General features: G+C 72.7%; 40 protein-coding genes, 1 other RNA gene and 1 pseudogene (2 of these 42 only partly in view). 19 read left to right on the forward strand and 23 right to left on the reverse strand.

Features of this window, described 5'->3' with window-relative positions:
* The 11 genes from ACH4N1_RS27915 to ACH4N1_RS27965 all read right to left on the reverse strand — a co-directional run.
* Positions 1–212: the 5' end (the start) of an NAD-dependent malic enzyme gene (locus ACH4N1_RS27915; protein ID WP_398101216.1), read on the reverse strand. The gene continues 1,204 nt to the left of window position 1, outside the view; 212 of the gene's 1,416 nt are visible here — the first part of the coding sequence; its start codon is at positions 210–212; its stop codon lies beyond the left edge, outside the window.
* A gap of 300 nt (positions 213–512) precedes the next feature.
* Positions 513–2,912, reverse strand: coding sequence for a HelD family protein (locus ACH4N1_RS27920; protein WP_398101217.1), 2,400 nt, complete (start codon positions 2,910–2,912; stop codon positions 513–515).
* Between the two features lie 60 nt (positions 2,913–2,972).
* The gene (locus tag ACH4N1_RS27925) at positions 2,973–3,752 is read right to left on the reverse strand and encodes an anti-sigma factor family protein (protein ID WP_398101219.1); all 780 of its coding nucleotides are present in this window, start codon (positions 3,750–3,752) and stop codon (positions 2,973–2,975) included.
* 50 nt (positions 3,753–3,802) lie between these two features.
* The gene (locus ACH4N1_RS27930) at positions 3,803–4,324 is read right to left on the reverse strand and encodes a sigma-70 family RNA polymerase sigma factor (RefSeq protein WP_010039908.1); all 522 of its coding nucleotides are present in this window, start codon (positions 4,322–4,324) and stop codon (positions 3,803–3,805) included.
* Positions 4,325–4,677: 353 nt separating this feature from the next.
* The gene (locus ACH4N1_RS27935; protein ID WP_398101220.1) at positions 4,678–5,274 is read right to left on the reverse strand and encodes a CGNR zinc finger domain-containing protein; all 597 of its coding nucleotides are present in this window, start codon (positions 5,272–5,274) and stop codon (positions 4,678–4,680) included.
* Positions 5,275–5,702: 428 nt separating this feature from the next.
* Positions 5,703–6,887, reverse strand: coding sequence for a uroporphyrinogen-III synthase (locus ACH4N1_RS27940; RefSeq protein WP_398101221.1), 1,185 nt, complete (start codon positions 6,885–6,887; stop codon positions 5,703–5,705).
* A 100-nt stretch (positions 6,888–6,987) separates the two neighbouring features.
* A complete protein-coding gene (locus ACH4N1_RS27945; RefSeq protein WP_398101223.1) occupies positions 6,988–8,403 on the reverse strand; it encodes a nitrate/nitrite transporter in 1,416 nt (471 codons plus the stop codon).
* 162 nt (positions 8,404–8,565) lie between these two features.
* Entirely contained in the window at positions 8,566–9,840 is a 1,275-nt protein-coding gene (locus ACH4N1_RS27950) for an acyltransferase family protein (protein WP_398101224.1), read from the reverse strand.
* A complete protein-coding gene (locus ACH4N1_RS27955) occupies positions 9,837–11,921 on the reverse strand; it encodes a bifunctional polysaccharide deacetylase/glycosyltransferase family 2 protein (RefSeq protein ID WP_398101320.1) in 2,085 nt (694 codons plus the stop codon). The genes ACH4N1_RS27950 and ACH4N1_RS27955 overlap by 4 nt, the downstream gene beginning before the upstream one ends.
* Positions 11,922–12,699: 778 nt before the next feature.
* On the reverse strand, positions 12,700–13,629 hold the full coding sequence (locus tag ACH4N1_RS27960; RefSeq protein WP_398101226.1) for a translation initiation factor IF-2: 930 nt from the start codon (positions 13,627–13,629) through the stop codon (positions 12,700–12,702).
* A 477-nt stretch (positions 13,630–14,106) separates the two neighbouring features.
* Positions 14,107–15,120 (reverse strand): LysR family transcriptional regulator, encoded by a 1,014-nt coding sequence (locus ACH4N1_RS27965; protein WP_398101227.1) that lies wholly within the window; start codon positions 15,118–15,120, stop codon positions 14,107–14,109.
* A gap of 83 nt (positions 15,121–15,203) precedes the next feature.
* Between ACH4N1_RS27965 and ACH4N1_RS27970 the strand changes: the two genes are divergently transcribed.
* The 5 genes from ACH4N1_RS27970 (at position 15,204) to yicI (ending at position 21,899) form a co-directional block, all read left to right on the forward strand.
* Positions 15,204–16,430, forward strand: coding sequence for an MFS transporter (locus ACH4N1_RS27970; RefSeq protein WP_398101228.1), 1,227 nt, complete (start codon positions 15,204–15,206; stop codon positions 16,428–16,430).
* Positions 16,431–16,549: 119 nt separating this feature from the next.
* Positions 16,550–17,842: an ABC transporter substrate-binding protein gene (locus tag ACH4N1_RS27975; RefSeq protein ID WP_398101230.1), complete on the forward strand. Its 1,293-nt coding sequence runs from the start codon at positions 16,550–16,552 to the stop codon at positions 17,840–17,842.
* Positions 17,839–18,807, forward strand: a complete 969-nt coding sequence (locus ACH4N1_RS27980; RefSeq protein WP_398101231.1) for a carbohydrate ABC transporter permease — start codon at positions 17,839–17,841, stop codon at positions 18,805–18,807. Before ACH4N1_RS27975 ends, ACH4N1_RS27980 begins: the two co-directional genes overlap by 4 nt.
* Positions 18,804–19,628: a carbohydrate ABC transporter permease gene (locus tag ACH4N1_RS27985; protein ID WP_398101233.1), complete on the forward strand. Its 825-nt coding sequence runs from the start codon at positions 18,804–18,806 to the stop codon at positions 19,626–19,628. Before ACH4N1_RS27980 ends, ACH4N1_RS27985 begins: the two co-directional genes overlap by 4 nt.
* A gap of 12 nt (positions 19,629–19,640) precedes the next feature.
* A complete protein-coding gene (gene yicI, locus ACH4N1_RS27990; RefSeq protein WP_398101235.1) occupies positions 19,641–21,899 on the forward strand; it encodes an alpha-xylosidase in 2,259 nt (752 codons plus the stop codon).
* Between the two features lie 70 nt (positions 21,900–21,969).
* On the opposite strand, the gene ssrA is transcribed toward yicI, so the two are convergent.
* From ssrA to ftsE, 5 genes are all read right to left on the reverse strand, one after another.
* Positions 21,970–22,358: a transfer-messenger RNA gene (ssrA, locus tag ACH4N1_RS27995) on the reverse strand.
* Between the two features lie 155 nt (positions 22,359–22,513).
* Positions 22,514–23,047 (reverse strand): SsrA-binding protein SmpB, encoded by a 534-nt coding sequence (gene smpB / locus ACH4N1_RS28000; RefSeq protein ID WP_366062301.1) that lies wholly within the window; start codon positions 23,045–23,047, stop codon positions 22,514–22,516.
* Positions 23,048–23,127: 80 nt separating this feature from the next.
* Positions 23,128–24,306, reverse strand: coding sequence for a S41 family peptidase (locus ACH4N1_RS28005; RefSeq protein WP_398101237.1), 1,179 nt, complete (start codon positions 24,304–24,306; stop codon positions 23,128–23,130).
* Positions 24,307–24,374: 68 nt separating this feature from the next.
* Positions 24,375–25,292 carry a permease-like cell division protein FtsX gene (gene ftsX, locus ACH4N1_RS28010; protein WP_398101239.1) on the reverse strand — a complete coding sequence of 306 codons (918 nt, stop codon included), beginning with the start codon at positions 25,290–25,292 and terminating at the stop codon, positions 24,375–24,377.
* Positions 25,293–25,328: 36 nt separating this feature from the next.
* Positions 25,329–26,018, reverse strand: coding sequence for a cell division ATP-binding protein FtsE (gene ftsE / locus ACH4N1_RS28015; protein WP_067235911.1), 690 nt, complete (start codon positions 26,016–26,018; stop codon positions 25,329–25,331).
* 237 nt (positions 26,019–26,255) lie between these two features.
* Here ftsE and ACH4N1_RS28020 point away from each other — a divergent pair, with 237 nt between their 5' ends.
* Positions 26,256–26,447 (forward strand): hypothetical protein, encoded by a 192-nt coding sequence (locus ACH4N1_RS28020; protein WP_363088575.1) that lies wholly within the window; start codon positions 26,256–26,258, stop codon positions 26,445–26,447.
* Between the two features lie 82 nt (positions 26,448–26,529).
* Here the strand turns inward: ACH4N1_RS28020 and ACH4N1_RS28025 are convergent, their stop codons facing one another.
* From ACH4N1_RS28025 to ACH4N1_RS28040, 4 genes are all read right to left on the reverse strand, one after another.
* Positions 26,530–27,396, reverse strand: coding sequence for a hypothetical protein (locus tag ACH4N1_RS28025; RefSeq protein WP_398101242.1), 867 nt, complete (start codon positions 27,394–27,396; stop codon positions 26,530–26,532).
* Between the two features lie 303 nt (positions 27,397–27,699).
* Entirely contained in the window at positions 27,700–28,806 is a 1,107-nt protein-coding gene (gene prfB, locus ACH4N1_RS28030; RefSeq protein WP_398101244.1) for a peptide chain release factor 2, read from the reverse strand.
* Positions 28,807–28,895: 89 nt separating this feature from the next.
* On the reverse strand, positions 28,896–30,158 hold the full coding sequence (locus tag ACH4N1_RS28035) for a serine/threonine-protein kinase (protein ID WP_398101246.1): 1,263 nt from the start codon (positions 30,156–30,158) through the stop codon (positions 28,896–28,898).
* Between the two features lie 204 nt (positions 30,159–30,362).
* A complete protein-coding gene (locus ACH4N1_RS28040; protein WP_398101248.1) occupies positions 30,363–32,045 on the reverse strand; it encodes a serine/threonine-protein kinase in 1,683 nt (560 codons plus the stop codon).
* Positions 32,046–32,432: 387 nt separating this feature from the next.
* On the opposite strand from ACH4N1_RS28040, the gene ACH4N1_RS28045 reads away from it, so the two are divergent.
* The 9 genes from ACH4N1_RS28045 to ACH4N1_RS28085 all read left to right on the forward strand — a co-directional run bounded on the left by ACH4N1_RS28045 (position 32,433) and on the right by ACH4N1_RS28085 (position 49,573).
* Positions 32,433–35,753 carry an FHA domain-containing protein gene (locus ACH4N1_RS28045; protein WP_398101323.1) on the forward strand — a complete coding sequence of 1,107 codons (3,321 nt, stop codon included), beginning with the start codon at positions 32,433–32,435 and terminating at the stop codon, positions 35,751–35,753.
* Positions 35,754–35,973: 220 nt separating this feature from the next.
* Positions 35,974–37,353, forward strand: coding sequence for an ABC transporter substrate-binding protein (locus ACH4N1_RS28050; RefSeq protein ID WP_398101250.1), 1,380 nt, complete (start codon positions 35,974–35,976; stop codon positions 37,351–37,353).
* A 70-nt stretch (positions 37,354–37,423) separates the two neighbouring features.
* Positions 37,424–38,707 (forward strand): carbohydrate ABC transporter permease, encoded by a 1,284-nt coding sequence (locus tag ACH4N1_RS28055; RefSeq protein WP_398101252.1) that lies wholly within the window; start codon positions 37,424–37,426, stop codon positions 38,705–38,707.
* Positions 38,708–38,795: 88 nt separating this feature from the next.
* On the forward strand, positions 38,796–39,698 hold the full coding sequence (locus tag ACH4N1_RS28060; protein WP_398101254.1) for a carbohydrate ABC transporter permease: 903 nt from the start codon (positions 38,796–38,798) through the stop codon (positions 39,696–39,698).
* Between the two features lie 150 nt (positions 39,699–39,848).
* A complete protein-coding gene (locus tag ACH4N1_RS28065; RefSeq protein WP_398101256.1) occupies positions 39,849–42,101 on the forward strand; it encodes a CDP-glycerol glycerophosphotransferase family protein in 2,253 nt (750 codons plus the stop codon).
* Positions 42,102–42,238: 137 nt separating this feature from the next.
* Positions 42,239–44,431 (forward strand): bifunctional glycosyltransferase family 2 protein/CDP-glycerol:glycerophosphate glycerophosphotransferase, encoded by a 2,193-nt coding sequence (locus ACH4N1_RS28070; RefSeq protein ID WP_398101258.1) that lies wholly within the window; start codon positions 42,239–42,241, stop codon positions 44,429–44,431.
* Between the two features lie 16 nt (positions 44,432–44,447).
* Positions 44,448–46,670 (forward strand): CDP-glycerol glycerophosphotransferase family protein, encoded by a 2,223-nt coding sequence (locus tag ACH4N1_RS28075; RefSeq protein WP_398101260.1) that lies wholly within the window; start codon positions 44,448–44,450, stop codon positions 46,668–46,670.
* A gap of 2 nt (positions 46,671–46,672) precedes the next feature.
* Positions 46,673–47,950: a hypothetical protein gene (locus tag ACH4N1_RS28080; protein ID WP_398101326.1), complete on the forward strand. Its 1,278-nt coding sequence runs from the start codon at positions 46,673–46,675 to the stop codon at positions 47,948–47,950.
* A gap of 63 nt (positions 47,951–48,013) precedes the next feature.
* The gene (locus tag ACH4N1_RS28085; RefSeq protein WP_398101262.1) at positions 48,014–49,573 is read left to right on the forward strand and encodes a hypothetical protein; all 1,560 of its coding nucleotides are present in this window, start codon (positions 48,014–48,016) and stop codon (positions 49,571–49,573) included.
* A gap of 5 nt (positions 49,574–49,578) precedes the next feature.
* On the opposite strand, the gene ACH4N1_RS28090 is transcribed toward ACH4N1_RS28085, so the two are convergent.
* Positions 49,579–49,992, reverse strand: coding sequence for an organic hydroperoxide resistance protein (locus ACH4N1_RS28090; RefSeq protein ID WP_398101264.1), 414 nt, complete (start codon positions 49,990–49,992; stop codon positions 49,579–49,581).
* A 152-nt stretch (positions 49,993–50,144) separates the two neighbouring features.
* Between ACH4N1_RS28090 and ACH4N1_RS28095 the strand changes: the two genes are divergently transcribed.
* Complete coding sequence (locus tag ACH4N1_RS28095; protein ID WP_398101329.1) at positions 50,145–50,693, forward strand: MarR family winged helix-turn-helix transcriptional regulator; 549 nt, start codon at positions 50,145–50,147, stop codon at positions 50,691–50,693.
* Between the two features lie 40 nt (positions 50,694–50,733).
* A pseudogene (locus ACH4N1_RS28100) lies at positions 50,734–51,053 on the forward strand (UDP-glucose 4-epimerase GalE); the annotation flags it as partial.
* A 96-nt stretch (positions 51,054–51,149) separates the two neighbouring features.
* On the opposite strand, the gene ACH4N1_RS28105 reads toward ACH4N1_RS28100, so the two are convergent.
* Complete coding sequence (locus ACH4N1_RS28105; protein ID WP_398101266.1) at positions 51,150–51,776, reverse strand: TetR/AcrR family transcriptional regulator; 627 nt, start codon at positions 51,774–51,776, stop codon at positions 51,150–51,152.
* A 406-nt stretch (positions 51,777–52,182) separates the two neighbouring features.
* Between ACH4N1_RS28105 and ACH4N1_RS28110 the strand changes: the two genes are divergently transcribed.
* Together ACH4N1_RS28110 and ACH4N1_RS28115 are read left to right on the forward strand one after the other, a co-directional pair.
* Positions 52,183–53,100, forward strand: coding sequence for an ABC transporter permease (locus ACH4N1_RS28110; RefSeq protein WP_398101267.1), 918 nt, complete (start codon positions 52,183–52,185; stop codon positions 53,098–53,100).
* Entirely contained in the window at positions 53,093–53,944 is an 852-nt protein-coding gene (locus tag ACH4N1_RS28115) for an ABC transporter ATP-binding protein (RefSeq protein WP_398101269.1), read from the forward strand. Before ACH4N1_RS28110 ends, ACH4N1_RS28115 begins: the two co-directional genes overlap by 8 nt.
* 99 nt (positions 53,945–54,043) lie before the next feature.
* On the opposite strand, the gene ACH4N1_RS28120 is transcribed toward ACH4N1_RS28115, so the two are convergent.
* Positions 54,044–57,671, reverse strand: partial view of an NAD-glutamate dehydrogenase gene (locus ACH4N1_RS28120; protein ID WP_398101271.1) — the 3' portion only. It continues 1,328 nt past the right edge of the window; 3,628 of the gene's 4,956 nt are visible here — the last part of the coding sequence; its start codon lies beyond the right edge, outside the window; its stop codon occupies positions 54,044–54,046.

The raw sequence follows: 57,671 nt of genomic DNA on the forward strand, positions 1-57,671 counted from the left end.
TGTTCGACGATCTCGTCGGCGTGCGCCGTGGAGGTGGCCGCGATCGTCACGTCGATGCGGAGCTTCTCGTGGCCGGAAGCCGTGACGTCGAGGCCGGTCACCGAGCCTCCGTGGGACTCGACGGCCCCGGTGAGCTGGGAGACCGCGGTTCCGCTCGCGGGCACCTCCAGCCGGACCGTCATCGAGTAGGAGACGCTGGGCGCCGTTGCCATGGCCGACTTCCTCTGCTTTCACCTGTGACGCTGGATGCCGTTCGATCGTCGCACCTACTGTCGGGTAGGCGTTAGCCGCCCCGGGTTGCGAACGTTGAGTTCACAGCGAAAGAGGCCCACGTCACATGGACGTGGGCCTCTTTCGTCTGTCTATGACACCGACCCGCCATGCTCGCCTCGCGGCAAGTGGTCGCTCGTGGCGACGAAGGTTGGGCCCGGGGGCTTGGATCGAGCCGGTGTCACGTCCAGGCTAACAAACGGATCCCGGAACACCATTCCCGTGCGGGGACTTCACAGGAATCAGTCCCTCAGCAGATCGGGCACCCCGTCCCCGTCGGGTTCGTCGCGGTCCGCGGAGACGACCGTCAGCTGCTGGGTCGCCCTGGTCAGCGCCACGTACAGCACCCGCAGGCCGGCCGGGGACTCGTCGGCGATCTCGGCCGGGGAGACGACCACCGTCGCGTCGTACTCCAGGCCCTTGGCCTCCAGGCTGCCGAGGGCCACCACGCGGTCGCCGAGTCCGGTGAGCCAGCGGCGGGCCTCCTCGCGGCGGTTCATGGCGACGACGACGCCGACGGTGCCGTCGACCCGTTCCAGGAGGCGTTCGGCCTCGGCGCGGACGGTCGCGCCCAGGGTGTCCGCCACCGCGCTGAAGCGCGGGACCACTCCGGTGGAGCGCACCGCCGCCGGGGACTCGGCGCCGGGCATCGCCAGGGCCAGCACCTTCGCGGCCAGCTCGGCGATCTCCGCCGGGTTGCGGTAGTTCACGGTGAGCTGGAAGCGGCGGCGCGGGCGGCTGCCGAGGGCCTCGTCGCGGGCCTGGGCGGCCTCGTCGGGGTCGGACCAGGAGGACTGGGCCGGGTCGCCGACGACCGTCCAGGTGGCGTGCCGGCCGCGGCGGCCGACCATGCGCCACTGCATCGGCGTGAGGTCCTGGGCCTCGTCGACGATGACGTGCGCGTACTCGGTGCGCTCCTGGGCGAGGCGCTCGGCCCGCTCGCGCTGCGACTCCTCGCGCACCGGCATCAGCTCCTCCAGGCCGGTGAGCTGGTCCAGCGGGTCGAGTTCGCGTCTCCTGCGGGGGCGGGCGGGGGCGCCGAGGATCGCCTGCAGCTCGTCGAGCATCGCGATGTCGTGCACCGAGTGGCCCTCGCGCTTCAGCGAGCGGGCGACCCTGCGGACCTCGCCGGGGTTGAGGACGCGGCGGGCCCAGCGGCCGAGCCGGCGTTCGTCGGCCATGGCGGCGAGGACGGACTTCGGGGTCAGCTCGGGCCACCATGCGTCGAGGAACGCGATGAAGGAGTCCTCGCCGGTGACGTCCTCGTCGAAGGAGGAGCGCAGTTCGGCGGCCAGTTCGGGGTCGCTGTGCCGGCCGGACGCTCCGGAGCGCTCCCACAGGGCGTCCAGCAGGAGCTTGCGGGCGCGCGGGCGCAGCAGGTTGACCGGCGCGGTGCCGCCGAGGGCGCTCTGCCGGATCCGGTCGAGGTCGCCGGCCTCCAGCTCCAGGCGCCGCCCGAAGGCGACCACGCGCAGCCGGTCGGGCGTGCCCGCGGGGGTCTGCGGACGGGCGCCGCCGGTGTCGGTGTCCTCGGCGTCGGCGTGCTCCCCGAACGCGAGCTGCCCGGCCGGCGGGCCGCCGCCCGGCCGTCCTCCCCCTTCGAGCGCCCCGCGCGCGGCCTTCCGCAGCACCTTGAGCATCCGGTACGACCCCTTGGCGCGGGCCACCGCCGGGGAGTCGTACAGGGTGGCCTCCACTCCGTCGACGAGGGAGCCGATGGCGCGGATCGCGACCTGGCCCTCCTCGCCGAGGGAGGGCAGGACGCCCTCGGTGTACGCGACGAGCAGCGGGGTCGGGGAGACGATCAGGATGCCGCCCGCGTAGCGGCGCCGGTCCTGGTAGAGGAGGTAGGCGGCCCGGTGCAGGGCGACGGCCGTCTTCCCGGTGCCGGGGCCGCCCTCGACGTAGGTGACGGAGGCGGCGGGGGCACGGATGACCATGTCCTGCTCGGCCTGGATGGAGGCGACGATGTCGCGCATGGTGTGGCTGCGGGCCTGGCCGAGGGCGGCCATGAGGGCGCCGTCGCCGATGACGGGCAGTTCCCGGCCGTCGAGGCGGGCCGTGAGCTGCGGCCGCATCAGGTCGTCCTCGACGCCGAGGACGCGGCGCCCCTTGGAGCGGATGACCCGGCGGCGTACGACCCGGCCGGGGTCGACCGGCGTGGACCGGTAGAACGGGGCGGCGGCCGGGGCCCGCCAGTCGATGACGAGCGGGGCGTAGTCCTCGTCGAGGACCCCGATGCGCCCGATGTGGAGGGTCTCGGCGATGTCGGCGGTGTTGTCGTCGCGGATCGCGCCGTCGGCGGGTTCGACGGCGGTGTAGGCGCCGTCGGGCCCCTTCTTCCCGTCCTTGCCGGGGAGCAGGTCGATCCGGCCGAAGAGGAAGTCCTCGAACTCGTTGTTGAGCCGGTTGAGGTGGACCCCCGCCCGGAAGACCTGGGCGTCCCGCTCGGCCAGGGCGCCGGGCGTGCCGACCTGGCCGCGGCGGGCCGCGTCGTGCATGAGGAACTCGGCCTCGTGGATCTTCTCCTCGAGGCGCCGGTACACCCGGTCCAGGTGTTCCTGTTCGACGCTGATCTCACGGTCACGAACTGAGTCCTGAACCGAGTCGACCGCGGTTTCCTGCTGAGCCTGAGCGGCCACCGGGCCCCCTTCTGACGTGCTGGGCAGCCGTCAACCGTACGCGAAGGGGGCCACCGGGGGCTACGGCGCGTCGACCTCGACGAGCTTCTTCCCGTCGAAGGTCATGACCTCGAAGTGGTCGATCTCGTTCGGGGTGAACGCGGCGCCGCCCTGGACGTAGAGCGGGTTCTTGGCCTGCTCGGTCTTGGCGTTGGGCAGGCCGTAGCCCCACTCCGGGACGGACCACGACGAGACGGTCTCGCGTTCGCCGTTCTTGCCGACGGCGATGAGCGAGCACTTGTTGGGTCCCGCCACGTTCTTCAGTTCGACGACGGCCTCGGTGCCCCAGGCCTTCTCGCCCATGGCGACGGTCGCGGTGACCTTGGTGCCCGGGTCGGTGCCCGTGACCTTGTCGGAGAGCGTCTCGAAGACCGACTTCGCGGGGCTCGCGCCCGCCTCGACGCCGGTGCCGCCGCTGTCGTCGCCGCCGCCGGCCGCCACCGCCACGAGCGGGCCGCCGATGATCAGCGCGACGCCGGCCGCGATCATGTACATGCTGCGCCGACGCTTCCGGGCGCGGCGGTCGGAGACCTCGACGACGAGCTTCTCGGCCAGTCGCGGGCCCGGCTTCGCGGACAGGGACTCGCCGATCGCGGGGGTCCCGGCGCCCGGCAGGTCCGCGAGCGCGGCCAGCATCGGTTCCATCCCCGCGAGTTCGTCGAGCTGCTGGGCGCACCACTCGCACCCGGCGAGATGCGCCTCGAAAGCGGTTGCCTCGGCGTCGTCGAGAATCCCGAGGGCGTAGGCGCCCACGGTCTCGTGTTCGCTCGGGCTCGGAGATCCCTGCACAGGTCCCTGCATGGGGCCAGACATACCCGAACCACCCGTTCCGAATCCCCCGTAAACACTCATCACGCCGTCACCCCCCGCTCCTCGAGAGCCAGCTTCATCGACCGCAGGGCGTAGAAGACCCGTGAGCGCACGGTGCCGCTGGGTATGCCCAGCGTCTCGGCCGCCTCATTGACGGTACGCCCCTTGAAATACGTCTCGACGAGCACCTCCCGGTGGGCCGGGGTCAGGTCGTCGAGAGCGTCCGACAGCGTCATCAGCCACAGCGCCTTGTCGATCTCGTCCTCCGCGGGGATGACCTCCAGCGGCGACGGGTCGACCTCCTGCGGCCGGGCCTGCCGGCTGCGGTGGCCGTCGATGACGATGCGACGTGCGACCGTCACCAGCCAGGGGCGTACCGATCCGGTCGCCCGGTTGAGCTGACCGGCGTTCTTCCAGGCACGGATGAGTGTCTCCTGCACGACGTCCTCGGCGCGCTGCCGGTCACCGGCAACCAGTCGCAGGACGTACGCGAGGAGGGGTCCGGCATGCTCCCGATACAGAGCACGCATCAGCTCCTCGTCAGGTTCCGAGGGCTGGGACATGCGATGTCGGGCCCTCGATCCACGTTCATTGGCCACGGCCGCATCCTTGCGCACGCCCACCTCCGGTGTCCGGGGGTTCCCCCGAGTCGGTCGCTCCCCCACCGGTACGGATGCGGTCCGGCGGGTGTTCAAACCGGAGTGACAGATTTCTGCGGGGTGACATGACAAGAGGAACATGGAGGCACATTCCCGCCCCTCTTTCTTTACATTTCCCCCACACGAACGACGCGGCGGCGGGCTGCCCGGCGACACGCGAAGGTAAACGGCGTGTAATCGAAATCACTTCGACGACACTTCGACGGTATGGGCATGAACACCCCGTAGCGGACGGCTCACTTGTCGCTCGACGACGGTCAGGCGCGCGCGAGCGCCGCGCGCCGGCGGTGCCGGGCGACCCGTTCGCGGTTCCCGCAGACCTCGCTGGAACACCAGCGCCTGCGCCGCCCGCGGGACGTGTCGACGTACACGATCGGGCAGTTGTCCCCCGCGCACTGCCGCAGGTCCGCCCGCGCGGCGGGATCGGTCAGCAGCGACACCGCGTCGCGGGCGACCACCGCGAGCAGCGCCGCGCACTCCGGCTCCCCGTCCAACTCCCGCACCAGCCCGCCGTCCTGCGCGCGGACGGCACGGGGGGCCGGGGGCGCGGCACGGGCGACGGCGTTGACGTGCGCGAGGGCGGCGCCGTACGCCGGCCGCGTCTCGCCGGTGAGCCACCCGGACACCAAGTGACCGACGCCGGAGCGCAGTTCCCGGAAGGCGGGCGGCCAGGAGGGGCCGGCGTGGGTCAGCGGCGTGCCGGGCGGCACGAGACCGGACCCGCCGATCCAGGCGCACAACGGCGCCACGGCGTCGAGCCGTTCGAGGGGGTGGGCGGTGGCGAGCAGGTCCAGGCAGATCCGCCCGGCGTCGAAGCGGAGGTCGTAGGGGGACGTGCCCGTACCCAGTGCCATGTGCCTGTCACCACCGAGGAGAGGCTGCCGGAGGAAGCGTCACCTTTCACAGTGGGGGGTGGGGGCGGGCCACTGGAAGACCCCGGTCCGGACAACCCGGCCCGTCCGGGGCACCTCCCGACGCCGGTCCGGACATCCCAGCCCGTCCGGGGCACCTCCCGACGCCGGTCCGGACATCCCAGCCCGTCCGGGGCACCTCCCGACGCCGGTCCGGACATCCCAGCCCGTCCGGGGCACCTCCCGACGCCGGTCCGGACAACCCGGCCCGTCCGGGGTCCCCTCCCGACGCCGGTCCGGACATCCCAGCCCGTCCGGCGATTGAGGACGAGGCCGTTCAGGCCGAAGCGGGGGTCCGGGGGCGGCAGCCCCCGTGACGGGGGTCCGGGGGCGCAGCCCCCGTGACGGTCACCCGAACCCCGGTTCACCCCTCACCCGTCCGCGTACTTCGCATCGGCCGCGGGGTCCAGCGCCAGCCGGTACCCCCGCTTGACCACCGTCTGGATCAGCTTCGGCGCCCCGAGGGCGGTCCGGAGCCGGGCCATCGCCGTCTCCACGGCGTGCTCGTCCTTCCCCGTCCCGGGCAGCGCCCGCAGCAGGTCGGCGCGCGGGACGACCCAGCCCGGCCGCCGTGCCAGCGCCCGCAGCAGGGACATCCCGGCGGGCGGTACGGGCCGGAGACAGCCGTCGACCAGCACGGCGTGGCCCCGGATCTCCATCCGGTGGCCGGCGACGGGCAGTGTGCGGGCCCGGCCCGGCAGTTCGGTGCACAGCAGTTGCACGAGGGGTCCGAGCCGGAACCGCTCGGGCGAGACGGTGTCCACCCCGCGCGCCTGCAGGGGCAGCGCGGTGACCGGGCCGACGCAGGCCGGCAGGACGTCGTGGTTCAGGGCGGCGAGGAGTTCGGGGAGCAGCCCGCGTTCCTCGGCGCGGGACAGCAGGGAGGCGGCGGCGGGCGCGCTGGTGAAGGTCACCGCGTCCAGGCCGCGCGAGACGGTGGCGTCCAGCAGCCGGTCGAGGGGCGAGATGTCCTCCGGCGGCATCCACCGGTACACGGGCACGCCCACGACCTCCGCTCCCCCGGCCCGCAGCGCCTCCACGAAGCCGGGCAGCGGTTCGCCGTGCAACTGGACGGCGACGCGGCGGCCTTCGACGCCCTCCTCCAGCAGCCGGTCGAGGACCTCGGCCATCGACTCGCTGGACGGCGACCACTCCTCGGTGAGTCCGGCGGCGCGGATCGCGCCCTTGACCTTGGGGCCGCGGGCGAGGAGTTCGACGCCGTCGAGGCGGGCGATCAGCTGTTCGCCGAGCCCCCAGCCGTCGGCGGCCTCCACCCAGCCGCGGAAGCCGATGGCGGTGGTGGCGACCACGACGTCGGGTGCCTGGTCGAGGAGGTCCTTGGTGGCGGCGAGGAGTTCGCCGTCGTCGGCGAGCGGCACGATCCGCAGGGCGGGCGCGTGCAGCACCGCCGCCCCGCGCCGCCGGAGCAGCGCCCCGAGCTCGTCGGCGCGGCGCGCGGCGGTCACCCCCACCGTGAAGCCGGCGAGGGGCCCGTGCTGCTCGGCGGCCCGGCCGTCCGGGTCGTGGTCCGGTCGCTGCTGCTGGTGCTCGTACATCACTCTCGTCCCGCGGTGGAGTCGTATGGACCTACATGCCGAGCGAGCCTGCCAATGGTGCGTGACAGGCTCGGTTCGGCTTCGTGTCGCCGGTGTTACGTCACACCTCGGCGTAGCTGAGCTGCGTCTTCGTCCCGGACGCGGTCCCGGTGGCGGTGATCCGGCCGGCCGGGCGGCGAAGGTATACGGCCCAGGTGACCACGAAGCACACGCCGTAGAAGGCGAGGAAGGCGACGAAGGCGCCGGTGCCGGTGCCGTAGGAGAGGAAGGACTGCCGGAAGGCGAGGTTGATGGCGACGCCGCCCAGCGCGCCGACGGCTCCGATGAGCCCCATGGAGGCGCCGGAGAGCCGGCGTCCGTGGGCGGCCGCCTCTTCGCCCACGAGCCCCTTCGCGACGGCCTTCGCCTGGAAGATGCCGGGGATCATCTTGTACGTCGACCCGTTGCCGAGGCCGGTGAGGACGAACAGGACGACGAAGACGCAGACGAACAGCGGCAGCGACTTCTGCATGCTGGCGAAGACCAGGACGGCGGTGGCGGCGGCCATGCCGACGTAGTTGTAGAGGGTGATGCGGGCCCCGCCGTAGCGGTCGGCGAGCCAGCCGCCGACGGGGCGGATCAGGGAGCCGAGGAGCGGGCCGATGAAGGTGAGGTAGGCGGCCTGGAGGGGCGTGCGGCCGAACTGGTTGGTGAGCACCTGCCCGAAGGCGAAGGAGTACCCGATGAACGACCCGAACGTCCCGACGTAGAGGAAGGACATGATCCAGGTGTGCCCGTCCTTCGCGGCGTCGATCGCGGCGCCGGTGTCGTTCTTCACGGATGCCAGGTTGTCCATGTACAGGGCGGCGAGGGTCGCGGCGACGAGGATCAGCGGGATGTAGATGCCGAGCAGCACGCGGGGCCCGCCGCTCGCGCCGATGACGGCGAGGGCGACCAGCTGGATCACCGGCACGCCGATGTTGCCGCCGCCCGCGTTGAGGCCGAGCGCCCAGCCCTTCTTGCGGAGCGGGAAGAAGGCGTTGATGTTGGTCATCGAGGAGGCGAAGTTGCCGCCGCCGACGCCGGCCAGCAGGCCCACGAGGAGGAAGGTGCCGAACGAGGTGCCCGGCTCCATCACCGTGAACGCCGCGACGGCGGGGACGAGCAGCAGGGTGGCGGAGATGATCGTCCAGTTCCGCCCGCCGAACACCGCGACGGCGAAGGTGTACGGCACGCGGACGACGGCGCCGACGAGGGTCACCATCGAGGTGAGCAGGAACTTGTCGGCGGGGGTGAGGCCGTACTCCGGGCCCATGAAGAGCACCAGCACCGACCACAGGGTCCAGATCGAGAACCCGATGTGCTCGGAGAGGACGGAGAAGAGGAGGTTGCGCCGGGCGATCTTCTCGCCCTTGGCGTTCCAGAAGGCCTCGTTCTCCGGGTCCCACTCCTCGATCCAGCGGCTCCCCTTCTTGGCGGGGGCCGAGGCGGTGCTCGGGTCGGTCGGGGGTGCGGGGGCTGTACCAGGGGCTGTCATGACGCCTCCACGTGCTCCGGGGCTCGGGTGGTTCGCGGGGATGAGCGGTGATGAGTCCCGAAGGTAGGGAGGGCGCGTTTCCGGTCTGTGGCTGTGGGTGACCGGAAGGGAACGTTGCTCTCACCTTGCGCGAAGGCGTCATGAGAGGTGCGGCACGACGGCTCAGGCCCGGTGGACTCCCGGGCGTCCGTCCGGCCAGATCCGCGGGCGTCTCCCGGCCGCCAGGTCCTCCACCCAGCCGAAACAGACGACGCAGCCCGCGGTGAGCAGCCAGACGGCCGGCAGCTGGGCCCAGGGGCTCACCAGGATCCAGTGGGCGTCCGTCTCCAGGACGCCGATGTTCCACAGGTGGTCCCAGAGCGTCTCCACGACCACGATGCACACGTTGTGCCAGAGGTAGACCGTCACGGCACGTGCGTTGAGCAGGGTGATCGGCCGGTCCCAGCGGCGCAGGCGACGGGGCCACTCCTGCCAGGCGGGGCTGAGGTGCAGGAGGAGGAGAACGGCCGCGGAGGACCACAGGGCCTGCGCGAACGGCATGTCGTCGAGGTCGTGCCCCGTCCTGAGGTCCTGGGTGAGGGCGTACCAGAGGCCGGCGCCCGCCACCACCGGCGCGAGGGAGGGGACGACGTACCGCGGCAGCCGGCGCAGGACACCCTCCTGGTGGGCCATGCCGAGCAGCCAGCACGCGCCGAACGCGCCGAGGTCGCTGAGCACCGACTCCAGCCGCCAGCCGGGGACGGCCTGCGGGCCGAACTCCAGGGCGGCCGACAGCGCGACCGGCGCGAGGACCGTCGGCCAGGGCGCGGCCCGCAGGGCGCGCAGCAGCAGCGGGGACAGCAGCACGAACCAGAGGTAGGCGCGCAGGTACCACAGGGGTACGCCCACGGCGACCGCCCAGTCCCCGCCGATCAGCCCGGGGACGCCGGGCAGGCCCTCGCCGTAGGGCGGGTCGCTCAGCGGGAGGATCCAGAAGGAGAGGTGGAGCCACCACCAGCCGGGGTGGCCCTCCTCGCCCGGGCCCCAGCCGCCCAGCAGCATGCCCGTGACGCCCACCGCGCCGAGCAGCCACAGGGGCGGCAGGAGGCGGCGGAGCCGGCCGCGGACGACGTCGGTCGCGGGGCGACGGCGCAGGGACCGGGCCATGAGGTTGCCGGCCAGGGCGAACATCACGCCCATGGAGGGGAAGACGACGGGCAGCCAGGCCCAGCCCATGAGGTGGTAGAAGACGACGCGGAACAGGGCGACGGCGCGCAGGAGGTCGAAGTAGCGGTCGCGGGACGCCGGTCCGCGCGGTGTCTCGCGTACTTCTTGTGACGCCTGTGCCTTGCGGTCCGTCTCGGCCGGTGTCCGCGTCTGCGTGGGGAGGCCGGCGGGACGGGTGCTCATCGGGCCGGAGGACCGGGTGCCCATCGGGTCGGAGGACCGGGTGCTCATCGGGCCGCCCCCTGCTCCACGACGGGCCGCGTCTCCTCGGCGGGCGGGGCCGCCACCTGGCCCATCCGGCGCAGTTTCTGCCAGCGCAGCCGGCCGCCGGTGAGGGCGGTGATCCAGGACTGGAGCAGGACGATGTACATCAGCTGGCGGTAGAGGAGCTGTTGCAGGGGCAGGGAGATCAGCGGGGTCAGGCGCTCCCGGTCCAGGACGAAGGCGTAGGCCGCGCAGGCCGCCTGGACGGCGAGCACGCCGCACCAGGCCGCGATCGTCCTCCCCGTCGGGCCGAACAGCAGTCCGTAGACCAGGAACAGGTCGATCAGGGGCGCCAGCAGCGGGGCGACGACCATGAACAGGGAGACCAGGGGCAGGCCGACCCGGCCGAAGCGGCCCGAGGGGCCGCGTTCCAGCAGGGCGCGGCGGTGCTTCCAGATGGCCTGCATGGTGCCGTAGCACCAGCGGTAGCGCTGGGACCACAGCTGCTGCACCGACTCCGGGGCCTCGGTCCAGGCGCGGGCCTTCTCCGCGTAGACCACCTTCCAGCCGTCGCGGTGCAGCGCCATGGTGATGTCGGTGTCCTCGGCGAGGGTGTCGTCGCTCATGCCGCCGACCCGCTCCAGGGCGGTGCGGCGGAACGCGCCCACCGCGCCGGGGATGGTGGGCATGCAGCCCAGGACGTCGTACATGCGGCGGTCGAGGTTGAAGCCCATCACGTACTCGATGTGCTGCCAGGCGCCGATGAGGGTGTCCTTGTTGCCGACCTTGGCGTTGCCGGCGACGGCGCCGACGCGCGGGTCGGCGAAGGGCTGCACCAGCTCGCGGACGGTGGACGGCTCGAAGACGGTGTCGCCGTCCATCATCACGACGATGTCGTGCCGGGCGCCCGCGATGCCCCGGTTGAGGGCGGCGGGCTTGCCCGCGTTGAGCTGGCGGACGACGCGTACGCCGGGCAGGCCGAGGTCCTCCACGATGCGGGCGGTGCCGTCGGAGGAGCCGTCGTCGACGACGAGGATCTCCACCGGGTGCTCGCTCCTGACCAGGGAACGGACCGTGTTCTCGATGCACTTGGCCTCGTTGTACGCCGGGACCAGCACCGACACCGGTTCGGTGACCGGCGCGTCGGGGCCCCACGCGAAGTCGGCGCGGCGGGTGCGACGGGTGTGGACGGCGGACAGCAGCAGCATCAGGCCGAAGCGGGCGAAGACGAGGAAGCCGATGACGGCGAGGCCGACGGCGAGCACGCCGGTGAGGTCGTCGGCGGCGGTGACCAGGGCGGTCCAGGCGCGTCCCTTCCACAGGTCGAGGCCGCCGACCTCGGTGTGCGCACTGGGTGCGTCGAGGGCCTCGGTGAGGTTCTCGAACGCGTAGCCCTCCCCCTTGAGCCGGGGGAGGTAGGTGTCGAGGGCCCGGACCGTCTGGCTGCGGTCGCCGCCGGAGTCGTGCATCAGGACGATCGCGCCCCTGCCGTCGGCGGGTGTGGCGTTGCGGATGATCCGCGCGACGCCCGGCCTGCGCCAGTCCTCGCTGTCGGCGCCGGTCAGGACGGTGAGGTAGCCGCGGCTGCCGACGTACCGGGTCACCGGCCAGGTGTTGTTGTCCAGGGCGGAGGCGGTGGAGGAGTACGGCGGGCGGAACAGCGAGGTGCGGATGCCCGCGGCGCCGGCGAGGGCGAGCTGGTTCTGGGTCAGCTCCCAGTCGATGCGCTTCTTCGACTGGTAGGAGAGGTCGGGGTGGTTGAAGGTGTGCAGCCCGATCTCGTGGCCCTCGTCGACCATGCGCCGCACGAGGTCCGGGTGGCGGCTGGCCATCGTGCCGGTGATGAAGAAGACGGCGTGCGCGCGGTGCTTCTTCAGGACGTCGAGGACCTGCGGCGTCCAGCGGGGGTCGGGGCCGTCGTCGAAGGTGAGGACGATCCGGTGGTCCGGGACGTCGATGCTGGTGGCCCGGCCGCCGCGGGTGTCGACGACGGGGCCGCCGTCGAGGATCGCCCGCGGCACCCGGTCGGCGGCGGCGTCCGGGCGGACGCGGTGGTCGGCGAGGATCTCGCTGTGCACGTAGCCGCGCAGCAGGAGCATCGCCATCATCGCGAACAGCACCACGAGGGGCAGCAGATGGCGCAGGCGCAGGGGTGGCCGCAGGCGTCTGCGGGCGGCGCCCGCCGGGGAGCCGCCCCCGGCGGGGGCCCGGCCGCCTGCCGGTGTCCGGCGACCGCGGGAGCGGCCCCGGCCGCCACGGCGTCCGGCCGCGGGCGGCCGCGGTGCGCCGCCCCGCTCGTCGTCGTGGTCGGAGGCGGGTGGGGTCGGGTCGTGCGCGGGGTGGGCGGGGTGTCCGGCGGACCTTCGGGTCGTGGGCCGGCTGCTGCGTGGAGCCATGAGGGACGTTCTTTCGGGGACGAGGACGGGCCGGCCGGATGCCGGAAAGGGACGGGGACGAGGACGGAGGCGGCGGTGCCGGGTGTGACGGCGGTGCCGGGCACGGCGGTGCCGATGGGCCGGCGGATCGGTGGACCGGCGGATCGGTGGACCGGCGGATCGGTGGACCGGCGGGTCGGCGGGCCGGTGGGCCGGGAGGCTCTGCCGGGTCCGCGGAAGCCGGACCGTGGTTCCGGACCCGACGGCCGCACGGGTGGGCCGGCGCCGAAGGCACGTCGGTGCCGGGCGACGGCGGCCTTGCGGGGTGGGGCCGCGGGCCGGCGGATCCGGCGCGGCCGGACCGGACGGACCGGACGGACCGGACGGACCGGACGGACCGGATGAACCGGACGGACCGGACGGCGTGCCGGATCCGCCGGCCGCTGCACGGATGGGATGCGCGGTGACGACCGGCGGGTTCGGACGACGTCGGATGAGGCAGGACGGAGGATCAGGAGAGGGTGAGGGACACCGTGACCTGGTCGGAGGTGCCGTCGGGCCCGGAGGACGACGACGGGGACGGATCCGGCTCGGGTGAGGAGCCGGTTCCCGGATCGGCACCCGAGGCCGCGGCCGTACCGGCCCCCTCACCGGACCCGGACCCGGACCCCAATGCGGAGCCGGAGCCGGACCCCGAACCCGATCCGGAGCCGGACCCGGAACCCGATCCGGAGCCGGACCCCGAACCCGATCCGGAGCCGGACCCCGAACCCGATCCGGAACCGCCCCCGGGTTCCGACCCGGCGACCACCGGATCCGCCGCACCCCCGGCCACCGTGGTCCCCGCGCCTCCCGCCGGGGAGGGCGAGGGCGGCGGGGTGGGTTCCGCGGTGGCGGACGGGGACGGCTCGGGCGGCGGCGGGGGCGCGGCCGGGCTGCTGGGCGCCGGGGCCGGGGCCGGGGGCTCGCTGGTGAGGGCCGGGCTGGGCCGGCCGGAACCGCTGGGCAGGGGCCGCGGCGCGGCGGCGGACCTGCTCGGCAGCACGACGGCGCTGCCCGAGGCGCTGGGTGCCGCGACCGTACCCGTCGGAAGTACGGCGGGTCCGGAGGCGGTGTAGCCGGGGCGGCCGGGCGCGGCGAAGCCGGGCGGCGTCGGGGCGAGCGAGGAGCTGGGCTCGTCGGAGGTCTCGACCCGGGCGGCCGGCTCGTCGTCGTTCCGGTCCGGCACCGGCAGCCAGGGCGCGCCGGCGTTCCCGGACAGGAGCGTGGCGACGATGACGACGGCGTAGGTGGCGCAGCCGAGTCCGACGGCGATGCCGATCCGGCGGAAGGTACGGCTGCGGCGGCCCGACTCGTCGACGAACACGGGTGCGTCGGAGGCGTCCGGGCCGCCGCCGCGCGGGCCCGCCCCCCGGTGCGGGGAGTCGAGCTGGACGGTCACCTCGTGGGGGTCGTGGTCCTCCGCGTCCGCGCCGGGCAGGGGGACGGACAGGTCCGCGGTCTCCTGCCAGGGGTCCCGGAGCCCGCCGCTCGACCGTTCGTTTTCGGAAAGCCCGTTCGAGGTCGACGACTTGCCGGTATGTGCCGATTCATCCCGGTATCCGGCCGCTGCCCGGTCGCCCACCCCGAGGCCGGCACCCGGGAGGACCCCCCGGTCGCCGTGCCCTGTTCCCTCCCTCACGGGCTGTCGCGCATCACCCGGAAACTCCGGGGCGTCTCCCTTCACGGCCGGTACGCCTCCGGTCGGCGATGCCGTTCCCGGCCAGTCCGGTTGGGCATCTTCCCGCCAATTCTTCACGTGCGCGTTTCCCCCCACGGGACACCACGGGTCACTTGCTGGACGCGTCCGAGACGACGAGCACATGCCGACGGAACCGGGCCCCCACCCGGTCAGCGCGCTCCTGTGACCCCCGCGTGCTCAGGGCGACGAATCTAGCGCAGCAGCGGGGTCGATGTGTGCGATGTCTCTTTTATGGGTACACGCCATGTCCATGTCCATGGCTGGAATCCATCCATCAGCGGGACACTCCAACCACCCCTCCACGAACCCGAGTTCGACCGCCGCCCGGCGCAGTGTTCCGAGCGCCGGATGGACCAGCCCCTTTCGCCACACCAGCGACACGGGGGACAGCGGGACCGGGTCGACGAGCGGCCGCAGCACCGCTCCAGGCATGGCCGGAAAACCCACTACCGCGAGGATCGGCGACGGCTCCTTGGCCATGATCCGGCGGAACTCCTCCTCCCCCACGGCGAGCGGGACGGGCGGCGCGATCTCGATGCCGCGCCCCTCGAACAGGATTCGGGCGAGGTCGGTCCACTCCGGGGTCCGCGGGTTGCCCGCGCCCGCGTACACCCGCTCCCCCGCCAGCGCGGACAGCGGCACCCGGGCCGCCGACGCCAGCGGGTGCCCCTCGGGCAGCAGGACCGCCATCGGCTCGTAGCGCACGAGCTGGTGGTCCAACTGGGCCCGCAGCACCGGGCTCAGGCCCGCGTACCGGCCGAACGACACGTCCAGCCGGCCCGCGGCGATCTCCACGGCCGCACCGGTCAGACCGCTCTCGAAGCGGGCCATCAGCTCGTGTTCGGGGGCCAGTTCACGGGCCCGGTGCAGTACCCGGCGGCCGGTGGCCAGCCCCGGGGAGTTCAGGTCGACCAGCAGCGGCCGGGCCGGGCCGAACGCGGCGCGCAGGTCGTCCAGCGCGCGCAGGACCGCGCGCGCGTGGGGCACCAGCCGCTCGCCCTCGGCGGTGAGCGTCACCTGCCGGGTGGTCCGCAGGAGGAGTTCGGCGCCCAGTTCGCGCTCCAGCCGCCGCACGTCCCGGCTGAGGGCCTGCTGGGCGACGTGGAGACGGGCCGCGGCGCGCGTGAAGTGGAGTTCCTCGGCGACGGCCAGGAAGCCGCGCAGCAGGCGGGGATCGACGTGGGCGGGCATCCGGCGAATTTACAACGGGGGTGCGTGAATCGGCTCCGAACAGGTGTTGGACCCCGCGACCGGCCGCGGGCGACGGTGGGCGCATGCCGCAGCCCACCCCCTACCGCCGTCTCTTCGCCGTCCCCGGCGCCCGCGCCTTCACCGCCGGGAACCTCATGGCCCGCCTGCCCATGGGCATGTTCGGCGTGAGCGCGGTCGTGATGATCGCCGGCACCCGCGGCTCGTACGCCCTCGCCGGTGCCGTCACCGCGACCGGACTGGCCGCGACCGCGCTGGTCGCGCCCTGGACGGCGCGGCTCGTCGACCGGCACGGGCAGGCCCGGATCGCCGTGCCGGCCACGCTGTTCGCGGCGCTCGGCAGTCTCGCGCTGGTGCTGTGCGTGCGCGGGGGCGCCCCCGACTGGACGCTGTTCGCCGCGTACGCCGCCACCGCGACCACGCCCAACACCGGCGGCATGTCCCGCGCCCGCTGGAGCCATCTGCTCCGGGGCGACCCGGCCGGCCTGCACACGGCGAACTCCTTCGAACAGGCCGCCGACGAGCTGTGCTTCATGCTGGGCCCGGTGCTCGCGGCCTTCCTGTGCGGCACGTTCTTCCCGGAGGCGGGCACGCTGGCCGGCGTGGCACTGCTGGTGACCGGGGTGCTGCTGTTCACCGCCCAGCGGGCGACCGAGCCGCCGCCCGTCGCCCGCACGACCTCCGCGTCACCGCTGCGCACCCCCGGTGTACCGCCGCTGCTCGCCTGCTTCGTCGCCACCGGCGCGGTGTTCGGCTCGATGGAGGTCGTCACGATCGCCTACGCGGACGCGGAGGGCCACCGCTCGGCGGCCGGGGTGGTGCTGGCGCTCCAGGCGGCGGGGTCGTGCGCGGCGGGCCTGGTGTACGGGGCGCGCGGACCGAGCGGCCCGGTGGACCGCCGGCTGGCGTGGTGCCTGCTGGCGATGGCGGTGCTGATGTCCCTGCCGCTGCTCGCCGCCCGTACCGCCGGAAAGCTTCCCGTGCTGGCGGCGGCCCTGCTGGTGGCGGGCACGGCGACCGCGCCGACGATGGTGACCGCGATGGCCCTGGTCCAGGACCGCACCCCGCGCGACCGCCTCAACGAGGGCATGAGCCTGGTCGTCACCGCCCTGCTCGCCGGCCTGGCCTGCGGATCGGCGTCCGGGGGCTGGGCGGTGGAGCACGGCTCGGCCGCAGTCGCCTTCGCGGTGCCGGTCGCGGCCGCCGGCACCGCGCTGCTGATCCACACCCTGACCCACGGTGTCGGCTCGCGTCGTCGAAACGCTTGCACCAACTCCGACCGCACCCATTGACGCTCCGGCGGCCCCCGCATACCTTCCACGTCGAAGCGCTTCGACACCACGCGTCGCATCGATCGCACGCGCGCCGCGTGGCATCACCCAGAACCATCCGAGTCCCCTGGAGGCACTCGATGTTGACGACACGAAGGCGTGTGGCGGCCGCGGCGGTGATCCTTTCCGGATCGCTTCTCCTGACCTCCTGCGGCGACTCGGACAGCGGCGCGTCCGACGGCAAGACGCTCCGGCTCTGGCACTACGAGGGACCCGACAGCGCGATGGGCCAGGCCTGGAAGGAGGCCGTCAAGGAGTTCGAGGCCACGCATCCGGGCGTGACGGTGAAGGTCGAGGAGAAGGGCTTCGAACAGATCCAGAAGACGGCGTCCATGGTCCTCAACTCCTCGGACGCGCCGGACCTCATGGAGTACAACAAGGGCAACGCGACCGCGGGCCTGCTGTCGAAGCAGGGCCTGCTGACCGATCTGACGGCCGAGACGACGAAGCGCGGCTGGGACAAGAAGCTCAGCGCCGGCGTGAGCACGACCAGCAGGTACGACACCGACGGCGTCATGGGCTCCGGCAAGTGGTACGGCGTGCCGAACTACGCCGAGTACACGATGGTCTACTACAACAAGGACCTCTTCGCGAAGTACAAGATCGCCGAGCCGAAGACGTTCGACCAGCTCACGGCGGCCATGGACGCCTTCGCCGGGAAGGGCGTCACCCCGCTCGCCAACGGCGGCGCCGAGTACGTCGCCCAGCAGTACCTCTACCAGCTCGCCCTCTCCCGGGCCGACCGCTCCTGGGTCGACACGTACGAGCTGTACAAGGGGAAGACCGACTTCCACGACGCGGCCTGGACGTACGCGGCGAACACCTTCGCGGACTGGGTGGAGAAGGGCTACATCAGCGAGAAGTCGACCAGCGCCAAGGCCGAGGACGCGGGCGTCTCCTTCATCCAGGGCAAGGCGCCGATCCTGTTCTCCGGCAGCTGGTGGTACGGCCGCTTCCAGGCGGAGGCGAAGTTCGCCTGGGACACCACCCTGTGGCCCGGCTCCGACCTGACCCTCGGCTCCGGCGGCAACCTCTGGGTGGTCCCGAAGAACGCCGCGAACAAGGACCTCGCCTACGACTTCATCGACATCACCCTGTCGAAGAAGATCCAGAACCTGCTCGGCAACAAGGGCGGCGTCCCGGTCGCGGCCGACGCGAGCGCCGTCACGGACCCGAAGTCCAAGAAGCTCATCTCCGACTTCAACACGCTGAGCGGGCGGGACGGCCTGGCCTTCTACCCGGACTGGCCGGTGAACGGCTTCTACGACGTCCTGGTCTCCGAGACGCAGAAGCTGATGACGGGCGCGGAGAAACCGGACGACTATCTCAGCGCCCTGCAGCAGGCCTACGACAAGGGCGCGCCGAAGCGATGACGGTCACCGTCGAACGGGGCGCGCGGGCCGTCGGCAAGCGCCCCGGCGCCGGCCCGCGCCGCCCCCGTACCCGCGAGTCCTACGCGCTCTTCCTGCTCCCCGGGACCCTGGCCTTCCTGGCGGTCGTCGGCGTGCCGTTCCTGATGAACACGGGCGTCAGCTTCACCGACTGGCAGGGGGTCGGCAGCCCCTCGTGGTCGGGACTCGCCAACTACCGTGCACTGATGGACGACTCGGAGTTCTGGGCGTCCTTCCGGCACAGCCTGTTCATGGTCCTCGCCATGGCGGCCGTACCGACCGTGATCGGTCTCGTGCTGGCCGCCGCCCTGTTCGACTTCGTCGGCAAGCACTTCGGGCCGAGATGGGCCGCGGTGCTGCGGGCCTGCTTCTACCTCCCGCAGGTGCTGCCGATCGCGGTGGCCGGCATCGTCTGGAGCTGGATCCTCGCCCCCGAGAACGGCTCCCTCAACGCACTGCTGAGGGCGGTCGGGCTGGGCTCCTGGCAGCAGGACTGGCTCGGCGACCCGGACATCGCGCTGTACAGCGTGATGGGCGTGATGGTGTGGGTGCAGATCGGTTTCCCGCTGGTCGTCTTCATGGCGGGCCTGCAGCGCGTCGACCCGCAGCTGTACGAGGCGGCCGAGCTGGACGGCGCCGGCTGGTGGCGGCGCTTCTGGCACGTCACGCTGCCGCAGATCCGCCCGGAGACCTACGTCGTGCTGACCTGGTGCACGATCGCCGCGCTCAAGGTGTTCGGCGCGGTGTACGTGCTGACCAAGGGCGGGCCGGGCGGCGCGACGAACGTGCCGTCGTACTTCTCCTTCGCCACCTTCTTCGAGAAGACGCAGGTCGGCTACGGCGCCGCGATCTCCACCGTCCTGACGGTGATCATCCTGGCGGTCTCCCTGATCGGCCTGAAACTCCAGACCCGTGCCGAGGACGCCGAGGAGGGGATCCGCGCGTGACCGCCGCCCTACGCCGCTACCCGGTACTGGTAGCCCTGTGCCTGGCCGCCCTGTTCATGGTGGTGCCGTTCGCGATCGTGGCCGTGAACGCGGTCAAGTCACCGGCCGAGTACTCCGCGCACGGCCCGCTCAGCCTGCCCGACGGCCTCTACCTGGACGGCCTGAAGGACTTCTGGCAGCGGGTCGACTACGGACAGAAGCTGTTCAACTCGGTGCTGATCAGCGGCTCGGTGGCGGTGCTCGCCGCGGCCCTGTCGGTGCTCAACGCGTACGCGATCGGCATCGGCCGGATCAGGGGCCGCACCTGGGTGCTCGCCTTCTTCGTGCTGGCCAACATGCTGCCGCAGGAGGCGCTGGTCTACCCGGTCTACTACCTGAGCAAGCAGGTGGGCCTCTACGACACCCGGCTGAGCGTGATCATCGTGTTCACGGTCGTCCAGGCGGCCTTCGGCACCTATCTCCTGTCCTCGGTGCTCGGGCATTTCCCCCGCGAGATCATCGAGGCCGCGCGCATCGACGGCGCGAACAAGTGGCAGGTGCTGTGGCGGATCGTGGTCCCGGTCAGCCGCCCCACCCTCGGGGTCCTCCTGGTGTTCTTCTTCATCTGGACCTGGAACGAGTTCCTGCTCCCGCTGGTCATGCTGATCTCCAACGACAACCAGACCGTGTCGGTGGCGCTCGGCGTCCTCCAGGGCCAGCGCCTCATGGACGCCACGATGACCAACGCGGCCGCCCTGCTGGGCGTGCTGCCCGCGATCGTCTTCTTCCTCGTCTTCCAGCGGACGCTGACCCGCGGCATCGCCGTGGGCGCGGTCAAGTAAAGGGGTGCGCGCGTGAAGTTCACCGACGGCTACTGGCTGCTGCGCGAGGGCGTCACCTCGGCGCACCCGGTGGAGGTCCTCGACGTCGACGCGCCCGGGGAAGGCACGCTGGAGATCCACGCGCCGACCCGGCCCGTCCGCCACCGCGGCGACCTGCTGAAGGGACCGGTCGTGACGATCACCGCGCACGCCCCGGCCCCGGACGTCATCGGGGTGACCCTCACCCACTTCGAGGGCGGGCAGCCGCTCGGGCCGGAGTTCGAGCTCACCGGGCAGGAGACCGCCGCCCGCACCGAGTACGACGACGAGCACGCCACCCTCACCTCCGGCGCGCTGTCGGTCAGGGTGGCCCGGACCGGGCCGTGGCGCGTCGACTTCCTGGCCGACGGCCGGGTCCTGACCTCCAGCGGCCCCAAGGGCATGGGCATCATGCGGGACGGGACCGGCGCCCACTACCTGCGTGAGCAACTGGGCCTCGGCGTGGGCACCAGCGTGTACGGGCTCGGCGAGCGGTTCGGGCCGCTGGTGAAGAACGGGCAGGTCGTCGACATCTGGAACGCCGACGGCGGCACGGCGACCGAGCAGGCCTACAAGAACGTGCCCTTCTACCTCACCGACGCCGGCTACGGCGTCTTCGTCGACCATCCGGGCAAGGTGTCCTTCGAGGTCGGCTCGGAGACGGTGTCCAGGGTCCAGTTCAGCGTCGAGTCGCAGCGGTTGACGTACTACGTCGTCCACGGGCCGACCCCGAAGGAGATCCTGCGCAAGTACACCGCCCTCACCGGGCGGCCGGCCCTCCCGCCCGCCTGGTCCTTCGGGCTGTGGCTGTCGACGTCGTTCACCACCTCCTACGACGAGGAGACGGTGACCTCGTTCATCGACGGCATGCGGGAGCGCGAACTCCCGCTCTCCGTCTTCCACTTCGACTGCTTCTGGATGCGCGAGTTCCAGTGGTGCGACTTCCGGTGGGACCCCCGGGTGTTCCCCGACCCGGAGGGGATGCTGGCGCGGCTGAAGGAGAAGGGGCTGCACATCTGTGTGTGGATCAACCCCTACATCGCCCAGCGCTCCCCGCTGTTCGCCGAGGGCAAGGCGCTCGGGCACCTGCTCAGGCGCCCCGACGGCAGCGTGTGGCAGTGGGACCTGTGGCAGCCGGGCATGGCCCTGGTCGACTTCACCAGCCCGGCCGCCCGCGACTGGTACGCGGCGAAGCTGGAAGCCCTCCTCGCGCAGGGCGTCGACTGCTTCAAGACCGACTTCGGCGAGCGCGTCCCGGTCGACGTGGCCTGGGCGGACGGCTCCGATCCGGAACGGATGCACAACTACTACACCCACCTCTACAACCGCACCGTCTTCGAGGTGCTCCGCAAGCACCGGGGCGAGGGCGAGGCGGTGCTCTTCGCCCGCTCGGCGACGGCCGGCGGCCAGCAGTTCCCCGTGCACTGGGGCGGTGACTGCGAGGCGACGTACGAGTCGATGGCCGAGTCGCTGCGCGGCGGACTGTCGCTCGGCCTGTCCGGGTTCGGGTACTGGAGCCACGACATCGGCGGCTTCGAGGGCACGCCGACGCCCGCGCTGTTCAAGCGGTGGCTGGCCTTCGGGCTGCTGTCCTCGCACAGCCGGCTGCACGGGTCCTCGACGTACCGCGTGCCGTGGCTGTTCGACGAGGAGTCGGTCGACGTGCTGCGGCTGTTCACCCGGCTGAAGCTGACCCTGATGCCCTACCTGTACGAGGCGGCCCGCACCGCGCACGCCGAGGGCCTGCCGGTGATGCGGGCGATGGTGCTGGAGTTCCCGGACGACCCCGGGTGCGCGCACCTGGAGCGGCAGTACATGCTCGGTCCGGACCTGCTGGTGGCGCCGGTGTTCGACGACGAGGGGGACGTGACGTACTACGTGCCGGAGGGCACCTGGACGCAGTACCTGAGCGGCCGGACGGTCACCGGGCCGCGCTGGGTGCGCGAACGCCACGGGTTCTCGAGCGTGCCGCTGCTGGTCAGGCCGGGGGCGGTGATCCCGGTGGGGGCGGTGGACGACCGGCCGGACTACGCCCACGCGGACGGGGTGACCCTGCGGGCGTACGGCCTCGAGCGGGGCGCGCAGGTCACCGTACGGGCCGGTGACGTGACCTTCACCGTCGTACGGGAGGGCGACACTCTGCGGGCCTCGTCCAGTGATCCCTCGAAGCCGTGGGCGCTGGCGGCCGGGGAGCGGGTGGTGCGGGCGGCGGCCGGAATCGCGGTCCTCACGCTGGAGCCGGCGGCCGGGTGACGGGAAGGAGAGGACGGACAGCAGAAAACCCCGCTCCCCTGAGGGGGCGGGGTTCTCCGTTCACATGGGGTGGTGGAGATGGCGGGAATCGAACCCGCGTCCAACGGTGCTAAATCAGGGCTTCTCCGTGTGCAGTTCGCTGCGATTTTCTCGGCCCCGGCGATCACGCGAACAAGTCGCCGACCGGCCCAGTCACTGTTTGGTTTCCCATCGAACCCCGTGACCGGGCTCGATGGTTTAGTCCCCTAGATTATGCCAGGATCCGGGCCGGGAACACTCCCGGGCTGACACCCATTAAGGGTCCTTCACTCACTGCTTATCAGGCAGCGAGGGCGAAGGACTGGGAATCGCGCTTAGAATTGGCGATTATTTTTTGCGACATATGGTTAACGAGATCATTGCCGCTTCCTCGACACGCTTCCCCTGCTTCAACAGCCGCTGTCGAAACCGATCATCCCCATGTTGATTTTTCAATGCCCCCGAGGGGGCGGCTCGTCCCGCTGTGAGGGACTGTCGCCATCGTACGTGACCAACGCACCGCGATGCCAGCCCATTCCCGCCGGCCGGCCGGTCACCGGGTCCGCCACCGGCCGCCACCGGTCTCAGCGGGACCGCTACTGGGCTGCCCGCTGCTTCCGCTTGGCCGCCGCGATCGCGCGGTCCGACTCCCGGCGGTCCTGCTTCTCGCGCAGGGTCTGCCGCTTGTCGTACTCCTTCTTGCCCCGCGCCAGCGCGATCTCGGCCTTAGCGCGGCCGTCCTTGAAGTACAGGACGAGCGGCACGATCGTGTGCCCCGTGTCCTCCGACTTCGACGCCAGCTTGTCGATCTCCTCGCGGTGCAGCAGCAGCTTGCGCTTGCGGCGCGCGGAGTGGTTGGTCCAGCTGCCCTGGCTGTACTCCGGGATGTGCGCGTTGTGCAGCCACGCCTCGTTGCCGTCGATCTGCACGAAGCCGTCGGTCAGCGAGGCGCGGCCCTGGCGCAGCGACTTCACCTCGGTGCCGGTGAGCACCAGGCCGGCCTCGTAGACGTCGATGATCGCGTAGTCGTGCCGGGCCTTCTTGTTCTGCGCGACGATCTTGCGCTGGCCCTTGGTCTTGTCCTCGGCCGGCTTGCGCTGCTTCGGCTGGGACTCCTTGGGTACGTACATTGCCTTGTTCATAGTGCGGCCATTTTCGCACCTGAGGGGGCCGTGGGGGAAAGCCGATTACCGGGAGCGCGGACGGACGCTCACGGAGCGTCCCCCAGCCCGCTCAGCACGGTCTGCGCCCGCTCCAGCGCGCCGTCGTCGGCGTCCAGGTCCGGGGTGACGCCGGTGCCGTCGACGGTCCGGCCGGACGGGGTGCGGTAGTGGCCGACGGTCAGTTCGGCGACCGAGCCGTCGGGCAGCCGGCTCGGCATCTGGACCGAGCCCTTGCCGAAGGTGCGCGAGCCGACGACGACCGCCCGGCCGCGGTCCCGCAGGGCGCCGGTGAGCAGCTCGGCCGCGCTCATGGTGCCGCCGTCGACGAGCGCCACCAGGGGGCGCGTGGTGTCGCCGCCGGAGTCGGCGTGCAGGGCGCGCTGCTCGCCGTCGACGTCGTAGGTGGCGACGAGGCCGCCGTCGAGGAAGGCCGAGGCGGTGGAGACGGCCTCGGTGACCAGCCCGCCGGAGTTGCCGCGCAGGTCCAGGACGATGCCGGTGCCGGCCGGGGCCGTGTCGACGGCGGTGCGGACGGCGTCGCCGGACCCCTTGGTGAACGCGGTGATCCTGATGACGGTGACGCCCCCGGCGAGGGTGCGCACGGTGACCGAGTCGGTGGACAGGCGGGCCCGGCGCAGCGTCTGGGTCCACGCGCGCGTGCCGCGTTCCACTCCGAGACGGACGGTGGTGCCGGCGGGCGCGTCCGTCGCGTCACCGCGCAGCAGGGAGACGACCTCGGTGACCGGACGTCCGTCGACGGCCCGGCCGTCGACGGCCCGCAGCCGGTCGCCCGCCCGGATCCCGGCGGCGGCCGCCGGCGATCCGGCCTGCACCTTCGTGACCTCGATCCGGCCGTCCCGCTCGCGCCGCGCCTCCAGGCCGACACCGGTGTACTGGCCGTCGAGGGACTCCGCGAACTCCTCGTACTCGCGCTCGGAGTACACCGCCGCCCAGCGGTCCCCGCTGCGGCTGACGGCGCGCTCGGCGGCCTCCAGGGGCGATTTCCCGTCGGCCATCGCCTCCTCGGCGGCCCTGGTCACGGCCTCGGGAGGGCTGACGGGACGGGTGGGTCCGGCGGAGCGGGCCGCGTCGGCGGCGGCCCGGCCGCCGTCCCCGGGCAGCGAGCCGGTCGCCGCGCCCGCCACCAGCACGCCGGCGAACACGAAGGTCAGGGCGGCCCCGCGGCCGAAGCGGCGGGGCGAACAGAGCGGGTCGCGGCCTGACATGGCGGTGAGTCTAGGGGAACGCGAAGGGGCCGCACGGTCCCTTGACCGTACGACCCCCTTGGCATGCGTCACACCTTCAGGTACTTGCGCAGCGCGAAGAACGCCGCCAACGCGGGCATCAGCAGGCTGGTGGCGAGGATCAGCGGAAGCTTCGTCAGCACGGCGTCCCAGCCGATGAAGTTGATCAGGTTCAGCTTCTCGGACAGGGCCAGGCCGTTGTCGATGATGAAGTACCGGGCGAGCACGAGGAATCCGCACGCGACGCCGCCGCCGATGAGCCCGGCGACCGCGGCCTCCGCGATGAACGGCGCCTGGATGTAGAAGCCGGAGGCGCCGACCAGGCGCATGATCCCGGTCTCCCGCCGTCGGCTGAACGCCGAGACGCGCACGGTGTTGACGATCAGCATCAGCGCGACGACGAGCATCAGCGCCATCACCGCCCGCGCCGCCCAGTTCATGCCGTTGAGCAGTCCGAAGAGGTTGTCGAGGATGCCCTTCTGGTCCTGCACCGACTGCACGCCGTCCCGCCCGTCGAAGGCGGTCGCGATGACCGCGTACTTCTGCGGGTCCTTCAGCTTGATCCGGTACGACTCCTGCATCTGGTCCGGCGTGAGGGAGCTGGCCAGCGGGGAGTCCCCGAACTGCTCCTTGTAGTGCTTGTAGGCGTCGTCCTGCGACTCGTAGGTCACCGAGTCGACGACCGCCATCTTGCCGAGGTCGGACTTGATCTGCTTCTTCTGGTCGTCGGTCACCGCGCCCTTGGCGCAGTTGGGGTCCGACTCGGCGTCGCTCTTGTTGCAGAGGAAGACCGAGACGTTGACCTTGTCGTACCAGTAGCCCTTCATCGTGTTGACCTGGTCGCTCATCAGGAGCGACCCGCCGAACAGGGCGAGCGACAGGGCGACGGAGACGACGACGGCGAAGGTCATCGTCAGGTTGCGGCGGAGACCGACACCGATCTCGGACAGTACGAACTGGGCGCGCATGGCGGGTTGTTCAAGCCTTTCCGTGGACGGTCGCGGTCAGTGCTGGTAGCCGTAGACGCCGCGGGCCTGGTCGCGCACGAGGCGGCCCTTCTCCAGCTCGATGACGCGCTTGCGCATCTGGTCCACGATGTTCTGGTCGTGCGTCGCCATCACCACGGTCGTGCCCGTCCGGTTGATCCGGTCGAGCAGCTTCATGATGCCGACGGAGGTCTGCGGGTCGAGGTTGCCGGTGGGCTCGTCGGCGATCAGCAGCTTGGGGCGGTTCACGAAGGCCCGGGCGATGGCCACGCGCTGCTGCTCACCGCCGGACAGCTCACCGGGCATCCGGTCCTCCTTGCCGCCGAGCCCGACGAGGTCGAGCACCTGCGGCACGGACTTGCGGATCTCGCCGCGGGACTTGCCGATCACCTCCTGCGCGAAGGCGACGTTCTCGGCGACCGTCTTGTTGGGGAGCAGCCGGAAGTCCTGGAAGACGGTGCCCAGCTGGCGGCGCATCTGCGGCACCTTCCAGTTGGACAGGCGTGCGAGGTCCTTGCCCAGGACGTGCACCTGACCGTGGCTGCACCGCTCCTCGCGGAGGACCAGCCGCAGGAAGGTGGACTTTCCGGAGCCGGAGGACCCCACGAGGAACACGAACTCGCCCTTCTCCACTTCCAGGGACACATCCCTGAGTGCGGGGCGGGTCTGCTTGGGGTAGACCTTGGAGACATTGTCGAATCGGATCACGGATGCACCACGGGTCGCCGGGGGTAGATGAGCGTGACCATACGCGAACCGGGGACGCGCGCGCAGGCAGCGGTCACGGTTGGGTGCGGCTTGTGCGTTTTTGTACGTCCGCCGTGCTGTGAGGCAGCTCCCGCCGGGACCCCGCGCTGAATTCCTCGGAACCTGGCAGAGTGGAGGGGAACGTTCGCGTCACGGCGGGCGTTGTCCACGTGGAACCGGTGCAAGGAGGGCGAGCGCATGACGTACGACCGGCTGGTGTGCGCCAACTGCGCCGCGCCCGTGAGCGAGGGCCGGTGCTCGGTGTGCCGCGCGAACCGCGAGCGGCTGCAGCAGGAGAACTTCTTCGCGGGACTGAACCCGATGGCGTTGATCGCGCTGCTGGCCGTACTGGTGGCCGCGCTCGCGCTGCTCGCCCACCAGACCGCTTAGCCCGTACGACGCCGAAGGGCCCGGAGCCGACAGGCTCCGGGCCCTTCGCGCGTACGTCACGTGCCGGTGCGGCTACCCACCGTCAGGCAGCGGCTCCGCCGCGGCCCTCCACGAGGCGCGGAAGCACGCGGAAGCCGACGCCGCCGACGATCATCGTGGCGGCACCGATGATCAGGAAGGTGGTCTGCCCGGCGCCGGTCTCGGCCAGCTCCTTGCCGCCGCCCTGGGCGACGTTGTCGGAGGTGGCGTCCGAGGTGTCGGTCAGCGCGGAGCTGCCGACCTCCTGAGCGGCGGTGCCGTCGGGCGTGGTGCCGGTACCGCCGGTGGTGGAACCGCCGGTCGCCGAGCCGCCCGAGGTGGAGCCGCCGGTGCTGCCGGAGCCACCGGTGCTGCTCGAACCGCCGTTGCCGCCGGAGTTGCCGTTCGAGCCGCCGTTACCGCCGGAGTTGCCGTTGGAGCCGCCGTTGCCGGAGGTCCCGTTGCTGGAGTTGCCGCCGGAGTTCGAGGTCTCGCCGGTGGTGGACGTCTCACCCGTGGTCGAGGTCTCGCCCGTCGTGGACGTCTCGCCCGTGGTCGAGGTCTCACCGGTCGTGGAGGTCTCACCGGTCGTCGAGGTCTCGCCCGTGGTGGAGGTCTCACCGGTCGTGGAGGTCTCGCCCGTGGTGGAGGTCTCACCGGTCGTCGAGGTCTCGCCCGTGGTCTCGCCCGTCGTGGTGGTCTCACCGGTGGTGGTGGTCTCACCCGTCGTACCGGGGCAGATCCCGATCGGGCAGGGCTCTTCGCCGTCCTGCGTGGAGACTTCGGTGTTGTCGTCCGTCGAGACCAGGCCGCTGAGGCCACCCTCGTCGCCGGCGGCCGAAGCCGCACCCGCCACCGTCAGCGAGGCGCCCGCGGCGATCACTGCGCCCGCGGCGATGCGCGCGATGCGGACGCGCGTCTTCTTGGTCATAAGGTTGCTACCCCCAGTAGCCGAAATCGTCGATGAGGCCGCGTCGGGGCGGTGATCGACGGGGGTAGCCGGAACTGGCGAGGCCCCCCGGTTCACATGCGCCCCAGAGATACGCATGCCACCGTTCACCCTTACGATTTTCGACAGCATCGTCAAGGCCGTTGCGCACGCAATGTCCAACTCGGCACGCTTTGCCGGACGTTGAAGATGTGAGTGTGACGTAAAACCCAGACATGCCGGGAAACGCAAGCAAGAGAAAAGGCAACCACCCCCGTCGCGGGGGCAGTTGCCTTGTCGACAAGGTTACTTCTCCTGCTGCTTGCGCCAGCGAATGCCGGCCTCCAGGAACCCGTCGATCTCACCGTTGAAAACGGCCTCGGGGTTGCCGACCTCGAAGTCGGTGCGCAGGTCCTTGACCATCTGGTACGGGTGCAGGACGTACGAACGCATCTGGTTGCCCCAGGAGTTGCCGCCGTCGCCCTTGAGGGCGTTCATCTTCTCCTGCTCCTCCTGGCGGCGCCGCTCGAGCAGCTTGGCCTGGAGGACGTTCATCGCGGTCGCCTTGTTCTGGATCTGCGACCGCTCGTTCTGGCAGGAGACGACGATGCCGGTGGGGAGGTGGGTGAGGCGCACCGCGGAGTCGGTGGTGTTCACGCCCTGGCCGCCGGGGCCGGAGGAGCGGTAGACGTCCACGCGCAGCTCGGACTCGTCGATCTCGATGTGGTCGGTCTTCTCGACCACCGGGAGGACCTCGACGCCCGCGAAGGAGGTCTGCCGGCGCCCCTGGTTGTCGAAGGGCGAGATGCGCACCAGCCGGTGCGTGCCCTGCTCGACGGAGAGGGTGCCGTAGGCGTACGGGATCTGCACGGCGAAGGTGGTCGACTTGATGCCGGCCTCTTCGGCGTACGACGTCTCGTAGACCTCGGTCTTGTAGCCCTTCTGCTCCGCCCACCGCAGGTACATCCGCTGGAGCTTCTCGGCGAAGTCGGCGGCGTCGACGCCACCGGCCTCGGCGCGGATGTTGACCAGGGCCTCACGGGAGTCGTACTCCCCGCTGAGCAGCGTCCGCACCTCCAACTCGTCCAGCGCCTTGCGGACGGCGACCAGCTCGGCCTCGGCCTCGGCACGGGCGTCCGGGTCGTCCTCCTCCTCGGCCATCTCGAACATGACGGAGAGATCGTCGATCCGGCCGCGCAGGGCGTCGGCCTTCCTGACCTCGGCCTGGAGGTGGGACAGCTTGCTGGTGATCTTCTGCGCCTCGTCCGGGTTGTCCCACAGGGACGGCGCGGCCGCCTGCTCCTCGAGCACGGCGATGTCTGCCCTCAGCTTGTCGAGGTCCAGAACGGCCTCGATCGACTCCATGGTCGAGGAGAGGGACTTGAGCTCTTCGGATACATCGACGACTGCCACCCCTCCAGCGTAACGGCTCCGCCAAGCGGCGAGCGCCGACGGTCACGGGCGCGCCTGTGAGCACCGGCCGGCGGGGCGGAACTCCCCGCTCAGGGCGACGCCGGCGCCGAGTTCCCCGACTCGCCGGACCCGGGTCCGCCCGCGTCGCCGTCACCCGCCGTGGCCGCCCACGTCCCCACGCCCGCCGCGGCGACCAGCACCACCGAGGCCACCCCCACGACGATCCGCCGCCGCCGGGTGGCCGCGCGGTTGCGCGCCGACCCCGGCCGCGGCGTCCCCGCCGCCCGGGGCACGCGTGCCGTCCCGTGCGCCCCGCCCGCCAGCTCGTCCGGCGCCGGCACCCGCATCGAGGTGTGCGTGTCCCGGTTGGAGTCCGGCTTGGCGCCGGGCACCAGGGACACCGACCCCCGCCGGGCCCGCCCGTCGGCGTCGGAGGCGACCGGCGCCTGCGGGGCGTCGGACCGGCTCGCCCCCGGCTCGCCCTCCGCCGCCTCGGCGTCCGGCTCGTCCACGTCCAGCGGCGGCATCCCCGCCAGCGACGGCAGCTGCTCGCGCAGCCGGGAGGCCAGCTCGGAGGCCCGCAGCCGGGAGGCCGGCGCCTTGGCCAGGCACTGCACGAGCAGCTGCCACAGCTCGTCGGGGATGCCGGGCAGCGGGGCGACGGACTCGGTGACGTGCCGGCGCAGCACCGCACCCGGATGCCCGCCGCCGAACGGCGTGAAGCCCGCGAGCAGCTCGTACAGCACGGTGGCCAGCGCGTAGATGTCCACCGAGGCCCGCGGCGGGAGGCCCTCGACGATCTCGGGGGCGAGGTAGTCCGGCGTGCCGATGATCTTCGTCGCGCGGGTCCGTTTGGGGGTGTCGATCAGTTTCGCGACGCCGAAGTCGGTGAGCAGGGCCCGGTGCGAGCCGCCGGGGCCGAGCGGGCCCTGCATGTCGAGGAGGATGTTCTCCGGTTTGACGTCCCGGTGGACGATCCCGGCCGCGTGCGCGGCGGCGAGCCCTTCGGCGACGTCCGCGACGATCGCCACCGCGGCCTCGGGCGCGAGCCGGCGGTCCCGGTCGAGGCGGGTCCGCAGGTCCGTGCCGCGCACCAGGTCCATGACGAGCGCCAGGTCGTTGCCGTCGACGACCAGGTCCCGTACGGAGACGACGTGGGGGTGTTCCAGACCGAGCAGGGCGGTGCGCTCCTGCACGAAGCGGCCCACCAGCTCCTCGTCGGAGGCGAGGTCCTCGCGCAGCAGCTTGACGGCGACGGGACCGTCCGGTCCCTCACCCAGCCACACCGTGCCGGCACTGCCCCGTCCCAGGATCTGGTGGGCGGTGTACCGGCTGCCGATCTTCCGTGCCAAGGCTGCTCCTACAGACGCGTGGTGCCGACGCTGCGCCGCCCGGGGGCACTGACGCCGGCGGCCGGGCCGCGGGGCCCCCGGCCCTCCGGCCGACCAACCTACGCGCCCCGCAGGGCAATCCTCACCTCGGAGACGGAAATCACCCGGCAGGAGTCGACAAATCGCCAGAGCCGCCGTCGGGCTCCCCCGGGACGGGTCCGTCCGTCAGGCCCCGCCGCCGGTCTTCGCTCCGAGGTCGCCGATCCAGCCGCTCACGGTGTCGAACCAGTCGGCGAGCTGCGCCCAGTAGCCCTTGCCGGTGCCGATCCAGTCCTGGAGCGGGGTCAGTTCCCAGATCAGCCAGCCGGCCACGACGAGGATGACGACCGTGAACAGGCAGCCCTTCAGGCAGCCGAGTCCGGGGATCTTCATCGGGTTGGCGCTGCGCTGCCTCGGCTCGCGCGGCGGACGGGGCTCCCGCGGCGGGCGGGGCTCCGGCGCGGGCCGCTGCGGCGGCTGCTGGGGCTGCGGGGTGTACCGCCGCGGCTGGGGCTGGGGCTGCTGCTGCGGGGCGTACTGCTGGGGCTGCTGCTGGGGCCGGCCGTAGCCCTGCTGAGGCTGCTGCTGCGGGTGGGGCTGCTGCTGCGGGCGGGCGACCTGCCGCTGGGGGCGGCGGCGCAGCGGGTCCTCGTTCGGGTCGAGGTACTGGACCTGGGTCTGTTCGTTGCGGTCGCGGGCGGCGCGCAGCTGGTTCTGCCAGGGGTGCGGCTCCTCCGGCCGCTGTCCCTGCGGGCCGGGTCCGCCGCTCTGGTGCGGCGGTACCGGCGGCAGGACGGCCGTCGGGTCGGCGGCGCCCACCGGGCCGCCGGTGTGCGGCAGGACGGCGGTGGGGTCCGCGGCGCCCGCCGGGCCGCCGGGCCCGGTGGTGTGCGGCAGCACGCTGGTCGCGGCGTTCGGGTCGTACCCGCCGACGGGCGCGCCGGGCACGGGTGCGGGCGCCGGGTCGGGCGCGAGGAGGTGGCCCACACCCTCGGCGGCGGCGATCTGCATCGAGTTGGCGTGCACGCCGACGCCCTCGGCGACGACGCGCAGCCCGCGCGCGAGGTTCTCGGCGCTGGGGCGTTCGTCGGGGTTCTTGCGCAGGCAGCGCTCTATGACCGTCCACAGCGGTTCGGGCACCGTGGAGGGGCGGCGGGGTTCGGCGCTCAGGTGCTGGTGGAGGACCTCGAGGGCCGAGCTGCCGGAGAACGGCGGGCGGCCGGTGACGAGCTCGTACAGCAGGATGCCGGCGCCGTAGATGTCGACGGCGGAGGTCTGCGGGCGGCCCTCGGCGGACTCCGGCGCCACGTACGCGGGCGTGCCGACGAACTCGCTGGTGCGGGTGAGGCCCGGCGAGTCGGCGAGGCGCGCGATGCCGAAGTCGGTGAGCAGCGGGTGCATCTGCCCGGCGTTCTGGAGGAGCAGGACGTTGGCCGGCTTCAGGTCGCGGTGGACCACGCCGTCGGCGTGGCTCGCGGCGAGGGCGTCGGCGACCTGCGCGGTGAGCAGAGCGGCGGCGACGGGCGTGAAGGGGCCGTTCTCGCGCAGGTAGCGGTGCAGGTCGGGGCCTTCGACGAGGTCCATGACCAGGGCCAGCAGATCGCCCTCGACGACCAGGTCGCGGACCCGGACGATGTTGGGGTGGGTCAGCCGGAGCAGCACGGAGCGCTCCCGCAGGAAACGCATCACGATGTCGGGGTCGCTCGCGAGTTCTTCCTTGAGGACCTTGATGGCAACGGTCTCGCCGGGCTGGCCGGCCACGGCCGCCTCGGCGCCCGCGGTCTCGCGCTGGCGGGCTCGCCAGACGGTGCCCGTGGCGCCGCGTCCGAGCGGCTCCTCGAGCAGGTACTTGCTGCCGACTGGCCGCACGTCACGCGCTCCCTGCTGCTTGCTTGCCTGTGTTCCGACCCACTGTAGTGCCGTGCTCCCTGCAGAGGGCTGTCGTCTTCCTGTGGTCCTTCGGTCCTTCCGCACGCCCTTGCGTACGGTCACGCGCCCCTCCCCGTACATGTTCGAAGGAAAGACGCGCGCCCCGGTCCGTTGGTTGCCGGAGGCGGACGTGACCGATCTCAAGCGGTCATCGGCGAGTCATCGGCCAGGCACTTTTGCGGGCAGAGCCGACCAATCAAGATCACTTGCGCCTCGATGGCGGGCGCATTGTCGGTGGCAGGTGCGAGGATGCCTGGAGTACTGGCCGACGTGCTCGTGTGGGGTGGGGGAAAGTCCGCGCCCGGGCAGAAGGGACCGCTGACGGCGATGCAGATCCGGCTGACCGTCGTAGACCCGCAGGGCCCGCCCGGGGAGACACGGGGCCGCGCCGCGAACTGCGACGTGCTGGTCACGGCGCCCGCCGGCACGGCTCTGGCCGCGGTGGCGTCCGCCCTGGCCGCGGCGGTCTCCGGGGAGGGGGGCGCCGCTCCGTCCGGGGGAGCACAGCCCGTGCTCTACGCGGGCGCGCAGCGGCTCGACGCCCAGCGCTGCACCCTCGGCGAACCACCCCTGATCGACGGCACCGTGCTCTGCCTCGGCGCCCCGGCCGATCCCGAGCCGCATCCGGAGGTCGACGACGCCCCGGCCCGGCTGCACGTGGTGGCGGGCCCGGACGCGGGCGGGGTCCACCTGCTGCACGGCGGCCGGATCCGCGTCGGCCGCTCCGCCGAGGCCGACGTGCCGCTCGACGACCCCGACGTCTCCCGCCTGCACTGCGCGGTGACGCTCTTGGCCGACGGCCGGGTCACCGTCGCCGACCTCGACTCCACCAACGGCACCACCCTGGACGGCGCGCGCGTGCAGAGCCGTCCGCTCCGGTTCGCCCCGGGCGCCCTGCTGCGCGTCGGCGAGTCGGCCCTGCGGCTGGCGCCGCCCGGCGGTCCGGGCGCCCGCGTCGCCACGACCCCCGACGGGGAGGGCCACGTCCGGGTGCCGTGCGCGGGCCCGCAGCCCGCGGCCGCCCCCGCGCGCGGGGGTCCCGGCGCCGCGGACCCCCGTCACCCGCGCGGGAGCGACGAGGGCACCCCCGCCGGCCCCGCCGCGCCCACCGGCCACGCCTACGGCACGGTCGACCGGCACGGCTCCGCGCCCGCCCGTGGCGAGCGGGCGCCGACGTCCCTCGTGCCGGGCCAGGGCGGCGCACCGCCCGTCGAGCACCACGACGCCACCCACGGCGGCCGCGCGGGCCTCGGCTCCTTCGCCGGCCCTGCCGGGGCGGACGGCCCGTACCGGCCCTCCCCGGACGAGGACGGCGGCAGCACCTCCCGCAAGGGCACCCCCCTGCGCGGCACCGAGGTGCCGCAGGGGCTGCGCAGGCGCGGCGGCCTGTCCGCCTGGGCCCGCCGGCTGGCCGGCGGCCGGGGCGGCCCGCAGGAGACGGACGATCCCGAGGCCTACGACGACCGGCCGGCCGTGGCGGAGCCGGACCGGCCCGCCGGACCGCGGTCCGCCCCGGACACCTGGCCGGACCCGGCCGCCCTGCTGCTGACCGCGCTCGGCCCCGGCCCGCGCCTGTGGGAGCGCGGACCGGGTCACTCCGAGACGCTCGCCGTCCGGCTGGGCACGGCCGACCGGGTGGCGCCCGACGGCTCACTGCTGCCCGCCGTGCCGGTGACGGCGGGCCTGCGCGAGGCCGGCGCCCTGGGGCTGGCCGGGCCGCGCCCGAGGCTGGCCGGACTGGCCCGCGCGGTGCTGGCGCAGCTCGCCGCGCTGCACTCCCCGGACCTGCTGGAGATCGTCCTGATCAGCACGGACCGCGCGCGTTCCGAGGAGGAGCGGGTCGCCGAGTGGTCCTGGCTGGGCTGGCTGCCGCACCTGCGCCCGGGACACGGCCAGGACTGCCGTCTCCTCCTCGCCCACGACGTCGACCAGGCCACCGCCCGCGCCGACGAACTGCTGCGCCGCCTGGACGACCGGCTGGCGGACGGCGGCGCGGCGCCCGCGCCCGCCCGTCGCAGCACGGCCCGCCGCCCCTCGTGGGCGGTGACGGACGACGCCGGGGCCGGCTTCCCCGGCCCGTACACGGTCCTCGTCGTGGACGGCGACCCCGGCACTGCCGCGCTGCGCGAGGCGACGGCCCGGCTGGCGACGGCCGGCCCGCGGGCCGGTATCCATGTCCTGTGCCTGGCCGAGACGGCCGCCGCCTCCCCCGCCGCGCCGGTCACCGACGTGTACGAGGCGGCCTGCGCGGCGGCGCCCGCCTTCCGCGCGTGCGGGGCGGTGGCGCTGCTCAGCGGCGATGTGGCGACCGCGCTGCGGCTGCTGCGGGTCGCCCCCGCCGGGTCGGAGTCCGAGCGGCCGGGCCCGGTGGGCCACGGGACGGTCGGTGCCGTCGACGCGGTCTCCGCCGCCTGGGCGGAGCGGTTCGCGCGGGCCCTGGCGCCCCTGCGCCCGGAGACAGCCGCCGGCGGCGGTGACCGTCCCGCGCGCGTGTCCGCCCCGCTGCCCCCGTCGGCCCGCCTCCTCGACGAGCTGGGCCTGGCCCGGGCGACCCCCGCCTCCCTGATGGCCCGCTGGGCCGACGCGGCCGACGACACCGAGGCCCTCGGCGGCCGGACCTCGGCCGTGCTGGGCGCGGGCCCGCGCGGCCCGGTCGCCGTGGACCTGTCCGCCGAGGGCCCGCACCTGCTGATAGAAGGGCCGCCCGGCAGCGGACGTACGGAGCTGCTGCGGGCGGTCGTCGCCTCGCTGGCCGCCGCCGAGCGCCCCGACCGGCTCGGCATCGTCCTGCTGGACGGCCGGGACACCGCCGGCAAGGCGGGCGCCGGCCACGGCGAGGGCCTGCGGGTCTGCACGGACGTACCGCACGTCACCACGCATCTCACCGCCAACGACCCGGTCCGCATGCGGGAGTTCGCGCAGTCGCTGGCCGCCGAGCTGAAGCGGCGGGCGGAGCTGCTCGGGCGGTCGGACTTCGCCGAGTGGCACACGCACCGCGCGGTCTCCGGCCGTATCGTCCCGCAGCGCCAGCCGTCCGGCGGGGGGACCGGCGCCGCGGACCTGGACACCCCGCCCAGCTCGACCCTGCGGCTGCGCCCCGGCGCGGCGGCCCGCCGACGGACGGAGGCGGCCCCGCCGCTGCCCCGCCTGGTCGTCGTGGTGGACGACCTGGACGCCCTGGTCTCGCCCCCGCTCGGCTCCCCCGGCCGTCCCGCCGCCGGGTCGGTGATGCGCGCGCTGGAGGCGGTGGCCCGCGAGGGCGAGCGGCTCGGCGTGCACCTGGTGGCCGCCACCGGTCCGGACGGCCGTACGGCGGAGTCCGAGCCCGCCCGGCAGGCCGGCGTGCGGATCGTCCTCGACGCACCGGGCCCGGGCCCCGACGAACCGGCACCCGGCCGCGGCCGGCTCCGGGGCGCGGACGGCCGGCTGACCCCCTTCCAGGGCGGCCGGGTCACCGGCCGCATCCCCCGCACCGCGACCCTGCGCCCCACGGTCGTCCCCCTGGAGTGGCAGCGCATGGGCGATCCGCCGGCCCGCAGACCCGTCCGCGAACTGGGCAACGGCCCCACCGACCTCGCCCTCCTGGCCAGCGCCCTGGAACGGGCGGCCCGCGAGGTCTCGGCGGCGGAGGTGCCCTCGCTGCTCTAGGCGTGCTGGTGGCACCCCCTCCGGGGGAGGGACTTTCGAAACACGCCCCAGGTGTATGGCGGAAGTCCCGGCCTCCCGGCGTTCGGACGGGGCATCACGAGGCGGTCACGATCGCTCACTTGACACGGCACGCGTACTTGCCGACCCACGGGCGCCCGGCGTAGACCAGTGCAACGGGACAGCGCTCAACGTTCGACGAGGAACGAAGAACGGGGCAGTGATGCGCAGCACGAGCAGCACCATCCGCATACGCGGGACCGTGAAGGCGGCCGCCGGCGTCTTAGCGGGAGCACTCGCGCTCTCGCTCACCGCGTGCGGCAGCGACGACGACAAGAACGACGGCGGCGAGGGCACCGGCAGCAAGGCGTCCGGCAGCGCCCTCGCCCTCCCGAAGCTGGACGGCACGACACTGGAGGTCGCGGCCGTCTGGACGGGCCCGGAGCAGGCCAACTTCAAGAAGGTGCTGGCCGAGTTCGAGAAGCGCACCGGCGCGAAGGTCACCTTCGTACCGGCGCAGGACCCGATCATCAACTTCCTCGGGTCGAAGATCGCGGGTGGTCAGCCCCCGGACGTGGCGATGCTGCCGCAGCCGGGCGCCATCAAGCAGGCCGTGGAGAAGAAGTGGGCCAAGCCGCTGGGCGCCGAGGCCCTCGCGGAACTCCGGAAGAACTACTCGCAGGGCTGGCAGGACATCGGCAAGGTCGGCACGGAGCAGTACGGCGTCTACTACAAGGCCGCCAACAAGTCCCTGGTCTGGTACAACGCCAAGGTCTTCGAGAACGCGGGCGCGAGCGAACCCAAGACCTGGGACGAGCTGCTGACGACCGCTCAGACCGTCTACGACTCCGGCGTCACGCCGTTCTCGATCCCCGGGGCGGACGGCTGGCCGCTGACCGACTGGTTCGAGAACGTGTACCTGTCCCAGGCGGGCCCGGAGAAGTACGACCAGCTGGCCAAGCACGAGATCAAGTGGACGGACCCCTCCGTGAAGGAGGCGCTGACCACGCTCGCGCAGATCTGGGGCAAGAAGGACTACGTGGCGGGCGGCGCCGACGGTGCCCTCCAGACGCAGTTCCCGAACTCCGTCACCCAGACCTTCACCGGCGGTGACCAGCCCAAGGCGGCGATGGTCTACGAGGGCGACTTCGTGCAGGTCAACATCGCGCAGACGGAAGCGAAGATCGGCACGGACGCGAAGGTGTTCCCGTTCCCGAAGGTCGGCGACACCGCGCCGGTGGTCTCCGGCGGTGACGCGGCGGTCATCCTGAAGGACTCCAAGGGCGCGCAGGCGCTGGCGACCTTCCTGGCCTCGCCGGACGCGGCGGAGATCCAGGCGAAGCTGGGCGGCTACCTCTCGCCGAACAAGAACGTCGACCCGGCGGCGTACCCGAACGACGTGCAGCGCAAGATCGCCGAGGCGCTGGTCGCGGCGGGCGACGACTTCCGGTTCGACATGTCCGACCAGGCCCCGCAGGCGTTCGGCGGTACGCCCGGCAAGGGCGAGTGGAAGGACCTCCAGGACTTCCTGAAGAACCCGACGGACGTGGCCGGCATCCAGGCGAAGCTGGAGTCGGACGCGGCAGCGGCGTACGGGAACTGAGCCGGTCATGGCATCGGCCGGTGCGGCGGGGGCTCCCGGAGCCCCCGCCCCTCCTCGCTCGCGCGGAAGCGTGACCGGCACCCGCAGGACGGTGGCAGCCCTGTTCCTGCTGCCCGCCCTGGTGCTGCTGGGCGCGCTCGTGGTCTACCCGATCGGGTACTCGGTCGTGCGCAGTTTCTATGACCAGTCCGGCGACGGGTTCGCCGGAATCGACAACTACCGGGCCCTGTTCACCGACGACGGCATCCGCACGGCGCTGAAGAACAACGTCCTGTGGGTGGTGTTCGCGCCGACCGTGGCGACCGCCCTCGGCCTGATCTTCGCGGTGCTGACCGAACGCGTCCGCTGGGGAACGGCGTTCAAGCTCGTCGTCTTCATGCCGATGGCGATCTCGATGCTCGCCGCCGGCATCATCTTCCGGCTGGTGTACGACCAGGACCCGGACAAGGGCGTGGCGAACGCGGTGTGGGTCGGCGTGCACGACACGTTCGCGCAGTCGTCGGCGTTCCCCAAGGCCCACCCGGGGCGGCGGTCGCCGCTGGAGCCCGCGGAGGGCGGCGCGTTCCTCACCGCGGAGCCGGTCCGGGCGGGCGATCCGGTCCTCCTGCCGCTGGTCGGCGTGGCCCCGGACCAGATGCCCGGCAGCGCGGAGAAGGCCGTGCCGGCCGAGCCCGAACCGGGCAAGGTCACCGGCACGACCTGGCAGGACTTCACCCGCGGCAAGGGCGTCGGCAGGCTCGGCGTCCCCGACCCGTCCGAACGGGGCTACGCCGGGATGCGGATCGAGGCCGTCAAGGACGGCGAGGTCGTGGCGTCGGCCACCGCGGCCGACGACGGCACCTTCACCCTGCCCGCGGCGGCCGACGGGGCGCGGCTGCGCCTGCCCGCGAGCAACTTCGCGGAGGCCTACAACGGCCTGGACTGGCTCGGCCCGTCCCTGGTCACCCCGGCCATCATCGGGTCGTACATCTGGATGTGGGCGGGTTTCGCGATGGTGCTGATCGCGGCCGGGCTGGCGAGCGTGCCGCGGGAACTGATGGAGGCGGCGCGGGTGGACGGGGCGAACGAGTGGCAGGTGTTCCGCAGGGTCACCGTGCCGCTGCTCGCGCCGGTCCTCGCGGTGGTCACCGTGACCCTGATGATCAACGTCCTGAAGGTGTTCGACCTGGTCTTCATCATCGCCCCCGGCTCCTCCCAGGACGACGCGAACGTGCTCGCCCTGGAGCTGTACCGCAAGGGCTTCTCCGAGGACCAGCCGGGCATCGCCAGCGCCATCGCGGTGTTCCTGCTGCTGCTGGTGATCCCGGTGATGTGGTTCAACGTGCGCAGGCTGCGGCGGGAGGTGCGGCGATGAGCGTGTACCCGTCGTTCTGCCGGGGGCCCGGGGGTCGCCCCCCGGGTGAACGCAGTAACGTGCGCAGGCCGCTACGGGAGGTGCGGCGATGAAGACATCCGTCAGGACGGTCGAAGCACCCGCCGAGACCGTGAAGGCAAGGCGTTCGCCGGCGGCGCGGATCGTGGAGAAGCTGGGCGGCGGTGCCGTCCGGGTCTGCCTGATCCTGGTCGGCCTGTTCTGGCTGGTGCCGACGATCGGTCTGCTGATCTCCTCGCTGCGCGCCCCCGAGGACATGAGCGCGAGCGGCTGGTGGAAGGTGTTCGCCGAGCCGTCCCAGCTCACCGTGGACAGCTACCAAAAGCTGCTGGAGAACGGCGACATCACCGACTCCCTCCTCAACACGGTGCTGATCACCGTCCCGGCGACGGTCCTGGTCGTGGTCATCGGCTCGCTCGCCGGATACGCGTTCGCGTGGATGGAGTTCCCGGGCCGCGACTGGTGGTTCCTGGCGGTGGTCGGCCTGCTGGTGGTGCCCGTGCAGGTGGCGCTGATCCCGATCGCCGAACTGTTCGGCAAGGTGGGCCTGTTCGGCTCCGTCCTCGGCGTGGTCCTCTTCCACGTGGGATTCGGTCTGCCGTTCGCGGTGTTCCTGCTGCGGAACTTCTTCGCGGAGATCCCGCGCGAGCTGCTGGAGGCGGCCCGCCTGGACGGTGCCGGTGAACTGCGCCTGTTCACACGGGTCGTGATGCCGCTGGGCGGACCGGCGATCGCGAGCCTGGGCATCTTCCAGTTCCTGTGGGTGTGGAACGACATGCTGGTGGCGCTGGTGTTCACCGACGCCGGCAGCCAGCCGATCACGGTCGCCCTCCAGACCCAGGTACGGCAGTTCGGCAACAACATCGACGTGCTGGCGCCCGGCGCGTTCGTCTCGATGGTGATCCCGCTGGCCGTGTTCTTCGCCTTCCAGCGGCAGTTCGTGTCCGGCGTGATGGCCGGCGCGGTCAAATAGGCGCTGCGGCAAGGGGGGTGGGCGCCACCGGCCCGCCCCTCCCCGTTCACCCGGTGTCCCCCGGATGCCGTAGGGATACGTAACCAAGTCACTCCATCGGCCGTTGCCCGGACGCAGGCCCTGTCGTCCGCGCCGACCCATGGATGTCCCTTGCCCAGGTTCAGTGTCATCGTCCCCGCGTACGAGGTTCAGGCGTACCTGCACGAGTGCCTCGAATCCGTGCTGTCCCAGTCGTACACCGATCTCGAACTGATCGCCGTCGACGACCGTTCGCCGGACGCGTGCGGCGAGATCATCGACGAGTTCGCGGCCCGCGACCCGCGCGTGCGCGCCCTGCACCTGCCGGAGAACGCCGGGCTGGGCGGCGCCCGCAACGCGGGCATCGCCCGGGCCGCGGGCGACTACCTGCTGTTCCTCGACTCCGACGACACGCTCACCCCGGGCGCGCTGCGCGCGATCGCCGACCGGCTGAAGGACACCGGCGAGCCGGACGTGCTGGTGTACGACCACGCCACCGCGTTCTGGACGGGTGAGACCGAGCGCAACAGGTTCGCCGAGCACCTCACCGAGCGGGGCCCGGCGCCCTTCCGGCTGGAGGACCGGCCGGGGCTGCTCAGGGTGCTGATGGTCGCCTGGAACAAGGCCTACCGGCGGGAGTTCGTCGAGCGGACCGGCCTGGCCTTCCCGCCCGGCTACTACGAGGACACCCCCTGGACCTACCCGGCGCTGATGACCGCGGGGTCGATCGCGACGCTGGACCGGGTCTGCGTCCACTACCGGCGGCGCCGCGGCGGCAACATCCTCTCCACCACCAGCCGCCGGCACTTCGACGTCTTCGACCAGTACGACCGGGTGTTCGCGTTCATCGACCGGCGGCCCGAACTCGCACACTGGCGGCCGGTGTTGTTCCGCCGCATGGTCGACCACCTGACGACCGTGTTCACCAGGCCGGACCGGCTGCCGCGCGGTTCCCGCGGCGAGTTCCTGCGCCGGGCCCGCGCCCACTACCTCCGCCACCGCACCCCCGGCGCGCCCGTCCCGCTGCGCTCCCGGCTGCGCCACGGGCTGGTCCGCCTGGGCCTGCACCGCACCTACCGCGTCCTCCAGGCGGCCGTGGTCCTGCGCCGCCGCGTCCGCGGCCTCGCCGCGCGACTGGCCCGCGTGCTCCGGGCCGCCTGCCTCCAGGCCCACTACCGGATCCAGCTGCGCCTGCCGTTGCACGCCGACCGGGCCGTCTTCGCCGCCTACTGGGGCCGCGGGCACGGCTGCAACCCGGGCGCCCTGGAGAGCGCGTTCCGGGCCTTCGCCCCGCAGGTGCGCACGGCGTGGATCGTCCGCCCCGAGCACCAGCACACCGTCCCGCCCGGCACGCGCCCGCTGCGTCCCGGCACGGCGGCCTACTGGACGGCGCTGGCGCGCTCCACGTACCTGGTGAACAACGTCAACTTCGACCGCCGGCTGGTCAAGCGCCCCGGCCAGGTCTTCGTGCAGACCCAGCACGGCACCCCGCTCAAGCACATGGGCCTCGACCTGCAGGAGCGGCCCGCGGCGGCCCGCGACATGGACTTCGCGGAGTTGCTGAGGGGCGTCGACAAGTGGGACTACGTCCTGTCCGCCAACCGCCACACCACCCTCACCTGGGAGCGCGTCTACCCCGGCGGCTACACCACGCTGGAGTACGGCTATCCCCGCAACGACGTCTTCCAGCGGGCCACCGCCGCGGACGTGGCCCGGCTGCGCGAGGAGCTCGGGATCCCCCGCGACACGGTGGCCGTCCTGTACGCCCCCACCCACCGCGACTACCGCCGCACCCAGCGGGCCGGACTCGACCTGGAACGGCTCCCGGACCGGCTGGGCCCGCGCTTCGTGATCCTGGCCCGCGCCCACTACGGACAGCCCGTCGCCCTGCCCGCGGACGGCCGGGTCGTCGACGTCAGCGGCCACCCGAGCGTGGAGTCCCTCTGCCTGGCCTCGGACGTCCTGGTCACCGACTACTCGTCGATCATGTTCGACTACGCCGACCTGGACCGCCCGATCGTCATCCACGCGGACGACTGGGAGGCCTACGAGGCGGCCCGCGGCACCTACTTCGACGTGCGCGCCTTCCCGCCGGGCGCGGTCGCCCGCACCGAGGACGAACTGGTCGACATCTTCACGTCCGGCCACTGGCACGACTCCCGTGCGGCCCGGCTGCGCGCCGCGTTCCGCGAGCGGTTCTGCCCGTACGGCGACGGACGCGCCGCCGAGCGCGTCGTACGGCGGATCGTGCTGGGCGAGACGGACCTGCCGCCCGTCGTGCCGCTCGCCGAGCGCCGTCCCGTGCCGTCGGCGGCGGCGACGCACACGCGCCCCGCGCTGGCCACCGTGCCGCAGCCGTCGAGCCCCCGCGTCACCAGCCACTAGGAACCGGGAGCCGCGGGAAGCCGAGCGCCGCGGGAAGCCGGGCGCCCGGCGCCGGGACCCCCGTCGACAGCAACCGACACGCACAAGCACAGGCAAGCACAGGCCAGCACAGGCAAGCCGGACACAGGAAGAGCAGCATGCCCCGCTTCAGCATCATCGTTCCGTCCCACGGGGCAGCCGGCCGGCTGTCCCTGGCGCTGGACTCCGTCCTCGGCCAGTCGTTCGGCGACTTCGAGCTGCTCCCGGTCTGCGACGCGCCCGACGCCCCGGCCGCGGCCGTCGCCGCCGGGTACGCCGGGCGGGACGGCCGGGTGACGCCGGTGTTCTCACCGCCGGAGGCGGGGCTCGCGGGGGCGCGCAACACCGGTCTGCGGGCGGCCACCGGCGCGTACCTGCTGTTCCTGGACGGCGACGACACGCTCGCACCGGGCGCGCTGGACGCGCTGGACGCCCGGCTGGCCGGGACGGGCGAGGTCGACGTCCTGTACGCCGAGCACGAGCGCGTCCCGTGGTGGGAGGGCGAGCCGGCCAACCCGGCGGCCCCGCTGTTCGCCGGGGCGCCCCAGGGCGTCTTCGGCCCCGGCGAGGCCCCCGAGGTGACCGGTGTGCGGCTGCCCGTGTGCGGCGCCGTCCACCGGCGCGACTTCCTCACCGCGCACCGGCTCGTCTTCCCCGAGGGGCCCTTCACGGACCTCGGCTTCGGCGGCCTGGTCACCGTGCACGCCGAGCGGATCGCGGTGCTGCGCCGCGTCGTCGTACGGCATCTGCTGCGGCGGCAGGGCAGCCGGCTCGACCTGCCGGGCGAGCACCATACCGACCTGCTGGCGCAGACGGATCTGGTGCTCACCAGGGCCGCCGGGCGCGGCTTCCGCGGTGCCCTGTTCGCCCAGCTCTTCGCCGCCGTCCTGAAGACGGCCGCACACCCGGCCCGGCTGCCCGCCTCCGGTCGCCGCGCGTTCTTCCGCCGGGCGACCGCGCTCTACCGGCGGCACCGGCCGGCCGGGTTCCGCGTGCCGGGCGGGAGCCTCGGCGTGCAGCACCGGCTGCTGGCGGCGGGGGCGTACACGGCGTTCCGTGCGCTGCGGGGCGCCAACCGGAAGGTGTCGGCGGCCGCCCGGCGCGTCCCGCGCCCCCACGGACTGCGCACCCGGCTGTACTACCGGCTCCAGCTGCGCCGCCCCCTCGATCCCCACCTGGCGGTGTACTGCGCCTACTGGGGCCGGGGTTACGCGTGCAACCCCGCGGCTATCCACGCCAAGGCCGCCGAACTCGCCCCGCACATCCGCTCGGTGTTCCTCGTCGAGCCCGGCCGGGAGCACGCCGTGCCGCCGGGCGTCGACCACGCCGTGCTCGGCAGCCGGCGCGCCTGGCGGCTCCTCGCGCGCGCCACGTACCTCGTCAACAACGCCAACTTCGCGGAGGGCGTGGTCAAGCGCGAGGGCAGCGTGCACCTGCAGACGCAGCACGGCACCCCGCTGAAGAAGATGGGCGTCGACCAGTCGACGTACCCGGTGGTGGCGGCGGCGACCGGCAGCTTCACCAAGCTGCTGGGCCGCGTCGACCGCTGGGACTACAACCTGTCCTCCAACACCCACTCCACCCAGATGTGGGAACGCGCCTTCCCCGGCTCGTACGAGCAGCTGGAGTACGGCTATCCGCGCAACGACGTCTTCTGCACGGCGACCGCCGAGGACGTCGCCCGCGTCCGGCGCGAGCTGGGCGTGCCGGAGGGGAGGACGGCCGTGCTGTACGCGCCCACCCACCGCGACCACCGGACCGGCTTCGACCCCGGCCTGGACCTGGAGGCGTTCTGCGAGGCGGCCGGCGACGACGTCGTCGTCCTGCTGCGGGCGCACTACTTCTACGACCGGGGTGCGCGCCGGGGCTCCGGCCGGATCATCGACGTGACCGCGCACCGCTCCTCCGAGGACGTGTGCATGGCCGCCGACGCGCTGGTCACCGACTACTCGTCGATCATGTTCGACTACGCCAACCTGGACCGCCCGATCGTGGTGTACGCCGACGACTGGGACGTCTACACCGAGACCCGGGGCGTGTACTTCGACCTGCTCGCGGCGCCGCCGGGCCCGGTCGCCCGCACGCCCGAGGAGCTGGCCCGCGTCTTCGCCGACGGCTCCTACGCCTCGGAGGCGTCCCGGTCCCTCAGGAACGTCTTCCGGGCCCGCTTCTGCCAGTTCGACGACGGCCGGGCCGCCGAGCGCGTGGTGCGCCGGGTGCTGCTCGGCGAGCCGGCGGAGGCGATCCCGCCCGTGCGGCCGCTCGCCGAGCGCGTCCCGGCCCCCGCCGCCTCCCCTCTCGTGATCTCGTAAGGAGCTGACTCCCGCAGTGCCCCGCTTCAGCATCATCGTCCCCTGCTTCAAGGTGCAGGGCTTCCTGCGCGAGTGCCTCGACTCGGTCCTGGAGCAGTCGTACCGGGACCTCGAGGTGATCGCCGTCGACGACCGCTCCCCCGACGGCTGCGGCGCGATCCTCGACGAGTACGCGGCCCGCGACGACCGGGTGCGGGTCCTGCACCTGCCGGAGAACGTGGGCCTCGGCCGCGCCCGCAACGCGGGCCTGCCGCACGCGAGCGGCGACTACCTGTTCTTCCTGGACAGCGACGACACCCTCACGCCGGGTGCCCTGCGCGCCATGGCCGACCGCCTCGACGAGGCCGGCGTCCCGGAGGTGCTGGTCTTCGACTACGCCCGCACCTACTGGTGGGGCGGCACCCGCCGCAACGCCCTCGCGCACGTCCTCGCGGACTGCGGGGACGCCCCGTTCACCGCCGCCGAGCACCCGGAGATCCTCGACCTGCTGATGGTCGTGTGGAACAAGGTGTACCGGCGGGACTTCGTCGAGGCGGGCGGGTTCCGCTTCCCGCCCGGCTACTACGAGGACACCCCCTGGACCTTCCCGGTCATGCTCAGCGCGCGGCGGATCGCCACGCTCGACCGGATCTGCCTGAACTACCGCCAGCGCCGCCAGGGCAACATCCTGTCCACCACCAGCCGCAAGCACTTCGACGTCCACGACCAGTACGAGCGGGTCTTCGCCTTCGTGGACTCCCGCCCCGAGCTGGCGGGCTGGCGGCCCTACCTGCACCGCAAGATGGGCGAGCACTGTCTGGACATCCTCGCCAAGCCGGACCGGCTGCCTCCCTCCGACCGGCGCGAGTTCTTCCGCCGGACGGCCGAGCTGTTCGCCCGGCACCGCCCGGCCGGCGAGCCGGTGCCCGCCGGGCTGCGCGTGCTGCGGGGGCCGTACGCCGCCTACGCGGCCCGGCGGCAGGGCGCGCGCGCCGGCCGGGAAATCGCCCAGCGGGCCGCGCGGGCGCGCGGGGCGGCCGCGGGGCGCGTCCGCCGGGGCGCGGGCGCCGTGCAGGCCCGGCGCTCGCTCGATCCGCGGCTGGTGGTGTACTCGGCGTTCTCGCACCGGGGCGTCCTGGGCGACCCGGGCGCCGTGTACCGCAAGGCGCGCGAGATCGCCCCGCAGCTGCGCGGGGTGTGGGTCGTGCGGGACGAGGAGACGGCGGCCCGGCTCCCGGAGGGGGTCGAGCACGTGCTGCTGGACTCCCCCGCCTACCGCCGGGTGACCGCGCGGGCCGGCTTCTTCGTCAACAACGTCAACTGGCCCGGCAGCCTCGTCAAGCGCCCCGGCAGCGTCCACGTCCACACCCACCAGGGCACCCCGCTGAAGTACATGGGGGCCGACCTGCTGGACCGGCCCGGCGCCCGGCTGGGCGTGGACGTGCCGCAGATGCTGCGCCGCGCCGACCGCTGGGACCACAGCCTGGTCGCCAACCCGTACTCCGAGCTGGTGTGGGAGCGGGCCTACCCCTGCCACTTCGCCTCCGCGCGCACCGGCAGCCCGCGCAACGACGTGCTGGTGGGCGCCGGTGCGCAGGCCGGTCCGCGGGCCCGCGCCCGCGCCCGCCTCGGCATCCCCGCGGACCACACGGTGGTGCTGTACGCGCCGACCCGCCGGGAGTACGTCCGCGGCGGCCACGTGGACCGGATCGACCTGGCCCGGTTCGCCGCCGACCTCGGCGAGGGCCACACCCTGGTGGTGCGGCTGCACCCGTCCCTGGCGGCCGGTCACGCGCGCGGGACGGGCCTGTCCGACCTGCACCGGCGCGGCGTCGTCGTCGACGCGACGGACGTGCCGGACGTCGAGGAGGTGATGCTCGCCTCCGACGTCCTGGTCACCGACTACTCGGCCCTGATGTTCGACTACGCCCACCTGGACCGGCCGATCGTGGTGCACGCCGACGACTGGGCCGCGTACACGGCGAGCCGGGGCACCTACTTCGACATCACCGCCGAGGCGCCGGGGCACGTCTCGCGCAGCTACCGGGAGCTGGCCTCCCTGATGGCCTCGGGGCGCTGGCGCGACGAGGAGTCGGCGCGGCTGCGGGCCGGTTTCCGGGAGCGGTTCTGCGTGTACGACGACGGGCTGGCCGCCGAGCGGGTGGTGCGGACGCTGCTGCTGGGCGAGGAGATGACCGGCCCCGCCACGGCCCGGGTGCCCGCCCCGGCCGTCGCGGGTGACGTGCTGGCGTCCAGGTGAGGCTGCGTCCGCGCTCCTGGGTGCTCGTCCTGGCCGTGGGGTACGCGCTGCTCCAGCTCGCGAACGTCACCGGCCGGGACACCCCGGACAGCAAGAACTACCTGTCGTACGCGCTGAGTCTGCGCGGGGACGGCAAGCACGAGGCGGCCGCGGCGACGATCGACTGGGCGTGCGAGGGCGAGGCCTCGATCGCGGCCCGGCGGCAGAGCGTGGACGTGGTGCGGTTCCACCGGGCGGATCCGGGTGCCGAGGTGCTCGCCGCGTGCCGGGAGCGGGAGTGGCGCACCGTCGGGGCGCGGCTGGCGGCGGGGCGGACCGGCGGGCACACGGTGCCGTTCATGCCGGACCGCTTCATGCGGATCTTCGAGGCGCGGCCGGGCTACCCGCTGTTCCTCGTGCCGTTCCTCACCCTGTTCGGCGTGACCTGGGGGATGTGGGCGGCGGGGGTCGCGGCGGCGGTGGCGGGCGGGGTGCTGGTCTTCCTGGTCCTGCGCACCCTGCGGGCTCCGGCCGGGGTCTGCCTGACCGGGCAGGCCCTGTACTACGTCCTGCCGGTCGGTACGACCGCGATGCGCCCGATGGCCGAGGGCCTGATGCTGGCACTGACCCTGGTGGCGGTGTGGGGCGGCGCGCTGGCCCTGGACGGGCGGGTGCGGGCGGGGGTGTGGACGGTGGGCGGCGCGCTGGCGGCCCTGTTCGCGGTCAAGCACTCGCAGGCCCTGTTCCTCGGGCTGGCCCTGGCGGCCGCGGGCGCGCTGATCGCCGTACGGCGCCGGCGGCGGGGGCGGCCGGTGGGGCGCGGGGCCGTGGCGGTGGCCGCGGCGGGCGCGGGCGGGGCGGCGGTGACGCTGCTGCTCGCCGGGCTGCTGCGGTACCCGTCGGAGTCGGAGAGCCTCCAGGACCTGCTGACCCGGCACTTCGCGCGGCCGGACCGGGAGCGGCCCTGGGCGGAGTTCTGGCAGTTGCAGCAGCGGTTCTGGCCGGAGTGGCTGCGCCGGCAGCTGTGGGAGCCGCTGTTCGCGGCGGCGCTGGCGGGCGGGGCGTGGGGGGCGCTGCGCGGGCCGCGGCGGGCGTTCGGTGTGCTCGTGGTGGCGGCCGCGTCCACCGGGTTCCTCACCCAGGCCGGGCATCCCGACATCGCCATCTGGGGCGGGCGGCTGATCGTGCTGGCCTGGCTGCTGCCGGTGCTGGGGCTGCCGCTGCTGCTGGAGCCGCTGGTGCGGGGCCGGGTGGTGCTGCCGGCGCAGGAGCGGACCGATCGGACTCACTCGATGAGGTGACGGACGCGAGGCTGTCGAAGCGGGCGGGAACATACCGCCAATGCCCCTCTTTGTTCCGGTCCGATGAGCGTCGGCGTCCTGACCCGGCGTCCCGTGCGCGGGGCGACGGCGCTGTACGGCGGGCGCGGTCCGCGTCCGACGCCGTACCAGGTCTTCGGGTTCCTGTTCTGGCTGGTGATGTCGCTGGCGTACTGGCGGGTGCCGCTGTGCTGCGACGCCGGGCAGCACGCGGCGGTCGTCGAACGGCTGCGGGCCGACCTGTTCCACCCGCGCCATCCGACGGGCGACCTGCCGGGCGCGGGCAGCCCGTACTACTCGCCGTACGCGGTGGCGCAGGGGGTGTTCGCGCGGCTGACCGGGCTGTCGGGCTGGGACGTGCTGCGGGTGGCCGGCCCGGTCAACCTGGCGGTGCTGCTGACCGGCGTCGGCCGCCTGACGCGCGCGCTCACGCCGCGGCCGTGGGCGCCGGTGCTGGCGCTGGCGGCGACGACCCTGCTGTGGGGCACCGAACGGGCCTGGTGGAGCGGTTATCTCAACCTGATGTCGATGACCGGCAACCTCGGCTATCCGTCGGCCTTCGCCATCGGGCTCGCGTTCTGGGCCTGGGCGTGGACCGCCACGCGCGCGCGTGACGCGCGGGCCGTGCGGTTCGTGGGCCCGAGCGGGCTGCGCGGCTTCGCCGGGTACGCGGCGCTGGGCGGCCTGTACGGGGTGATCCTGCTGGTGCACCCGATCACGGCGGTGGCGGCGGTGACCGGGGGCGTGGCCTTCGTGGCGGGCCGGCAGCGCGGCCGGCGCCCGGCGGTGGTGCTGCGCTGGGCCCTGACGGGCGCGACGGCCCTGCTGACCGCCGCCGCGTGGCCGTACTTCGACGTGTTCGCGCTGGCCGGCGACTCCAGCGTCGACGCGATGCACCGGCGGCTGTACGAGGGGCTCGCCGGGCATTTCTGGCTGGCGCTGCCGGGTGTGCCGGCGCTGTGGCTGCGGGGCCGCAGGAACGGCGTCCGCGATCCGCTGGTGCTGATGTTCGCCCTGGACGTCCTGGTGGTGGCGTACGGCTGGGTCAGCGGCCACTACACCTACGGGCGGATCCTCGGTCTCACGCTCGTGCCGCTGCAGTTCGCGCTCGCGGTGGAACTGGCGGCGCCCCGGCCGTGGGGCGCGGGGCGGCGGGTGCTGGGGGCGGTCACGGCGGTCGCGGCCTGCGTCGGTTTCCTCACCGTGCAGGCCGGGGCGGTCGTCCCGCGCGCGGTGGACCCGGTGGGCTTCGCCCAGCCGCCGCGCTGGGCGTCGTACGACTGGGCCGCCCGGTACATGGCGCCCGGCGAGGTGGTGATCGCGGACGGCTACTACGCCGTCCACATGATCGCCGGGTACGGGCCGAACCTGGCCGCCCCCGCCTGGCCGGACGCGGCCCTGGACGAGCGGGAGCGGCTGCGGCGGCTCGCGGACGTGCGCGCCTACCTCGCGCCGGAGTCGACCCGCGCCGAGCGGTCGGCGATCGTCCGCCGCCACCGCGTCCGCTGGCTGCTGCTCACGCGCTGGCACCGGGTGCCCGAGGAGGCCGTGGTGGTGGCGTGGAGCAGGGAGACGGGCGAGGTGCTGGCGCGGGTCGCTCCGTGAGCCGGTTACTCGATGACGAGGTCGACCTCGATGTTGCCGCGGGTGGCGTTGGAGTACGGGCAGACCTGGTGGGCCTGCTCGACCAGCTTGCGGCCGGTCGCCTCGTCCACGCTGTCCGGCAGCTCGACGCGGAGGGCGACCTTGAGGCCGAAGCCCTCGCCCTGCTTGCCTATGCCGACCTCGGCGGTCACGGCGGCGTCGGACAGGTCGACCTTGGCCTGCCGGCCGACCAGGCCGAGGGCGCTGCCGAAGCAGGCCGCGTAACCGGCGGCGAAGAGCTGCTCGGGGTTGGTGCCCTGACCGTCGCCGCCCAGTTCCACCGGCATGGCCAGGCCGAGGTCGATCCGGCCGTCGGAGGAGACGGTGCGGCCCTCGCGGCCGTGGGTGGCGGTGGCGACTGCGGTGTAGAGCGCGTCCATGGATGAACCATCCCTCTCGGAAGTCTGCGTTCGGGGGTGGCCCGCCCTCGCGCCGTTCGCGTCCGGGCGGCCTCACGACGACAAGTAGAGCACACAATTCAATTGGGCACAACTAAATGGCCCGCAAGAGCTACTCTGGAGGCATGACCCCGATGTCGACTCCCGATGCCGCTGCCGACGCCGTCGGCTCGCAGGAGAACTGGCTCCGCCTGGACAGCCAGATCTGCTTCTCCCTCCAGGCCGCCTCGCGCGCCTTCAACGGCGTCTACCGCGTGATCCTGAAGGACCTCGGGCTGACCTACCCGCAGTACCTGGTGCTGCTCGTGCTCTGGGAGCAGGGCGAACTGCCCGTCAAGAAGCTGGGCGAGCACCTGCGCCTGGACTCCGGCACGCTCTCGCCGCTGCTGAAGCGGCTGGAGTCGGCCGGCCTGGTGCGTCGCGAGCGCAGCGCCCGCGACGAGCGCTCGGTGGAGGTCCACCTGACCGAGGCGGGCACCGCCCTGCGCGCGCGGGCGGTACGGGTGCCGGTCCGGATCGCCGCCGCGACGGGCCTCGAACTGGCGGAGATCGCCGAGCTGCGCGAACGCCTCGACCGGCTCACCACCGCGCTGGACGGGGCCGCCCTGCAGGAGGAACGCGGCGACGCACGGCGAGCGGAACCGACCGACGACACCGACGCCGCCGGCGACGCCGACCGGTGACCGGGGAACCCGCGGGACGCGAGGCGCCACCGGCGTCCGACACGTGGTGGACCTCGCGGAGGCGCACGTCGCCGCCGCGCACGCCCTCCGGGCCTCCTCCGGCCGGGACCTCGCCCTCGACATCGGCCGCGGGGAGGGCGTCTCCGTCCGCGAGATGATCGACCGCGTCAACGCCGTCACCGGCTACGACCGGCCCCCACGGTCACCCCGCGCCGCCCCGGCGACCCGGCCCGCGTGGTCGCCTCGGCCGAGCGCGCCGCCGCGGAACTGGGCCGGCGGGCCGAGCGCGACGTCCAGGACATGATCGTCTCGGCCTGGGAGGGCTGGGTACGGCTGCACCCCGAGGCGGCGCGGGCGTAGGGCGCGTTCCCAAAGCCCCTCCCCCGGAGGGGTGCCCCCGGCCCGGCGGCGCCGGGGGACGCCTCCACGGCTCGTCCGGGTACGCCGGGTGCCCGCTCAGAGCGCCTTGATCGCCTGCGCGGTGGCCCGCGCCAGGGCGCCCAGGTACCCCTTGGGCAGCTTCGGACTGCGGATCACGACGGAGCGCCAGTAGAGCGGGCCGGAGATGAGGTCGAGCGCCAGCTCGTCGTCCAGGTCCCCGCGCACCTCACCGCGCCGGGTCGCCGCCGCCACGATCTTCAGGGCGACGCCCTCCTGTCCGTCCCGCAGCGCCTTCTGCATGGCCTCGGCGATCTCCGGGTTGCGGGCCGCCTCGGCCTGGAGGTCGGGGATGATCTGCGAGGCCACGGGATGCCGCAGCGCCCGTGACGTCACCTCGTACAGCACCCGCAGATCGCCTTCGAGGCTGCCCGTCTCCGGTGCCGGCAGGCCCTGTACGGCGATCGCCGAGACGATGTCCAGGACGAGGTGCAGCTTGGAGCGCCAGCGCCGGTACACGGCCGTCTTGCCCACGCCGGCGCGGCGGGCGATGCCCTCGATGGACATCCGCGCGTAGCCGACGGTGGCGAGCTCCTCGAACACGGCCGCCCGGATGGCCTCCGTCACGTCCTCGCGGAGCACGGCCGCCCCCGCGGGGGCCCGGCGGCGAGGACGCGTCTGGGGCCCGTCGGCGTTCGTCGTCATGCGAACCAGCATAGGGCGTGACGACGATACGGTCCCGTCCCTACGCAAAGCGCCGTGGCGTCACGACGAAACGGTGCCGTCGCCGCGAGAGGCTCCGGCACCCCGGCGGTGACGCACCGGTGCCATCGTCGCGGCGCGGCGGTCTCGTCCCGGCGACGGATGCGTCTCGTCCCGGCGTCGCCCCGGTCTCGTTGTCGCCTCGGAACGGTCTCGCCGCCGCAACGGCCCCGTGGTTCCGTGACGACGAAACGGTTGCGTTCCGACGCCCATTCGGCCTACGCTCGCGTTGCGACGATACGGTGCCGTCCCGACGTAAGAGAACGTGATGAGAAGCGTGAGAAAACGCCGGCCGACGGCGGGACAGCCGGACGCGCGCACCCCCACCCCCCGAGTGAAAGCAGCGGATGTGAGTCAGGTCCTCCACACACCGCCCCCGGCGCGGGCCGAGGCCCATGAAGACCTCGCGGCCCTCGCGGCCCGGCACGGCCTCTCGGTCAGCGGTGCCCGCCCCTCCCTGCCCGAGTACATCCGCCAGCTGTGGGCGCGCCGGCACTTCATCACCGCGTTCGCCACGGCCAAGCTCACCTCGCAGTACAGCCAGGCGAAGCTGGGCCAGGTCTGGCAGGTGATGACCCCGCTGCTGAACGCGGCCGTGTACTACTTCATCTTCGGGGTGCTGCTCCAGACCAAGAAGAACGTCCCGGACTACATCCCCTTCCTGGTCACGGGGGTGTTCATCTGGACGTTCACGCAGAGTTCGATCATGGCGGGCACCAAGGCGATCTCGGGCAACATCGGCCTGGTACGGGCGCTGCACTTCCCCCGGGCCGCGCTGCCGATCTCGTTCTGCCTCCAGCAGTTGCAGCAGTTGCTGTTCTCGATGGCCGCCCTGGTGCTGATCCTGCTCGTCGTGGGGGTGCCGCCGGCCCTGTCCTGGCTGCTCGCGATCCCCGCGCTGGCGCTCCAGTTCACCTTCAACGCGGGCGTTTCGCTGATCCTGGCACGCCTGGGCGCGAAGACCCCGGACATCGCCCAGCTGATGCCGTTCGTGCTGCGCACCTGGATGTACGTCTCGGGCGTGATGTGGAGCATCGACATCCTGCTCAGCCAGCACAGCGACCTGCCGTCCTGGGTCGCCGACGTGCTGCGTGCCAACCCGACGGCCGTCTACATCGACCTGATGCGGTTCGCGCTGATCGACAGTTTCCACGCCGACAGCCTCCCGCCGCACGTGTGGGCGACCGCGGTCGGCTGGGCGCTGCTGGCGGGCGTCGGCGGCTTCATCTACTTCTGGAAGGCTGAGGAGACGTACGGCCGTGGCTGACAACACAACGCTGAACCACCCCGCAGACGACACCGGCGCCGCCGGCGAGCGCGTCCCCACCGTCATCGCCGACGGCGTCGACATCGTCTACCGCGTCAACGGCACCACCGGGGGCCGCGGTTCCGCCACCGCCGCCCTGAACCGCATCGTGCGCCGCAAGAAGAGCGAGAAGGCGGCGGGCGTCCGCACGGTGCACGCCGTCAAGAACGTCTCCTTCGTGGCGTACAAGGGCGAGGCGATCGGCCTGATCGGCACCAACGGCTCGGGCAAGTCGACGCTGCTCAAAGCGGTCGCGGGCCTGCTGCCGGTGGAGAACGGCAGGATCTACACCGACGGCCAGCCGTCCCTCCTCGGCGTCAACGCGGCCCTGATGAGCGATCTGACCGGCGAACGCAACGTCCACCTGGGCGGCCTGGCCATGGGCATGACCCGGGAGCAGATCAAGGAGCGCTACCAGGAGATCGTCGACTTCTCGGGCATCAACGAGAAGGGCGACTTCATCTCCCTGCCGATGCGCACGTACTCCTCCGGCATGGGCTCCCGGCTGCGGTTCTCCATCGCCGCCGCCAAGGACCACGACGTCCTCCTCATCGACGAGGCGCTGGCCACCGGCGACGCGAAGTTCCGGCAGCGGTCGGCGGACCGCATCCGCGCGATGCGCGAGCACGCCGGCACGGTCTTCCTGGTCAGCCACAGCAACAGCTCGATCCGCGAGACCTGCGAGCGGGTGCTGTGGCTGGAGCGCGGCGAGCTGCGCATGGACGGCCCGACCGAGGAGGTCCTCAAGGAGTACGAGGCGTTCACCGAGCCGAAGAAGAAGCGCCCGGCCGCGACGAAGTCCTGACGCCCCGCCCGCACCGGGAGGGAAAAAGGGGGGGTGCCCCCGAGCCGTACGAGGCTCGGGGGCACCCCCCTTTTTCCGTCCCGGTTTTTTGTCCCGTTTCTACGAGTGCGTCCGCAGCAGCGTCCGCATGGTCCGCATCGCCACCGACAGGTTGGCGAGGTCGAAGGTCTCCGAGCTCTGGATCTCCTCCAGCGTGGTGCGCGCCCGGCCCAGGATCGCCGCGTTCTTCTCCTCCCACGCCGTGAACCGCTGCTCGGGCGTCGAGGTGCCGTTGCCGACGGCCAGGACGTCCGCGGTGAGCGCCGCGTGGGCCGCGTACAGGTCCTCGCGGATGGAGGCGCGGGCCATGGACTGCCAGCGGTCGGCGCGCGGCAGCTCGATGATGCGGTCCATGAGCTGGGTGATGTGCAGCCGGTCGGCGAGGTCGTAGTACACCTCGGCGACGTCCAGCGGATCCCGGTCCATGCGGTCGGCCACCGACACGATGTCGAGGGCGGGGAACACCGACGAGAACCCGGCGACCCGGGTGGCGACCTCGTCGGGCACGCCGGCGCCGGTCAGCTCGTCGTAGATCTGCTGCCACCACTCCAGGTCCGCGCCGCGCAGCAGCTTCGTCAGCTGCCCCCAGACCTGCTCGACGCGGTCGGCGAAGAAGTCGACGGTCGCGGCGAGCTGCACCGGTTGCGGCCGGTTGTTGAGCAGCCAGCGGGTGCCGCGTTCGACCAGGCGGCGCGAGTGCAGCCGGATGCGGGTCTGGACGGCGGCCTCGACCTGGTTGTCGAGGTCCTCGACCGCGTCCCACACCGGCGCCGAGCGGAAGATCGCCCGGGCCGCGGTCTGCGCCCGCACGATCTCCTCCAGCGAGGCGCCGGTCTCCTCCCGCAGCCGGTGCAGGTAGGTCGTACCGCCGGTGTTGACGGTGTCGTTGACCAGGACCGTCGTGGTGATCTCGCGGCGCAGCGGGTGGTTGTCGATCTGCTCCGCGAACTGCTCGCGCAGCGCGGTCGGGAAGTACGAGTACAGCAGTCCGCGCAGGTAGGGGTCCTCGGGCAGCGAGGTGCGCAGCAGCTCGTCCGACACCGTGATCTTCGTGTACGCCATGAGGACGGCCGTCTCGGGCCCGGTCAGGCCGTGACCGGAGGAGAGCCGCTCACGGATCTGCCGGTCGGTGGGCAGGAACTCCAGCGCCCGGTCGAGGTGGCCCTCGCGGACCAGGTGGCGCATGAAGCGCTGCTGGGCGTGGAGCATGTCCTTGGACTGGGCCAGGGCGTTGGCGATGGCGGTGTTCTGCGCGTAGTTGTTGCGCAGGACGAGGGCGCCGACCTCGTCGGTCATCTCGGCGAGCAGCTTGTTGCGCTGCTTGACCGTCATGTCGCCGTCGGTGACCAGGCCGTTGAGCAGGATCTTGATGTTCACCTCGTGGTCGGAGGTGTCCACGCCCGCGCTGTTGTCGATGGCATCGGTGTTGATCTTGCCGCCGCCGCGCGCGTACTCGATCCGGCCGAGCTGGGTCAGGCCCAGGTTGCCGCCCTCGCCGACGACGCTCGCGCGCAGGTCGGCGCCGTCGACGCGGATGGCGTCGTTGGCCTTGTCGCCGACGTCGGCGTTCGACTCCGCCGACGACTTCACGTACGTACCGATGCCGCCGTTCCACAGCAGGTCCACCGGCGCCTTGAGGATGGCCTTCATCAGGTCGGCCGGGGTCACCTTGGTGACCTTGTCCTCGATGCCGAGGGCCGCCCGGATGTGCGCGTTGACGGGGATCGCCTTCGCCGTGCGGGGGAAGACGCCGCCGCCCGCCGACAGCAGCGCGGTGTCGTAGTCGGCCCAGCTGGAGCGCGGCAGCTCGAACAGGCGGCGGCGCTCGGCGTAGGAGGTCGCCGCGTCGGGCTCGGGGTCGATGAAGATGTGGCGGTGGTCGAAGGCGGCCACGAGCCGGATGTGCTCGGAGAGCAGCATGCCGTTGCCGAACACGTCACCGGACATGTCCCCGATGCCGACGACGGTGAAGTCCTCGACCTGCGTGTTCACGCCCAGCTCGCGGAAGTGCCGCTTCACGGACTCCCAGGCGCCGCGGGCGGTGATGCCCATCGCCTTGTGGTCGTAGCCCGCGGAGCCGCCGGAGGCGAAGGCGTCACCGAGCCAGAAGTCGTAGGACTGCGCGACCTCGTTGGCGATGTCGGAGAACGTCGCCGTGCCCTTGTCGGCGGCGACCACCAGGTAGGTGTCGTCCTCGTCGTGCCGGACGACGTCGGCCGGCGGCACGACCTCCCCGGCGACCATGTTGTCGGTGATGTCGAGCAGCGCCGAGATGAACGTCCGGTAGCTGGCGATGCCCTCGGCGAGCCAGGCGTCCCGGTCGACACCCGGGTCGGGCAGCTGCTTGGCGACGAAGCCGCCCTTGGCGCCGACCGGCACGATGACGGTGTTCTTCACCATCTGCGCCTTGACCAGGCCGAGGACCTCGGTGCGGAAGTCCTCACGCCGGTCGGACCAGCGCAGGCCGCCGCGCGCGACCTTCCCGAACCGCAGGTGCACGCCCTCCACCTGCGGCGAGTACACCCAGATCTCGAAGGCGGGGCGCGGCGCCGGCAGGTCGGGGATGGCCTGCGGGTCGAACTTCATCGACACGTAGTCGTGCGGGGCGCCGTCCGCGGTGAGCTGGAAGAAGTTCGTGCGCAGGGTCGCCTTGATGACGGTGAGGAAGGACCGCAGGATCCGGTCCTCGTCGAGAGAGGCCACCTGGTCGAGGGCGGCGTCCAGCTCCTCCAGCAGCGCGTCGACGATCTCGCGCCCGGCACGCTGCCGGTCGGGCGACATCCGCGCCTCGAACAGCGAGACGAGCAGCCGGGTGGTGTGGACGTTCGTGCGGAGGGTGTCCTCCATGTAGTCCTGGCTGAAGGTGGAACCGGCCTGCCGCAGGTACTTCGCGTACGCCCGCAGCACCATCGCCTGCCGCCAGCCGAGCCCGGCGCTCAGCACGAGGGCGTTGAAGCTGTCGTTCTCCGCCTTGCCGGTCCAGGTGGCGGCGAACGCCTCCTGGAACCGCTCGCGCCCGTCGTCGCCGAGCTGGTCGCCGGCGCCGCCGCCCAGCGACTTGGGCAGCCGCAGGCCGAAGTCGTAGATCCAGGCGACACTGCGGTCGGAGCAGCGCAGCTCGTAGGGCCGCTCGTCGATGACCTCGACGCCGAGCCGGTTGAGCACCGGCAGCACCGCCGACAGGGAGATCGAGTCCCCCTTGCGGTAGATCTTGAAGCGGCGCTCGTCGGGGGCGGCGCCCACCGGCTCGTACAGGCTGAGCGAGAAGTTCTGCTCCTCGGTGAGCCGCTCGATGTGGACGAGGTCGGCGACCGCGGAGCGCGGCGTGTGATCGGCCTTGTAGCCCTCGGGGAAGGCGTTGCTGTAGCGGCGCAGCAGCTCCGCCGTCCGCTCCTCGCCGAGTTCGGCGTTGAGCGCGTCCTGGAAGGCGTCCTCCCAGGAGCGGGCCGCCTCGACGAGCCGCGCCTCGATGCGTTCCTTGTCGCCGTCGGACAGCTGCGGCAGCTCGGTGCCCTGCGGGACCCGGACGACGAAGTGCAGGCGGGACAGGATCGACTCGGTGTTCCAGGCGGTGAAGTCGACGCTGGTGCCGCCCAGTTCCTCCTTGAGGATGTCGATGATCCGCAGCCGTACGCCGGTGGTGTAGCGGTCGCGGGGCAGGTAGACGAGGGCCGAGTAGTAGCGGCCG

This window comes from Streptomyces sp. NPDC017202 (assembly GCF_044331705.1).
In the GTDB taxonomy this organism is placed as follows: domain Bacteria; phylum Actinomycetota; class Actinomycetes; order Streptomycetales; family Streptomycetaceae; genus Streptomyces.

Bases quoted from the DNA above. Each gene is read 5' to 3' on its own strand.
- ACH4N1_RS27935 (WP_398101220.1), bottom strand. From the start codon at position 5,274: ATGGCACTGGGTACGGGCACGTCCCCCTACGACCTCCGCTTCGACGCC.
- ACH4N1_RS27965 (WP_398101227.1), bottom strand. From the start codon at position 15,120: ATGCCCGCCCACGTCGATCCCCGCCTGCTGCGCGGCTTCCTGGCCGTC.
- ACH4N1_RS28025 (WP_398101242.1), bottom strand. From the start codon at position 27,396: ATGACCAAGAAGACGCGCGTCCGCATCGCGCGCATCGCCGCGGGCGCA.
- ACH4N1_RS27945 (WP_398101223.1), bottom strand. From the start codon at position 8,403: ATGACAGCCCCTGGTACAGCCCCCGCACCCCCGACCGACCCGAGCACC.
- ACH4N1_RS27940 (WP_398101221.1), bottom strand. From the start codon at position 6,887: ATGTACGAGCACCAGCAGCAGCGACCGGACCACGACCCGGACGGCCGG.
- ftsX (WP_398101239.1), bottom strand. From the start codon at position 25,292: ATGCGCGCCCAGTTCGTACTGTCCGAGATCGGTGTCGGTCTCCGCCGC.
- ACH4N1_RS27970 (WP_398101228.1), top strand. From the start codon at position 15,204: ATGCCGCAGCCCACCCCCTACCGCCGTCTCTTCGCCGTCCCCGGCGCC.
- ACH4N1_RS28095 (WP_398101329.1), top strand. From the start codon at position 50,145: ATGTCGACTCCCGATGCCGCTGCCGACGCCGTCGGCTCGCAGGAGAAC.
- ACH4N1_RS28045 (WP_398101323.1), top strand. From the start codon at position 32,433: ATGCAGATCCGGCTGACCGTCGTAGACCCGCAGGGCCCGCCCGGGGAG.
- ACH4N1_RS28090 (WP_398101264.1), bottom strand. From the start codon at position 49,992: ATGGACGCGCTCTACACCGCAGTCGCCACCGCCACCCACGGCCGCGAG.
- ACH4N1_RS27950 (WP_398101224.1), bottom strand. From the start codon at position 9,840: ATGAGCACCCGGTCCTCCGACCCGATGGGCACCCGGTCCTCCGGCCCG.
- ACH4N1_RS28060 (WP_398101254.1), top strand. From the start codon at position 38,796: ATGAAGACATCCGTCAGGACGGTCGAAGCACCCGCCGAGACCGTGAAG.
- ACH4N1_RS28085 (WP_398101262.1), top strand. From the start codon at position 48,014: ATGAGCGTCGGCGTCCTGACCCGGCGTCCCGTGCGCGGGGCGACGGCG.
- ACH4N1_RS27925 (WP_398101219.1), bottom strand. From the start codon at position 3,752: ATGCAGGGACCTGTGCAGGGATCTCCGAGCCCGAGCGAACACGAGACC.
- ACH4N1_RS28070 (WP_398101258.1), top strand. From the start codon at position 42,239: ATGCCCCGCTTCAGCATCATCGTTCCGTCCCACGGGGCAGCCGGCCGG.
- ACH4N1_RS27955 (WP_398101320.1), bottom strand. From the start codon at position 11,921: ATGATGGCGATGCTCCTGCTGCGCGGCTACGTGCACAGCGAGATCCTC.
- ACH4N1_RS27975 (WP_398101230.1), top strand. From the start codon at position 16,550: ATGTTGACGACACGAAGGCGTGTGGCGGCCGCGGCGGTGATCCTTTCC.
- ACH4N1_RS28050 (WP_398101250.1), top strand. From the start codon at position 35,974: ATGCGCAGCACGAGCAGCACCATCCGCATACGCGGGACCGTGAAGGCG.
- ACH4N1_RS28105 (WP_398101266.1), bottom strand. From the start codon at position 51,776: ATGACGACGAACGCCGACGGGCCCCAGACGCGTCCTCGCCGCCGGGCC.
- ACH4N1_RS28005 (WP_398101237.1), bottom strand. From the start codon at position 24,306: ATGTCAGGCCGCGACCCGCTCTGTTCGCCCCGCCGCTTCGGCCGCGGG.
- smpB (WP_366062301.1), bottom strand. From the start codon at position 23,047: ATGTACGTACCCAAGGAGTCCCAGCCGAAGCAGCGCAAGCCGGCCGAG.
- ACH4N1_RS28020 (WP_363088575.1), top strand. From the start codon at position 26,256: ATGACGTACGACCGGCTGGTGTGCGCCAACTGCGCCGCGCCCGTGAGC.
- ACH4N1_RS27930 (WP_010039908.1), bottom strand. From the start codon at position 4,324: ATGTCCCAGCCCTCGGAACCTGACGAGGAGCTGATGCGTGCTCTGTAT.
- ACH4N1_RS27980 (WP_398101231.1), top strand. From the start codon at position 17,839: ATGACGGTCACCGTCGAACGGGGCGCGCGGGCCGTCGGCAAGCGCCCC.